The 55687-nt window shown below is 60.5% G+C and carries 57 protein-coding genes (1 of these 57 running past the window's edge); 13 read left to right on the forward strand and 44 right to left on the reverse strand.

Going from position 1 to position 55687, the window contains the following annotated elements:
* Both ACZZ0Q_RS15645 and ACZZ0Q_RS15650 read left to right on the forward strand, forming a co-directional pair.
* Positions 1-488, forward strand: the 3' portion of a protein-coding gene (locus tag ACZZ0Q_RS15645) for an ureidoglycolate lyase (protein ID WP_463560737.1). The gene continues 16 nt to the left of window position 1, outside the view; the window shows 488 of its 504 coding nt (coding positions 17-504); the start codon falls outside the window, past its left edge; it ends in the stop codon at positions 486-488.
* A gap of 47 nt (positions 489-535) precedes the next feature.
* The gene (locus ACZZ0Q_RS15650; RefSeq protein WP_463541669.1) at positions 536-1861 is read left to right on the forward strand and encodes a urate hydroxylase PuuD; all 1326 of its coding nucleotides are present in this window, start codon (positions 536-538) and stop codon (positions 1859-1861) included.
* 185 nt (positions 1862-2046) lie between these two features.
* Here ACZZ0Q_RS15650 and murB read toward each other — a convergent pair whose 3' ends face one another.
* From murB to ACZZ0Q_RS15690, 8 genes are all read right to left on the reverse strand, one after another.
* The gene (gene murB, locus ACZZ0Q_RS15655; protein ID WP_463541668.1) at positions 2047-3057 is read right to left on the reverse strand and encodes a UDP-N-acetylmuramate dehydrogenase; all 1011 of its coding nucleotides are present in this window, start codon (positions 3055-3057) and stop codon (positions 2047-2049) included.
* Positions 3054-3518 carry a low molecular weight protein-tyrosine-phosphatase gene (locus ACZZ0Q_RS15660; protein WP_463541667.1) on the reverse strand — a complete coding sequence of 155 codons (465 nt, stop codon included), beginning with the start codon at positions 3516-3518 and terminating at the stop codon, positions 3054-3056. The genes murB and ACZZ0Q_RS15660 overlap by 4 nt, the downstream gene beginning before the upstream one ends.
* Positions 3518-4282 (reverse strand): 3-deoxy-manno-octulosonate cytidylyltransferase, encoded by a 765-nt coding sequence (kdsB, locus tag ACZZ0Q_RS15665; RefSeq protein ID WP_122496878.1) that lies wholly within the window; start codon positions 4280-4282, stop codon positions 3518-3520. The genes ACZZ0Q_RS15660 and kdsB overlap by 1 nt, the downstream gene beginning before the upstream one ends.
* The gene (locus tag ACZZ0Q_RS15670; protein WP_108097092.1) at positions 4283-4468 is read right to left on the reverse strand and encodes a Trm112 family protein; all 186 of its coding nucleotides are present in this window, start codon (positions 4466-4468) and stop codon (positions 4283-4285) included.
* A 45-nt stretch (positions 4469-4513) separates the two neighbouring features.
* Positions 4514-5515, reverse strand: coding sequence for a tetraacyldisaccharide 4'-kinase (lpxK, locus tag ACZZ0Q_RS15675; RefSeq protein WP_463560739.1), 1002 nt, complete (start codon positions 5513-5515; stop codon positions 4514-4516).
* Positions 5516-5528: 13 nt separating this feature from the next.
* The gene (locus ACZZ0Q_RS15680) at positions 5529-5969 is read right to left on the reverse strand and encodes an ExbD/TolR family protein (protein WP_122496874.1); all 441 of its coding nucleotides are present in this window, start codon (positions 5967-5969) and stop codon (positions 5529-5531) included.
* Complete coding sequence (locus tag ACZZ0Q_RS15685) at positions 5966-6601, reverse strand: MotA/TolQ/ExbB proton channel family protein (RefSeq protein ID WP_463382241.1); 636 nt, start codon at positions 6599-6601, stop codon at positions 5966-5968. The genes ACZZ0Q_RS15680 and ACZZ0Q_RS15685 overlap by 4 nt, the downstream gene beginning before the upstream one ends.
* Before the next feature lie 125 nt (positions 6602-6726).
* Positions 6727-8952, reverse strand: coding sequence for a DNA internalization-related competence protein ComEC/Rec2 (locus tag ACZZ0Q_RS15690; RefSeq protein ID WP_463541666.1), 2226 nt, complete (start codon positions 8950-8952; stop codon positions 6727-6729).
* A 136-nt stretch (positions 8953-9088) separates the two neighbouring features.
* On the opposite strand from ACZZ0Q_RS15690, the gene ACZZ0Q_RS15695 reads away from it, so the two are divergent.
* Positions 9089-9652 carry a DUF2062 domain-containing protein gene (locus ACZZ0Q_RS15695; RefSeq protein WP_463541665.1) on the forward strand — a complete coding sequence of 188 codons (564 nt, stop codon included), beginning with the start codon at positions 9089-9091 and terminating at the stop codon, positions 9650-9652.
* A 60-nt stretch (positions 9653-9712) separates the two neighbouring features.
* Here the strand turns inward: ACZZ0Q_RS15695 and ACZZ0Q_RS15700 are convergent, their stop codons facing one another.
* The 8 genes from ACZZ0Q_RS15700 to ACZZ0Q_RS15735 all read right to left on the reverse strand — a co-directional run bounded on the left by ACZZ0Q_RS15700 (position 9713) and on the right by ACZZ0Q_RS15735 (position 17459).
* Complete coding sequence (locus tag ACZZ0Q_RS15700; RefSeq protein ID WP_463541664.1) at positions 9713-10366, reverse strand: hypothetical protein; 654 nt, start codon at positions 10364-10366, stop codon at positions 9713-9715.
* Positions 10367-10460: 94 nt separating this feature from the next.
* Positions 10461-11225, reverse strand: a complete 765-nt coding sequence (locus ACZZ0Q_RS15705) for a hypothetical protein (protein ID WP_463541663.1) — start codon at positions 11223-11225, stop codon at positions 10461-10463.
* A complete protein-coding gene (locus tag ACZZ0Q_RS15710) occupies positions 11222-11833 on the reverse strand; it encodes an RNA polymerase sigma factor (protein WP_463541662.1) in 612 nt (203 codons plus the stop codon). Before ACZZ0Q_RS15710 ends, ACZZ0Q_RS15705 begins: the two co-directional genes overlap by 4 nt.
* 1 nt (position 11834) lies before the next feature.
* Positions 11835-13580 (reverse strand): vWA domain-containing protein, encoded by a 1746-nt coding sequence (locus tag ACZZ0Q_RS15715; protein WP_463541661.1) that lies wholly within the window; start codon positions 13578-13580, stop codon positions 11835-11837.
* A 173-nt stretch (positions 13581-13753) separates the two neighbouring features.
* Positions 13754-15193, reverse strand: a complete 1440-nt coding sequence (locus ACZZ0Q_RS15720; protein WP_463536395.1) for an aminotransferase-like domain-containing protein — start codon at positions 15191-15193, stop codon at positions 13754-13756.
* Between the two features lie 275 nt (positions 15194-15468).
* Positions 15469-16278 (reverse strand): OmpA family protein, encoded by an 810-nt coding sequence (locus ACZZ0Q_RS15725; protein ID WP_463541660.1) that lies wholly within the window; start codon positions 16276-16278, stop codon positions 15469-15471.
* Positions 16275-16628 (reverse strand): DUF4398 domain-containing protein, encoded by a 354-nt coding sequence (locus tag ACZZ0Q_RS15730; protein WP_241000653.1) that lies wholly within the window; start codon positions 16626-16628, stop codon positions 16275-16277. Before ACZZ0Q_RS15730 ends, ACZZ0Q_RS15725 begins: the two co-directional genes overlap by 4 nt.
* 12 nt (positions 16629-16640) lie before the next feature.
* Positions 16641-17459 carry a substrate-binding periplasmic protein gene (locus ACZZ0Q_RS15735; protein WP_463541659.1) on the reverse strand — a complete coding sequence of 273 codons (819 nt, stop codon included), beginning with the start codon at positions 17457-17459 and terminating at the stop codon, positions 16641-16643.
* A gap of 115 nt (positions 17460-17574) precedes the next feature.
* Here ACZZ0Q_RS15735 and ACZZ0Q_RS15740 point away from each other — a divergent pair, with 115 nt between their 5' ends.
* Positions 17575-18504, forward strand: a complete 930-nt coding sequence (locus tag ACZZ0Q_RS15740; RefSeq protein WP_463541658.1) for an alpha/beta fold hydrolase — start codon at positions 17575-17577, stop codon at positions 18502-18504.
* 61 nt (positions 18505-18565) lie between these two features.
* Here the strand turns inward: ACZZ0Q_RS15740 and ACZZ0Q_RS15745 are convergent, their stop codons facing one another.
* Together ACZZ0Q_RS15745 and ACZZ0Q_RS15750 are read right to left on the reverse strand one after the other, a co-directional pair.
* Positions 18566-19495, reverse strand: a complete 930-nt coding sequence (locus ACZZ0Q_RS15745) for an electron transfer flavoprotein subunit alpha/FixB family protein (RefSeq protein WP_463541657.1) — start codon at positions 19493-19495, stop codon at positions 18566-18568.
* The gene (locus ACZZ0Q_RS15750; protein ID WP_463541656.1) at positions 19496-20245 is read right to left on the reverse strand and encodes an electron transfer flavoprotein subunit beta/FixA family protein; all 750 of its coding nucleotides are present in this window, start codon (positions 20243-20245) and stop codon (positions 19496-19498) included.
* A 321-nt stretch (positions 20246-20566) separates the two neighbouring features.
* On the opposite strand from ACZZ0Q_RS15750, the gene ACZZ0Q_RS15755 reads away from it, so the two are divergent.
* Positions 20567-22231 carry an electron transfer flavoprotein-ubiquinone oxidoreductase gene (locus ACZZ0Q_RS15755; RefSeq protein ID WP_463541655.1) on the forward strand — a complete coding sequence of 555 codons (1665 nt, stop codon included), beginning with the start codon at positions 20567-20569 and terminating at the stop codon, positions 22229-22231.
* A gap of 332 nt (positions 22232-22563) precedes the next feature.
* Here ACZZ0Q_RS15755 and ACZZ0Q_RS15760 read toward each other — a convergent pair whose 3' ends face one another.
* The 6 genes from ACZZ0Q_RS15760 to ACZZ0Q_RS15785 all read right to left on the reverse strand — a co-directional run bounded on the left by ACZZ0Q_RS15760 (position 22564) and on the right by ACZZ0Q_RS15785 (position 27681).
* Positions 22564-23127 (reverse strand): DUF1285 domain-containing protein, encoded by a 564-nt coding sequence (locus ACZZ0Q_RS15760; RefSeq protein WP_463541654.1) that lies wholly within the window; start codon positions 23125-23127, stop codon positions 22564-22566.
* Positions 23128-23139: 12 nt separating this feature from the next.
* Complete coding sequence (locus tag ACZZ0Q_RS15765; protein WP_463541653.1) at positions 23140-23742, reverse strand: DUF4823 domain-containing protein; 603 nt, start codon at positions 23740-23742, stop codon at positions 23140-23142.
* 94 nt (positions 23743-23836) lie between these two features.
* The gene (locus ACZZ0Q_RS15770) at positions 23837-25135 is read right to left on the reverse strand and encodes a multidrug effflux MFS transporter (protein ID WP_463561030.1); all 1299 of its coding nucleotides are present in this window, start codon (positions 25133-25135) and stop codon (positions 23837-23839) included.
* 10 nt (positions 25136-25145) lie between these two features.
* On the reverse strand, positions 25146-25595 hold the full coding sequence (locus ACZZ0Q_RS15775; protein ID WP_463541650.1) for a MarR family winged helix-turn-helix transcriptional regulator: 450 nt from the start codon (positions 25593-25595) through the stop codon (positions 25146-25148).
* A 127-nt stretch (positions 25596-25722) separates the two neighbouring features.
* Positions 25723-26550 carry a phosphonoacetaldehyde hydrolase gene (gene phnX, locus ACZZ0Q_RS15780; RefSeq protein WP_463541649.1) on the reverse strand — a complete coding sequence of 276 codons (828 nt, stop codon included), beginning with the start codon at positions 26548-26550 and terminating at the stop codon, positions 25723-25725.
* A gap of 27 nt (positions 26551-26577) precedes the next feature.
* Positions 26578-27681, reverse strand: a complete 1104-nt coding sequence (locus tag ACZZ0Q_RS15785) for a 2-aminoethylphosphonate--pyruvate transaminase (protein ID WP_463541648.1) — start codon at positions 27679-27681, stop codon at positions 26578-26580.
* Positions 27682-27780: 99 nt separating this feature from the next.
* On the opposite strand from ACZZ0Q_RS15785, the gene ACZZ0Q_RS15790 reads away from it, so the two are divergent.
* Positions 27781-28656 carry a LysR substrate-binding domain-containing protein gene (locus tag ACZZ0Q_RS15790; RefSeq protein ID WP_122451392.1) on the forward strand — a complete coding sequence of 292 codons (876 nt, stop codon included), beginning with the start codon at positions 27781-27783 and terminating at the stop codon, positions 28654-28656.
* Between the two features lie 151 nt (positions 28657-28807).
* The gene (locus ACZZ0Q_RS15795) at positions 28808-29659 is read left to right on the forward strand and encodes an EamA family transporter (protein WP_463541647.1); all 852 of its coding nucleotides are present in this window, start codon (positions 28808-28810) and stop codon (positions 29657-29659) included.
* Between the two features lie 54 nt (positions 29660-29713).
* Here the strand turns inward: ACZZ0Q_RS15795 and ACZZ0Q_RS15800 are convergent, their stop codons facing one another.
* Positions 29714-30682: a GTP 3',8-cyclase MoaA gene (locus tag ACZZ0Q_RS15800; RefSeq protein WP_463541646.1), complete on the reverse strand. Its 969-nt coding sequence runs from the start codon at positions 30680-30682 to the stop codon at positions 29714-29716.
* A 92-nt stretch (positions 30683-30774) separates the two neighbouring features.
* Positions 30775-31413: a TetR/AcrR family transcriptional regulator gene (locus tag ACZZ0Q_RS15805; protein WP_122451389.1), complete on the reverse strand. Its 639-nt coding sequence runs from the start codon at positions 31411-31413 to the stop codon at positions 30775-30777.
* A gap of 78 nt (positions 31414-31491) precedes the next feature.
* On the opposite strand from ACZZ0Q_RS15805, the gene ACZZ0Q_RS15810 reads away from it, so the two are divergent.
* A complete protein-coding gene (locus ACZZ0Q_RS15810; protein WP_463541645.1) occupies positions 31492-32625 on the forward strand; it encodes an aminotransferase class V-fold PLP-dependent enzyme in 1134 nt (377 codons plus the stop codon).
* A 616-nt stretch (positions 32626-33241) separates the two neighbouring features.
* Here the strand turns inward: ACZZ0Q_RS15810 and ACZZ0Q_RS15815 are convergent.
* The 13 genes from ACZZ0Q_RS15815 to ACZZ0Q_RS15875 all read right to left on the reverse strand — a co-directional run bounded on the left by ACZZ0Q_RS15815 (position 33242) and on the right by ACZZ0Q_RS15875 (position 43271).
* A complete protein-coding gene (locus ACZZ0Q_RS15815; protein ID WP_463541643.1) occupies positions 33242-34027 on the reverse strand; it encodes a TatD family hydrolase in 786 nt (261 codons plus the stop codon).
* Between the two features lie 12 nt (positions 34028-34039).
* On the reverse strand, positions 34040-34396 hold the full coding sequence (locus tag ACZZ0Q_RS15820; protein ID WP_108097397.1) for a PilZ domain-containing protein: 357 nt from the start codon (positions 34394-34396) through the stop codon (positions 34040-34042).
* A gap of 35 nt (positions 34397-34431) precedes the next feature.
* On the reverse strand, positions 34432-35418 hold the full coding sequence (locus ACZZ0Q_RS15825) for a DNA polymerase III subunit delta' (RefSeq protein ID WP_463541642.1): 987 nt from the start codon (positions 35416-35418) through the stop codon (positions 34432-34434).
* Positions 35411-36043, reverse strand: coding sequence for a dTMP kinase (tmk, locus tag ACZZ0Q_RS15830; protein WP_463541641.1), 633 nt, complete (start codon positions 36041-36043; stop codon positions 35411-35413). Before tmk ends, ACZZ0Q_RS15825 begins: the two co-directional genes overlap by 8 nt.
* Positions 36044-36061: 18 nt before the next feature.
* A complete protein-coding gene (gene mltG / locus ACZZ0Q_RS15835; protein ID WP_463541640.1) occupies positions 36062-37117 on the reverse strand; it encodes an endolytic transglycosylase MltG in 1056 nt (351 codons plus the stop codon).
* 3 nt (positions 37118-37120) lie between these two features.
* A complete protein-coding gene (pabC, locus tag ACZZ0Q_RS15840) occupies positions 37121-37936 on the reverse strand; it encodes an aminodeoxychorismate lyase (protein ID WP_463542311.1) in 816 nt (271 codons plus the stop codon).
* Complete coding sequence (gene fabF, locus ACZZ0Q_RS15845; protein WP_463541639.1) at positions 37936-39180, reverse strand: beta-ketoacyl-ACP synthase II; 1245 nt, start codon at positions 39178-39180, stop codon at positions 37936-37938. The genes pabC and fabF overlap by 1 nt, the downstream gene beginning before the upstream one ends.
* A gap of 112 nt (positions 39181-39292) precedes the next feature.
* On the reverse strand, positions 39293-39526 hold the full coding sequence (acpP, locus tag ACZZ0Q_RS15850) for an acyl carrier protein (RefSeq protein WP_463541638.1): 234 nt from the start codon (positions 39524-39526) through the stop codon (positions 39293-39295).
* A 195-nt stretch (positions 39527-39721) separates the two neighbouring features.
* Positions 39722-40465, reverse strand: a complete 744-nt coding sequence (gene fabG, locus ACZZ0Q_RS15855) for a 3-oxoacyl-ACP reductase FabG (protein WP_463541637.1) — start codon at positions 40463-40465, stop codon at positions 39722-39724.
* A gap of 15 nt (positions 40466-40480) precedes the next feature.
* Positions 40481-41419 carry an ACP S-malonyltransferase gene (gene fabD / locus ACZZ0Q_RS15860; RefSeq protein ID WP_463541636.1) on the reverse strand — a complete coding sequence of 313 codons (939 nt, stop codon included), beginning with the start codon at positions 41417-41419 and terminating at the stop codon, positions 40481-40483.
* A 115-nt stretch (positions 41420-41534) separates the two neighbouring features.
* Complete coding sequence (gene plsX, locus ACZZ0Q_RS15865) at positions 41535-42545, reverse strand: phosphate acyltransferase PlsX (protein ID WP_463541635.1); 1011 nt, start codon at positions 42543-42545, stop codon at positions 41535-41537.
* A gap of 3 nt (positions 42546-42548) precedes the next feature.
* Positions 42549-42731: a 50S ribosomal protein L32 gene (rpmF, locus tag ACZZ0Q_RS15870; protein ID WP_108097406.1), complete on the reverse strand. Its 183-nt coding sequence runs from the start codon at positions 42729-42731 to the stop codon at positions 42549-42551.
* Between the two features lie 12 nt (positions 42732-42743).
* Complete coding sequence (locus tag ACZZ0Q_RS15875) at positions 42744-43271, reverse strand: YceD family protein (RefSeq protein ID WP_463541634.1); 528 nt, start codon at positions 43269-43271, stop codon at positions 42744-42746.
* A 105-nt stretch (positions 43272-43376) separates the two neighbouring features.
* On the opposite strand from ACZZ0Q_RS15875, the gene ACZZ0Q_RS15880 reads away from it, so the two are divergent.
* Positions 43377-43955 (forward strand): Maf family protein, encoded by a 579-nt coding sequence (locus tag ACZZ0Q_RS15880; protein WP_463541633.1) that lies wholly within the window; start codon positions 43377-43379, stop codon positions 43953-43955.
* Positions 43956-44068: 113 nt separating this feature from the next.
* Here the strand turns inward: ACZZ0Q_RS15880 and ACZZ0Q_RS15885 are convergent, their stop codons facing one another.
* From ACZZ0Q_RS15885 to rluC, 3 genes are read right to left on the reverse strand one after another with little or no spacing between them, the layout of a single operon-like run.
* On the reverse strand, positions 44069-45031 hold the full coding sequence (locus ACZZ0Q_RS15885) for a S49 family peptidase (protein WP_463541632.1): 963 nt from the start codon (positions 45029-45031) through the stop codon (positions 44069-44071).
* A complete protein-coding gene (locus tag ACZZ0Q_RS15890; RefSeq protein ID WP_463541631.1) occupies positions 45012-45716 on the reverse strand; it encodes an HAD-IA family hydrolase in 705 nt (234 codons plus the stop codon). Before ACZZ0Q_RS15890 ends, ACZZ0Q_RS15885 begins: the two co-directional genes overlap by 20 nt.
* Positions 45709-46662: a 23S rRNA pseudouridine(955/2504/2580) synthase RluC gene (gene rluC / locus ACZZ0Q_RS15895; protein WP_463560742.1), complete on the reverse strand. Its 954-nt coding sequence runs from the start codon at positions 46660-46662 to the stop codon at positions 45709-45711. Before rluC ends, ACZZ0Q_RS15890 begins: the two co-directional genes overlap by 8 nt.
* Positions 46663-47232: 570 nt before the next feature.
* On the opposite strand from rluC, the gene rne reads away from it, so the two are divergent.
* Positions 47233-50439, forward strand: a complete 3207-nt coding sequence (gene rne / locus ACZZ0Q_RS15900) for a ribonuclease E (protein ID WP_463541630.1) — start codon at positions 47233-47235, stop codon at positions 50437-50439.
* 381 nt (positions 50440-50820) lie between these two features.
* Here rne and ACZZ0Q_RS15905 read toward each other — a convergent pair whose 3' ends face one another.
* Positions 50821-51156, reverse strand: coding sequence for a hypothetical protein (locus ACZZ0Q_RS15905; protein ID WP_463541629.1), 336 nt, complete (start codon positions 51154-51156; stop codon positions 50821-50823).
* Positions 51157-51502: 346 nt separating this feature from the next.
* Here ACZZ0Q_RS15905 and ACZZ0Q_RS15910 point away from each other — a divergent pair, with 346 nt between their 5' ends.
* The 3 genes from ACZZ0Q_RS15910 to ACZZ0Q_RS15920 all read left to right on the forward strand — a co-directional run bounded on the left by ACZZ0Q_RS15910 (position 51503) and on the right by ACZZ0Q_RS15920 (position 54851).
* Positions 51503-52150, forward strand: coding sequence for a 7-cyano-7-deazaguanine/7-aminomethyl-7-deazaguanine transporter (locus tag ACZZ0Q_RS15910; RefSeq protein WP_463541628.1), 648 nt, complete (start codon positions 51503-51505; stop codon positions 52148-52150).
* Positions 52151-52444: 294 nt separating this feature from the next.
* Positions 52445-53911 carry a nucleobase:cation symporter-2 family protein gene (locus ACZZ0Q_RS15915; protein WP_122496794.1) on the forward strand — a complete coding sequence of 489 codons (1467 nt, stop codon included), beginning with the start codon at positions 52445-52447 and terminating at the stop codon, positions 53909-53911.
* A gap of 127 nt (positions 53912-54038) precedes the next feature.
* Positions 54039-54851: an outer membrane protein OmpK gene (locus tag ACZZ0Q_RS15920; protein WP_463541627.1), complete on the forward strand. Its 813-nt coding sequence runs from the start codon at positions 54039-54041 to the stop codon at positions 54849-54851.
* A 347-nt stretch (positions 54852-55198) separates the two neighbouring features.
* Here ACZZ0Q_RS15920 and ACZZ0Q_RS15925 read toward each other — a convergent pair whose 3' ends face one another.
* The gene (locus tag ACZZ0Q_RS15925; protein WP_122496790.1) at positions 55199-55648 is read right to left on the reverse strand and encodes a PA2169 family four-helix-bundle protein; all 450 of its coding nucleotides are present in this window, start codon (positions 55646-55648) and stop codon (positions 55199-55201) included.
* Positions 55649-55687: the final 39 nt, after the last annotated feature.

Genomic DNA, 55687 nt, shown 5'->3' on the forward strand with positions numbered 1-55687 from the left:
TCGAACCGCTAACCAAAGAAGCCTTCGCCCCGTTCGGGGACGTCATCGAAACCGAGGGCAGCGACTATTTCATGATCAACAACGGTTCTACCCGCCGCTATCACAAGCTAGCGACGGTTGAGACGGCGCAGCCGGATGACAAGGCGATCATTAGTATTTTCAGCGCTGAAAAGCTGGAATACCCGCTCACCATCGGCATGTTGGAGCGCCATCCGCAGGGCAGTCAGGCGTTTATTCCGCTGCTCGGCAATCCCTTTCTGATCGTGGTCGCGCCACTTGGCGATGCACCTGTATCAGGTTTGGTCCGTGCTTTTGTCAGCAATGGCAAGCAGGGCATTAATTACCATCGCGGCGTTTGGCACCACCCGGTGCTGACGATCGAAAAGCGGGATGACTTCCTGGTGGTTGATCGCAGCGGTTCTGGCAACAACTGCGATGAGCATTTTTTTACCGAGGATGAACAGGTTCTCCTCAACCCCCACCAATAAGAGAAGCTCGGCAGCCGGCCAGCCGGTTCCGGGAAGAGGTAAACACTGTGGAAGCACATTTGATTGAATGGGCGAACCTGGCGGTGCGCTGGGTTCACATGATTGTCGGCATCGCCTGGATCGGTGCGTCGTTCTATTTCGTCTGGCTGGAAAACAACCTCAACCGCGCCAATCCGCGTGATGGCCTGGCCGGTGATTTGTGGGCGATTCACGGTGGCGGTATTTACCACCTGGAAAAATACAAACTCGCCCCGCCGAAAATGCCGGACAACCTGCATTGGTTCAAATGGGAAGCCTATTGGACCTGGATGTCGGGCGTTACCCTGCTGCTGATCGTCTATTACCTCAACCCTTCGCTGTACCTGATTGCGCCCGGTAGCGACCTCAGCCCAGCGGCCGCCATCGCCATCGGCGTGGGTTCGCTGGTCAGCGGCTGGTTTATCTACAACTTCCTGTGCGACTCGGCGCTGGGTAAACAACCGGCCCTGCTCGGCCTGGTGCTGTTTGTTCTGTTGGTGGCCGCAGCGTTTGGCCTGAGCCAGGTATTCAGCGGGCGCGGTGCGTACATCCATGTCGGCGCCATCATCGGCACCATCATGGTCGGTAACGTGTTCAACACGATCATGCCGGCCCAGCGCGCGTTGGTGAAAGCCATCGAAGAAAATCGCACGCCCGACCCGGCCCTGCCGGCCAAAGGCCTGCTGCGTTCGCGCCACAACAACTACTTCACCTTGCCGGTGCTGTTCATCATGATCAGCAACCACTTCCCGAGCACCTACGGCAGCCACTACAACTGGCTGATCCTGTCGGGCATCGCGGTATTGGCCGTCATCGTGCGTCACTACTTCAACACCCGTCACCACAGCAACAGCTTCAGCTGGGCCCTGCCGGCCGGCGCGTTGGGCATGATTTGCCTGGCCTTCGTAACCGGCCCGAGCCTGTCGAGCATGAGCGGTGCGGGCAATGAGCAAGCCGCCAAAGCCGTCGAATACCAACCGCTGCCCGCCACCGCCATTGGCCGCAAGACGGCCAAGGAAACCGCCGACGAAGCCGCCAAGCAGCCAGCGCCAGCCGAGCAACCGGTAGCCCAGGCCAGCGCGCCAGCCGGCGCTCCTGGGTTCGACAAAGTGCATGAAGTGATTCAAGTGCGTTGCGCGGTCTGCCACTCGGCCAAGCCCACCAACAGCATGTTCAGTGCGGCGCCAGCCGGGGTGATGTTCGACACGCCTCAGCAGATCCAGCAAATGGCCCCGCGTATTCAGGCGCAGGCTGTGGCGACCCAAGCCATGCCGCTGGGCAACCTGACCCAGATGACGCCGCAAGAGCGGGAGTTGATTGGGGCGTGGATTGCCAAGGGTGCGCAGGTGAACTGAGTGTTCCGCTAATAAAAAACCGCGCCTCGTGCGCGGTTTTTTTATTCATGGTTTTTTGTAACGGCTTGCCCTCTCCCCCAGCCCCTCTCCCGCAAGCGGGCGAGGGGAGCCAACCGGCGTTTTTTCTATATCACCGTCCGGCCCCCTCTCCCTCTGGGAGAGGGTTGGGGAGAGGGTCGCGGACGCTACAACACGTTCGGCTCTATCTCCAACTCAACCCCAAACCGCTCCCGCACATCCGCCTGAATGCGCTTGGCCAGTGCGAGCAGTTCCTCGCCCGTCGCGGTACCGTAGTTCACCAGCACCAGCGCCTGAAGCTTGTGCACGCCAGCATCGCCGTCGCGAAAGCCTTTCCACCCTGCCCGCTCGATCAGCCAACCGGCTGCTAATTTCACTTGGCCATCGGCCTGCGGGTAAGCGACCACGTCGACATGTTCTTCGCGCAAATTGGCAGCCAGCTCAGCGTCCACCAGTGGGTTTTTGAAGAAGCTGCCAGCATTACCCAGCACGGCCGGGTCGGGCAGTTTTTCCGCGCGGATGGCGCAGATGGCGCGGCTCACGTCGGTGGCGGTGGGCGTGTCGATGCCCTGCTCCGCCAGGCGCTGGCGCACCGGTCCGTATTCCAGATGCAGGTGCTGCTGACGGTTCAAGGCAAAGCGCACGCGCAGGATCAGCCAACGACCGGGCTGCTGTTTGAACACGCTGTCGCGGTAGGCGAAGTTGCAGTCGGCCAGGCTGAAGTCGCGCAGCGCGCCGGTCTGGCGGTCGAGCGCGGTCAGGCTGTGGAACACGTCTTTGATCTCGACGCCATAGGCGCCAATGTTCTGCATCGGCGCGGCGCCAACGGTGCCGGGAATCAGGCTGAGGTTTTCCAGGCCGCTCAGGCCTTGGCTCAAGGTGGTCTGCACAAACGGATGCCACGGCTCGCCCGCCTCGGCTTCAATCACCACCTGCTCGGCGTTTTCTACAATGCGAATGCCGCGACTGGCCATGCGCAGCACCAAGGCCTGCACGTCGCCGGTGAGCAGCAGATTGCTGCCGCCGCCAATGACCAGCAGCGGTAGTTGACGCTCCTCAGCCAGTTTCAGCGCAGTGCGAACGTCGTCATCGTTATGGGCCTCGGCAAACTGCGCCGCGCGTACATCGACGCCAAAGGTGTTGAAGGGTTTGAGCGACACCTGCTCGGCCACGTTCATAGCCGGCCTCGCACTTCGTTGAGCAATTGCGCGCCGGCTTGTTCGAGCATGTCGAGCACCTGTTCGAAGCCGTCGGCACCGCCGTAGTACGGGTCGGGCACTTCGTCGGCATCGAGCTGGTAGCGACGCAAGTACAGGTCGAGTTCGGCGCGGCTGTTGGCCGGCTGCAGGGCTTTGAGGTCGGCGAAGTTGCTGTGATCCATGGCCAAGATCAAGTCGAACTGCTCGAAGTCCGCCTGGCTCACTTGCCGCCCACGCAGGGCGGAAAGGTCGTAGCCGCGCTGCAAGGCGGCGGCGCTGGCGCGGCTGTCGGCAGGCTTGCCGACGTGCCACGGACCGGTGCCAGCGGAGTCGACCTCCACCTGACCATCAAGCCCGGCGTTAAGCAGTTGCTGGCGGAATACGCCTTCTGCCGAGGGCGACCGGCAAATGTTGCCCAGGCACACGAACAACACGCGCATCAGGCCCCCAGCAGGCGCCGAACGCGCTCCAGGTCTTCTTGGGTGTCGACGCCCGCTTGCGGCGCTTCCAGGGCATCGGCGACATGAATGCGCTCGCCGTGAAACAGCGCGCGCAGTTGCTCCAGGCATTCGGTGTCTTCCAGCCAGCACGGGCCCCAGCTCACGAAGTTGTGCAGGAACTGCGCGCGGTAGGCGTAGATGCCGATGTGGCGACGGTACGGCACGCCTGCCGGCAACTGCTCGCGGCTGGCGGCGAAGGCGTCACGCGCCCACGGCAACGGTGCGCGGCTGAAGGTCAGGGCCAGGCCGTTCTGGTCGGTGACGACCTTGACCACGTTGGGGTTGAACAGCGCGGCAACTTCTTCAATCGGTTCGGCCAGGGTCGACATCGCCGCCTCGGGATGGGCTGCCAGGTTGGCGGCCACCTGATCAATAACGGCAGGCGGAATCAGCGGTTCGTCGCCTTGCACGTTGACCACAATGGCATCACCGGCCAGCCCCAGCGCGCTGGCCACTTCGGCAAGGCGATCGGTGCCGGAGTTGTGGTCCACGCGGGTCAGCACCACTTCAGCGCCAAAGCCCTTGCAGGCCTCGACAATGCGCGCATCGTCGGTGGCCACAACCACGCGCTGGGCGCTGCTTTTGCAGGCTTGTTCCCAAACGTGCTGAATCATCGGCTTGCCGCAGATGTCTTGCAGCGGTTTGCCGGGCAGGCGGGTGGAGGCGTAGCGGGCGGGAATGACAACGGTGAAGGCTGTGCTCATTTACTTATCCAGGCGCTCGTCGACGTTCAGGCTGCGGGCTTCGGTTTCCAGCATCACCGGAATGCCTTCGCGCACGGGGAAGGCCAATGCGTCGGCCTTGCACACCAGCTCGGATTTATCGTCAGCCAGCTTCAGTGGGCCTTTGCACAGGGGGCACGCGAGGATGTCGAGTAGTTTGGGGTCCATTGCGAATTCCTTTAACGGGTGAATGGAGGGGCGGTCTGCGCAGGCTTAGCGCGCCGGCAGCAGACCCGCAAGACGGTGGTCGAACCAGGCCAGAAATGCCGGCGACGGCACAGCGTCAACTGCCAGGTACCACCAATTGTCACCGGCAAAGGCGCGGCATTTCACGGCGTCCTTCTCGGTCATTACCAAGGGCAGCGCGGGGCTGAATGTCAGCTGCTCGGCGGTGTACTCGGCATGGTCGGCGAAGGCATGGGAAATCGGGCGCCAGTGTAACGCCTGCAACGTGTTGAAGAAACGCTGCGGGTTGCCGATGCCGGCCACTGAGTGCAGCGCCTGGCCGGGCGGAAAATGCTCAAGGCCCACCCGCTCGCCGCTGCGCAGATTGACCAGGGCGCTGGGTTGCAAGGTGAAACCAAAGCCCTCGGCGCTGTCGGCGGTGGCGCCGTTGAATAGCACCGCGTCGACACTCTGCAAACGCTCCACCGGCTCGCGCAGCGGCCCGGCGGGCAGGCAGCGTCGGTTGCCGAGGCCGCGCGCCGCGTCGATCAAGACCAATTCGATATCGCGCGCCAGGCGGTAATGCTGCATGCCGTCATCGCTGAGAATCAGGTCCAGCGGTTCGTCGGCGAGCAAGGCGCGCACGGCGTTGGCGCGGTTGGGGTCGATCATCAGCGGCACGCCGGTGCGTTGCACAATCAACAGCGGCTCGTCGCCGGCCTGGTCGGCCGACTGCTCGGCGCGCACCCGCCACGGGAACTGCGGGGGTTTGGCGCCGTAGCCACGACTGACTACGCCGACCTTGAGGCCACGCTGCTGGCAATGGGCGATCAGGCTGAGGATCATCGGCGTTTTGCCGGTGCCGCCAACGGTGATATTGCCGACCACCACCACCGGCACGGGCGCGCGGTAACTGTCGCCCTCGCCGGCCAGGAAACGCTGGCGTTTACGCGTGACCACCGCCCGGTACAACCACTCCAGCGGCCACAACAGACGCAGCGCGGGATGGCCCTGGTACCAGGCGTTTAGGAGTTTGTCTGAGGCAGCCATCAGCGGCGGACCATCAAGGCGCCTTTGGCGCCTCGATGGTGGTAATGCGCAGTTGACTGAAGCCCAGCTTGCCGGCTGCGTCCATCGCCGTCACCACCGCTTGGTGGGTGGCTTTGCCGTCGGCATTGATGGTCAGTGGCAAGCTGTTGTCGCCGGCCGACTCACGCTGCAGCGCGGCCATCAGCGTGGCCAGATCGCTTTTGCTCAGCACCTGATCATTCAACGAGTAGGTGCCATCGGCAGCAATCGCCACCTCCAGTTGCTTCAGCTCGGTGGCTTCCGGCGGCGTGCCGCTGGCCGCTTCCGGCAGCTCGATTTTCAGCTGGGTCGGGCGGCTGAAAGTGGTGGTGACGACAAAGAACAGCAGCAGCACGAAGATCACATCGATCAGCGACGTCAGGTTCAGGAACACCTCGTCACGGGCGACACTGTTGGCTCTGCGGCGGAATTTCACGGCTTGCTGTCCTCAACGAAATCGACTTCGCGATCGCCCTGGGTCACTTCCACCAACTTGATGGCTTCCTGTTCCATGGTGACGACGATTTCGTCCACGCGGCGCAGCAGGTAACGGTGGAAGAACACCGCCGGAATTGCCACGATCAGGCCCGCTGCCGTGGTCACCAACGCTTTACCGATACCGCCGGCCAGTTGCCCGGCGTTGGCTTGGCCGTTGTCCATAAAACCGCTGAAGATTTCGATCATGCCGAACACCGTGCCGAGCAAGCCGAGCAGCGGCGCCATGGCGGCAATGGTGCCGAGGGCATTGAGGTAGCGTTCCATCTCATGGATGACGCGACTGGCGGATTCTTCGATGCACTCTTTCATGATCTCGCGACCATGTTTGGAATTGGTCAGACCGGCAGCGAGGATTTGTCCCAGCGGCGAGCTGTTGCGCAGTTCCTTGAGCTTGTCTTTGTTCAGCTGTTTGTCTTTGATCATGCGCCACACCTGCCCCAGCAGATGAGGCGGCGCCACGCGGTTAACGCGCAGGGTCCACAGGCGTTCGGCAACGATGGCCACGGTAGCGATGGAACACAGAATGATCGGTAGCATCATCCAGCCACCTGCTTTGACTAGCTCCCACACGGTGTCAACTCTCCTGGGTTTAAAACGGCCTGGTATAGCCGGGTTTTACGGGCCTTATCGGATAGCCCCTACAAAAGTGGCGCCACTCTAGCATAGGGCCGTGGGCTCGCCGACCGTCGCGGTTCTCATTTTTCCCGCCAGAATCGCGCTTCTTTGCGCAGGCCGCTGGCCGGCTCGAAAGCGCCCAACTGAATGAGCAGGGCGCCCTGCTCCACGCTGTCCAATACCTGCAAACCAAGGGCTTGATAACGACCCATTACTTGCGGGTGCGGATGACCGAAGGCGTTGTGCGCGCCGCGCGACACCAGCACCGAATGCGGCGCCACGGTGCGCAGAAACGCCAACGACGACGAAGTGCGGCTGCCGTGGTGAGGCGACTGCAACCAATCGGCGCCAAGGCCGGGATGAGCCGCCAACCATGCCGCTTCGGCGGCGACGTCGATATCGCCGGTGAGCAGCAAACGCTCACCGTTGGCCATCACCCACAAAACGCACGAGGCCTGGTTGCCGGTTTTCGCCTGGGGCCAACGCCAGGTCTGGAAATACACGCCGTCCCATTCCCAGTGCGCGCCGTTGATGCATGGCTGGGCGTTGAGCGACTCAGGCAATTTAGCCGGTTCGCCGCTGAGCACGTCGGCCACGGCCACACCGCGTTGCACCGCCAGCGCGCCACCGGCGTGATCGTTGTCGGCATGGCTGATCAGCAGCGTGTCCAACCGACCGACCCCGAGGCTGCGTAACGAGGGCACCACCAGCCGTTCGCCGCTATCAAAGTCGCCGTGACGCGGGCCGGCGTCATAGAGCATGGCGTGGTTGCGCGTGCGCACCAGCACCGCCAGGCCCTGACCAATATCCAATTGCAGCACCTCGGCCTGGCCGCTGGGAATGGAGGTCGTCGGCGGCCAGAAAAGCGGCACCAGCATCACCAGCCCCAGCACCCGCACCGGCACACCGGCTGGCGCCAAGGCCAGCAACGCGCCGAGGGCGCCCAACACCCAAACGCCGAGCGTCACCTGCTGCGGTAGCCAGGCCGGCTGCCAGTGCGCCACCCACGTCAGGAAACGAAACAGCAGCTCCAGCAAACCGCCGGCTACCTGCAGCACTGCCTCGCCCAGCCATGGCACCGGCAATAAAAGCGTGCCGATCAAAGCCAGCGGAACGACCGCCAGGCTCACCCACGGCACCGAGAGCAAATTGGCCAACGGCCCAGTGACGCTAATGGGCAACCCCAGCGCCAGCATTGGCGGCAGCAAACCGATGCTCATCGTCCATTGCGCGCGTGTCCACGTGCGCCACCACGGCCAGGCGCCAAGACGGCCGCCGAATACCCAGATGAGCACCGCCACCGCCGCGAACGACAACCAGAATCCAGCCTGCAAACTGACCAACGGCTCGGCCAGCAACACCAGATTCAATGCCATCAGCAGCGGCAGCCACGCCCCGAGGTGACGAAACCGCAGGCGCCAGATCAGCACCAGCGCCACCATCACGCACGCGCGCTGCACCGGCACCTGAAAGCCGGCCATCAACCCATAGCCCAATGCGCCGAACCCAGCGGCGGCGCAGGCCCAGGGCAACCACGGGAGGCGCTGCGGCCACAGCCCCAAACGCGCCAAGCCCGCGACCAGCCCGTAGAGCAGCGCGGCGAACAGACCGATATGTTGGCCGGAGATAACCAGAAGGTGCACGGTGCCGGTGTCTTGTAAGGCGCGCCAGTCGGCGCTCGACAGGCCAGAATCGTCGCCCAGCACCAGCGCGGCCAGCCCGCCTTGGCGGCCAAAGGCATCCACGCTCATCAGCCGCTGGCGCACCGCATCGCGCCAGGCCAAAGGGCCGCTAGCTGCCGCCAGGCGCTCGCCGTGTTTAACCGAGCCTTGCGCCCCGATGCGTTGGGCCAGCAGCCAGGCCTCGTAGTCGAAGCCTTGTGGATTGATCAACCCGCGCGGCCGTTTGAGCGTGACCGCCAGCCGCCAGGTTTCGCCGGCCTGAATGGGCGGCCCGCCGTGCCAGGTCAGGCGCATGCGCGAGGGCAACTGCGCGCGCCGGGCGCTGACTGCTTCAAGCTGAAAGCGCACCGCGCCGTTGCCTTGCGCCGGCAGGCCGACCACGCGGCCTTGCAGCCAGCGGGTCTGGCCGTCGAGCTCAGGCGCTAGCCGGTCATCAACAGCCCATTGCGCCGACAGGCAGGCCCAACTAAAGCCCAACAACGCCAGCCCGAGCGGGCGCGCGCGAGTGAATAAAAGCAAGCCAGCGAATACCGGCAATACTGTGATCAGCCAAGCCGGTGGCAACGCCGGCAGCCAGCGCAGGGCCAACAAACCCAGCGCCAGCGCGAACATCCCTGTACGCATTTTTTAGTGCTCCGTGTGCGCGGCCTTTGCGTCGTTTAAAGCAAACGCAGCGCGCTTATTTGTTGTCACAAAGTCAACGCATATAGCCCGCACAATCTGGGCATAATCCGCCTTTTTCCGCCTGCCGAGATGCCCTATGCCGCGCCGCCTGTTTAAGCGCTACATGCCTAATCCCGAGATGATTCGGGAGCACAAGTCGCTGCGCTTTCTCGGCTCGCTGATGCATGACCCCAACCTCTGGCACCTCAATCGTCACTCAGTCGCACGCGCCATGGCCGTCGGCTTGTTCGCGGCATTCATCCCCCTTCCTCTGCAAATGCTGTTGGCAGCTTCCCTGGCTATTCCAATGCGCGGCAACCTGCCTATCTCGGTGGGCCTGGTGTGGCTCACCAACCCGATCACCATGCCGCCGCTGTTTTATTGCACCTACAAGCTGGGCGCGTGGGTGATGCAGATACCGGCGGGGGAAATTACCGGCACCGTCTGGCCGCGCATCAGTCACTTTTTCGACGATCCGTCGTGGGAGTTGATTCAGATGCTCTGGCATCCAGTTTTGGCGCCCTTTCTGCTGGGCTCGCTGCTCACCGGGCTGATTGCCGGTGTGTTGGGGTATTCGCTGACGATGCTCTACTGGCGCTGGTGGGTGCGTAGCAGCTGGAAGAAACGTCAGCTCAAGCGGCGGGAAAAAGCGGCGACCTAGTCGCAATTAGCTCTGCAAAAAAAAGGCGCCCTTGGGCGCCTTTTTTCGTTGCTCGATCTATCAATGGCGGAACTTGAATTGCAGCTCGGCGCCGTCGAAATACCCCTCGTCCTGATCGCGGCTGCGCTCGTTGGTGATCACCCTGCCGCCCACCTCAAACGGACTCACATCGCTCGGCTTGTCGGCAAACATCTGCGGCAGCAGCGCCGGGTCAGCCGGCTTGCTCGGCGCGGCACTGGCGCCCGGCGTCACGGCAACTTTCGGTTCAAGGTCTTTAACCAGCTCTTTGGGCAAACGCAGGTCGAGCTTGGCTTTCGGCACCGGGGCTTTTTTCACGGCGGCGCTGGCCTTTTGCTGGGCAGCGGTTTGCGGCTTGGAAACGTGCAGGCGCTGAATTTTGTCCGGCGGTTGCGGTGCCCGCACCGTCACGGTTTTCGGTGTGCTCGGCTCGGCGAGCTGCTTGTCGGTTGCTGGCGCGCTGGCCGTTTTCTCCGGCAGCGGCTCTAGTTTGCTTTCAATCAGGGGTTCCAGCGGTTTGATGCGCGGTGTATCGGCCACCTTGGGCGCGGGCTTGGGCGCTTCAGCGGCGGGCTCACGCTGTTCCACGGCCGGCACTTGCGGCGCAGGTGGCGCTTTTGGCGGGGTCGGGTCTTTGTCGCAAGCGGCTAATAGCAGCACGGCAAACGACAGCCCTAGGAATCGGATAGCCATCATGGTTACGGGTCGAACTCGGCAGAAGCCAACATGCTCGCGCGCTCAGCCCTCCCTGGCAAGCGTGCACTCTGGGCAGGATGTAACCACTGCCCTCCTACTGCTGACCACGCGAGTGCTGCAATTGTTGCAACTGCGTGCGCACGTCCCGCTGCGGGTAACGCTGTTGCAGCGCCTGTAATTGCCGCTCAGCCGCCTCGCTATGGCCGTCGCGTTGCAATTGCAGAATCTGCTCCAGGCTACGTTGCACCTCTGCGTCGGCGCTTGAGGTTTTTCGCGCCAATACCGGGGCAGTGGCCTTCGGCGCCGCGTCGGCGAACGGCGCAGCGGGCGACACTGGCGCCTCCTGCGTGTCGCTAAGCCGCTCGTTCAACTGGCCGCTGATGACCGCCGGCGCTTGCTTGCGCATTTCCGGGCGAGCAGCGGCACGCTCCTGCACGGTGGCCTTCTTCTCGGCTTGCGGCTCGGCGGCATAGAAGGCATCGGGGTCAACGGCTTCGGCGTTCGGCGCCATGGCCGGCGCCGGTGCAGGCGTCGACAACGTGATCGGCGCAGCGTCGTATTGCTGCTCCGGCGCCCGTTCCATGGTGCGCGTCGCCAAGCCCACGCCAATGCCCAAGGTGGCAATGCTGGCAAACGCCATTGACCAGCGGGCACGCTGGCTGCCGCCGAATAACCAGCCTTGCAGGCGGCTCAACAATGGCGCGTCGGCAGGCGCACGTTTGTAGGAGTCGGCCTGAGCCTGGGCGGCGGCGAGAATGCGCGCGTCCATATCAGGCGGCGGCGCTTGCTCGCTGTGGCGGCGGTAATGCTCGAGCATCGCCTGCTCCAGCTCGGCGCTGTCACGCGGTTCGTGTGTCATAGGGATACCTCGTCGGCGGTGGCCGGGTCCGTCAGCAACCGTCGTAACTTGCTCAGGGCGTAGCGCAGGCGGCTTTTCACGGTCTCCGCCGGGGTTTGGGTCAGGGTCGCAATTTCGCTCACGTCCATGTCGCCATGGGCGCGCAGCAGGAACACCTCACGCTGCTCAGCCGGCAGATCATCCAGCGCCGCCTGCAGGCGCTGTTGATCACGGGTCAGGCTGAGCTGCTGCTCCGGGTTGGGCTGGTGATCGGCCTCGGCGTGCACCTGCTCGTCGTATTCGTCGTGCAGGTACTGGCGCTTGCCGTGCTTGCGCCAGTAATCGATCAACCGGTTGCGGGCGATCTGGTACAGCCACGTGCTGAACTGCACCGCCTCGCGTTGCTGCGACTCGCTGCGGATCAGGCTCATCCAGGTTTCCTGGAACACTTCTTCGGCAATAGCAGAATCGCCGCATAGGCCGCACAGAAAACGGAACAGCCCCAGGCGATGCCGGGCATACAGCTCAGCGAACGCCTGGCTATCGCCGTGCCGATAGCGACGCAACAACTCAGCGTCGCCAATGGCAGAGCCAGAAATAGAAGAGTCAGGTGAAGGAGCGGCTGTCACGCTAGTCGACCTTGGCCAGGGTTTTAGGAGAAGGAGTGGCCGCAGTTTGCAGGCTCTGCGCCAGTTCCACCAGTTGCACGAACTCGGCGCGCAGCCCAAAGCGGTCGTCGCCCTTGGCGCCACGGGCCAGTTCGGCGCTGGCAGCCAGGTCAAAGCCTTGGGTGTAGTGGCCGCCTTTCAATTGCTGGGCGAAGGCGGCGACGGCCGCAGCGAAGCGCAGGTCGGCACTGGCCTGGGCGATGGCCGGTGCACCGGCGTCAGCCGCAATGGGCACTTCCAGCAACCGGCTCGCGCTTTGCTCGGGCGCTTTGTAGCGGATGCGTACCAGGGCCATTTCACTGGAAGCGGCGCGTTTGCTTGCCGCCTGCTCATAACGCAGCGGTTCCAGCCAGCCTTTGTTGCCAGCGGGCACGATTTCGTACAAGGCCGTTACGGTGTGGCCCGCGCCGATTTCGCCGGCATCGACCTTGTCATTGCTGAAGTCTTCACGCTTGAGGGCGCGGTTCTCGTAACCCAGCAGGCGGTATTCGCTGACCTGTGCGGGATTGAATTCCACCTGGATTTTCACGTCCTTGGCCACGGTCATCAGTGTGGAACTGAGCTGTTGCACCAGCACCTTGCGCGCCTCGCGCAGGTTGTCGATGTACGCATAGTTGCCGTTGCCGGCATCGGCCAGTTGTTCCATCAACTGCTCGTTGTAGTTGTCGGTGCCAAAGCCGAGCGTGGTCAGCGACACGCCGGTTTTGCGCTTGTATTCGGCGAGCTTTTTCAGGCTGTCGAAGTCGCTGATGCCGACGTTGAAGTCGCCATCGGTGGCCAACAGAATGCGGTTGATGCCATTCGCCACGAAGCCTTGCTGCGCTTGTTGATAGGCCAACTGAATGCCCGACTCCCCTGCCGTCGAACCGCCCGCTTGCAGTTGGTCGATGGCGGCGCGGATCTTGGCCTTTTCGCTGCCCGACGTCGGCGCCAGCACCACGCTCGAATCACCGGCATAAACCACCAACGACACTTTATCTTCGGCGCGCAACTGGTCGACCAACAGCTTCAGCGTGCTTTGCACCAGCGGCAGGCCGTCGGGGCGGTCCATGGAACCGGACACATCAACCAGAAACACCAGGTTGGCTGGCGGCATGGCTTGGCTTTGCAGGTCGGAGGCTTTTATTGCGACTTTCAGCAGACGGCTATTGGCATTCCACGGCGTAACCGCCAGTTCGGTGCTCACGCCAAATGGCGTGTCGCCGCTGGCCGGCGGATAACTGTAGGGGAAGTAGTTCACCAACTCCTCCAGACGCACCGCCTCTTCCGGCGGCAGTTGGCCGCGATTGAGGAAACGTCGCACGTTGGCATAGCTGCCGGTGTCGACGTCGATACTGAACGTGGAAACCGGGTCTTGGGCGACGGCGTGGATCGGGTTGTCAGCGAGCTTCTGGTATTGCTCGCGGTTAGCGTCTTGATAATACGGCGATGGCGCATCGGCAGCCGGCGGCGTGGCCATGCGCTGGCTCGGTTTGACCATGCCGGCGACCGCCGCGTAACTGGCATTGGGCTCGGCTTTCTTGGCCTCGGCCGGCGCGACCTGCTCGGCCAGCGCATCACGGGAATAGGTAATCGGCGCGGGCGCAACGGGCGCCTGGGCGGCAACCGAGTCGGCTTCTTTGACCGAGCAAGCACTGAGCGTGATAGCCAGGCCACCGGCGAAACCGTAGATGAGGGGCAAACGGGATAGAGCGAGATAGTGAGCCATGCTGGCGTCTCCTGGGGGTCCATTCGCTCAGGTAGACGGAGGGGTCTGGCGGGCGGGGTTAACGGCGAAAAAATAAATGTGAGGCAGGGTAAAACAACTGTAGGAGAGGCTTTAGCCTCAATGCTTTGGTTTTAAAAGCATCGAGGCTAAAGCCTCTCCTACAGAGAACGGGGTCAGATGAGGTTAGGTGTCTCTTGGCAAAGCTGATTGGCGAGCATTCCCAACGTCATAATTGCTCGCTCCGACTCACGGTTCCACGGAATGCCGCAGTTCAGCCGCACGCAGTGGTTGAACTGTTCGGTGTTGCTGAAGATCAGCCCCGGCGCAATGCTGATGCCCTGCTGCAGCGCCCGTACGTGCAGGTCTTTGGTATTGACGCGGCGAGGCAGGCTGACCCACAGAATGAACCCACCTTTAGGTCGCGTGATTTGCGTGCCTTCGGGGAAGTACTGCTGCACGGCCAACTGGAACGCGCTGAGGTTCTTCCGGTATTCGTGGCGGATGTAGCGCAGGTGGCGGTCGTAGCCGCCATTTTCCAGGTAGGCCGCCACGCCCATTTGCGTGACGCTGCACGCCGAATGGGTGGTGAAGGTTTGCAGGCGCTGAATGTCGTCCTGGTATTTGCTGGCGACAATCCAACCCACGCGCACGCCCGGCGACAAGGTTTTGGAGAAGCTCGAGCAATACAGCACGCGCCCTTCTCGGTCGTGAGATTTCAGCGCTTTGGTCGGGCCTTGCTCGAACAGCAGTTCGCCGTAAATGTCGTCTTCAACAATATGGAAATCGAACTCGCGGGCTTGGCGCAGCAGTTGTTTTTGCCGGTCTTCCGGAATGGTGCCGCCCAGCGGGTTGCTCAACCGCGCGGTGAGCACCAGCGCTTTGATCGGCCATTGGCTGGCCGCCAACTGCAGGGCTTCCAGGCTGATGCCGGTGGTGGGGTCGCTGGGAATTTCGATCACTTTCAGGCCCAACAAATCAGCCAATTGCAGCAGGCCGTAATACGTCGGCGACTCGGTGGCGATCAGGTCGCCGGGCTTGGTCAGCACGCGCAAGGACATTTGCAGGGCATCGACACAGCCGTGGGTGATGACGACTTCCGCCGGGTCAACGACCACGCCGGCATCGCGCATACGGATTGCCACCTGGCGGCGCAGCGGCTCGAAGCCTGGGCTGAACATGTAGCTGAAGGCGCGTGGGCTGTGAAACCGGGTGACCTTGGCCAATTGCTGATGCAGCGCGCGCACCGGCAAATAATCCACATGCGGCACCGCTGCGCCAAAGGGGAAAACCCCTTCGCGACGGGCTTCGGTCAATACCTGATTGATGATGCTGCTGCGGGTGACAAGTCCTGGGCGTTCCACTCGCGCGATGTCGGGCGTGGCGGCGGTGAGCGCCGGGGTTTGGTGAACGTAGAAGCCCGACTGCGGCCGCGCGCGGATCAGGCCCTGGTCTTCAAGGTTGGCATAAGCCTGCAACACCGTGGCGTGGCTGACGTTCAGCTGTGAGCTCATCTTGCGTACCGACGGTACGCGCTCGCCCGGTTGATACACGCCTCGGCGGATATCCTCGGCCAATTGCTGGGCGATACGTTGATAGAGCAACAGACTGGTCATGGCGGCTTTCCCTGATTGAGCGTGAACACCGATACAGTAGCGAAACAGTTTAGAACTGAACCGGCACAGTTGCAGATTTTGTTTTGCATACAGAACAGGGGTGACAGCCGGTGCTTAGCGTCATGTTGTTCGTTCGAGGTTGGACGGTGATCGCCGTTTCGTGGACGAGCCTGGATCCCCGCGTGCGCGAGGATGACGCTGGTGGGTTTGGGAGGCTGGATATAAAAAAGCCCCGGGCGCTGTGAACGACCGGGGCTGGGTATGAGGCGCTCGGACTATCGATCCGAGCCCAACTTGCCCTGGTCGTCGGAGAACACAATTTCCACCCGACGGTTCTGCGCGCGGCCACGCGAGGAGGCGTTTTCGGTGACGGGGAAATCGGCGCCGTAGCCAACGGCCTGGATACGGCTTTCGTCGATACCCAAGTCGATCAGGGTATCGGCCACCGCTTGCGCGCGCGCCTTGGACAGTTCGAGGTTTTCGTCGCGGCTGCCCCGGTTGTCGGTGTAGCCCTCAACGCGCACCACGCGGCGGGGGTTGAGCTGAAGGAACTGCACCAGCTTGAGCAAGGTGCGGTTGGCGGCAGGTTTCAGTTCGGCATCGCTGGCGTCAAACAGCACATCGCCCAGCGTGAGTACCAGACCACGGTTGGTTTCGGTGGCGGCCAGATTGATCTGTTCTTCCAGCCATTTGCCCTGCTGCTGAACGCTCAACAGCTTGGCTTCACGCAGGTTGAGTTGCAGCCGTTCAACGTCCATCTGCAGTTTGGCCTGACGCTCCTGATTGACGCTGAGCTTGGTGTGCTCGGCGGCGATCGCGCTGTAGCGCTGGCTCAGGTAGGCGTAATGCTGAACGTCAGCGTCGCTGCCCCAGTAGGTGGACAAACGATCGGCGCGCGACAGCGAGTCGCCGGCGCGAATCACATCGCGAGGGGCGTAGCGCAGGGCGTCGGTGTCTTCTTTGACTTTCTGAAAGCTGTCGCGGGCGGCTTCCAGGCTTTGCTCGGCATCCGGTTCAGTGGCGCAGCCGGTGAGCAGCACGGTGGCCACGGCGGCGGCAAACAGGCGGTAGGCAATCGGGTTCACTGCATCGCCCCCAGTTGTTTATGAAGGCGCTTGATGCGGGCGTTCAGATCAGCCAACTGTTTTTCACTTTTGCTAGTGAGCACGCGGCCCTCGGCCAGGCGCGCATCCAGTTCGGCTTGTTCGGCAAACATGCGCGCGCGTTTGTAGTCTTGCTCGTTCATGTTTTTCTGCGCGCGGGCCAGCTTCTGTTCGGCCAGCACCATCTCGGGAATCTGCTCGTCGGCGCCCACCGCTTTGGCTTGGGCGACGGCCTGTTCAGTCAGGCGCATTTGTTCGATCGGCGCGGGGTCTTTGGTACAACCGGCCAGCGCCACAAGGGCCACGGCGATTGCCAGTGTGCGTCTATGAATCACAAAAAATTCCTACTGTTTCGAGGGAGTCGCCGCCTGCAATTGCTGTTCTTTCCAACGCTCAAGATTGCGTTCCAGCAAGGCTTGCGGGGCACCAGAGGCGGCCAATTCTGTCATTTTTTTCGCCAGTTGTCCGCGTAGCCACGGCTCGTTGCAAGCCGAGTTGAACGACAACGTCAGGTACAGGCCTTCGCTGGAAATCGGCGGTTCAAGGGCTTCGAGGTCGGCGGCCATGCCCAGGGTTTCGGCCAGGGCCAGGCCCGGGTAACGCTCATACAACACGTAGTCGGTGCGTTCCAGCAGCAGCTTTTGGTACGCCTGGGTAAGGCTCGGTACGGTTTCCAGGCTGAGGTTGTCTTTGGCGTAGTGGTCGAAGGCCTGCCCGAAACTGTTGTTCACCAAGGTGCCGCCGGTGTGCAGGCGCAGGTCGTCCCACTGGGCATACGGGAAGCCTTTGCCGCGTTTGACCCACACCACACTGGCAGTTTCCAGAAACGCGGGGTGGATGTAATCCATGGTTTCCAAGCGCGACAGGGTGAGGAAGGCGCCGGCAATCATGTCGACCCGGCCGGTGCGCACTTCTTCTTGCGCGCGCGACCACGGCCCGGTGTAGATCACATCAATGGTTAGATTGAGTTCTTTACCCAGCTGTTTGAGCAAGTCGGCGTTGGCGCCTATCAGCTGTTTGGGGTTAGCCGGATCGCGCCATAAATAAGGAGGGTATTCAGGGTTGCCGGTCGCCACCAGGCGTTCACACTTTCCAGCGGCAGCGCTCAAGCCTGGCAAACCGGCGAGCAGCAACAACAGCGCGATAAGGTGGCGTATCTGCATCAGCGGGTTTCCCGAACTGAACGTTGGTTGGGAGTGGCGGCCTGGTGTGCCGACAACACACAGCGTCATGCTAGCTTAGACGAATTGAAATAATTATTGGCGATAAGGACGGTCCATGAAAAAACTACTCGTTGGGTTTGCGATCTGCGTGGCAGCAATTGCCGCGTTGCTGTACTTCTCCCCCGCCACCCTGATGGCCACGGCTCAATTCGCCGAACGGCAAACGGCCGGGCTGAGCAGCGAGCAGACCATGGTCGGCGACCTGAGCATCCACTATTACCAGGGCGGCCCGGCCGATGGCGAAACCATCCTTATGATTCACGGTTTCGGCGCCAACAAAGACAATTGGCTGCGCTTCGCCAAATTCTTTACCAAGCGCTATCAAGTGATCGCTATCGACCTGCCCGGCTTCGGCGATAGCAGCAAACCGAATGCCAGCTACGACGTGGGCACCCAAGCCGAACGCGTCGCCGCTTTCGTAAACACTCTGGGCCTGAAAAAACTGCACGTGATTGGCAACTCCATGGGCGGCCAAATCGCCGCGCTGTATGCCGCGCGCCACCCGGATGAAGTGCTCTCTGTGGGCCTGCTGGACAATGCCGGCATTACCTCACCGAAGAAAAGCGAGCTGTACGAAATGCTCGAACGCGGCGAGCCGAACCCACTGGTCGCGCGTGACGCCGAAAGCTTCGCCAAGCTGGTGGCCTTCGTGTTCGTTGAGCCACCGGCGATGCCGAAGAACCTGCAGCGCTACATGGCTGAGCAGGCGAGCGCCAGAAGCGAGCAAAATGACAAAGTGTTCAGCCACCTGCGCGAGCGCTACATTCCGTTGGAACCGGAGCTGCCAAAAATTCAGGCGCCGACGTTGCTGCTGTGGGGCGACAAGGATCGCGTGCTGGATGTGTCGAGCATCGAGGTGATGAAGCCGCTGCTGAAAAAGCCAACCGTGGTGATCATGAAAGACTGCGGCCATGTGCCAATGATCGAGCGGCCAGAAGAAACCGCCAGCCACTACCAGGCGTTTCTGGACAGCGTGAAAGGCTAAGGTGTCAGGCATAAAAAAACCCGCTCAGTGAGCGGGTTTTTTATTGGGCGGGAAGCGCGGGTTAAACCAGCTTTTCCAGCTCCGGTACAGCTTCGAACAAGTCCGCAACCAGACCGTAATCGGCAACCTGGAAGATCGGCGCTTCTTCGTCTTTGTTGATGGCGACGATGACTTTGGAGTCTTTCATACCGGCCAAGTGCTGGATGGCGCCGGAAATGCCGACCGCGATGTACAGCTGCGGCGCAACGATTTTACCGGTTTGGCCAACCTGCATGTCGTTCGGTACGAAACCGGCGTCGACAGCGGCACGGGATGCACCCACAGCTGCGCCGAGTTTGTCGGCCAGTGCGTACAGGTGTTTGAAGTTGTCACCGTTCTGCATGCCACGACCGCCGGAAACGACGATTTTGGCAGCGGTCAGCTCAGGACGGTCGGACTTGGCCAGCTCTTCGCCAACAAAGGACGACTTGCCAGCGTCAGCCGGACCGCTCACTGCTTCAACAGCAGCCGAACCGCCTTCAGCCGCAACCGGATCGAAACCGGTGGAACGCACGGTGATCACTTTCACGGCAGCCGACGACTGCACGGTAGCGATGGCGTTACCGGCGTAGATCGGACGCTTGAAGGTGTCGGCGCTTTCTACCGAGATGATCTCGGAGATCTGATCAACGTCCAGGGCAGCGGCAACGCGCGGCAGGATGTTTTTGCCGTTCGAGGTAGCGCTAGCCAGGATGTGGCTGTAGCTCTTGCCAAGGTCAGCGATCAGCGGCGCAACGTTTTCTGGCAGTTGGTTAGCGTAGGCCGCGTTGTCGGCAACCAGCACTTTCGAAACGCCAGCGATCTTGGCAGCAGCTTCAGCAGCAGCGCCGGCATTGCTGCCAGCAACCAGTACGTGAATGTCACCACCGATTTTTGCAGCAGCAGCCACAGTGTTCAGGGTGGCGGGCGCCAGGGCGGAATTGGTGTGTTCAGCGATAACCAGGATAGTCATTTAGATTACCTTCGCCTCGTTCTTCAGTTTCTCGACCAGTTCAGCAACCGACTTAACCTTGATGCCTGCGCTGCGAGCAGCCGGCGCTTCAACTTTCAAGGTTTTGACGGTAGACGAGGTGGAGACGCCCAAAGCGTCTGGAGTCAGAGTCTCCAGCGGCTTCTTCTTGGCTTTCATGATGTTCGGCAGCGACGCGTAGCGCGGTTCGTTCAGGCGCAGGTCGGTGGTCACGATAGCCGGCAGGTTCAACGCAACGGTCTGCAGACCGCCGTCGATTTCGCGGGTGACGTTAACCTTGTCGCCAGCCACTTCAACCTTGGAGGCGAAAGTGCCTTGTGCGTAGCCGCTGAGAGCAGCGAGCATCTGGCCGGTCTGGTTGTTGTCGCTGTCGATGGCTTGTTTGCCGAGGATGACCAGCTGAGGCTGCTCTTTATCCACAACAGCCTTGAGCAGCTTGGCCACGGCGAGCGAGTTCAGCTCTTCCGCGGTATCAACCAGAATGGCGCGGTCAGCACCCAGAGCCAGCGCGGTGCGCAGTTGCTCTTGAGCGGTGTTCGGGCCGATGGAAACCACGACGATCTCGGTAGCCACGCCTTTCTCTTTCAGGCGGACGGCTTCTTCCACAGCGATTTCGCAGAAGGGATTCATCGACATTTTGACGTTGGCGAGATCAACGCCGGAGTTGTCCGCTTTGACGCGAACCTTGACGTTGTAGTCAACCACTCGTTTGACAGCTACAAGAACCTTCATGGATTCCTCGTTACTCTCCGGTGAATAAGAAGTCGCCAAAAGACAATGGCGGGTGATGCTCGTCGGCCGGAACCGACGGTCAGCCTACAGCACGGCTAGCGCAAAACCGCCCGTATCTTGACCGTATCGCCCAAACGGGTCAATACGACAAAATGGCCACTTTAAGCCGTGTAAACCTGATTCTAGCAGGCTATTGAGAAATTCAAACAAACGTTTGTATTGGACCCGTCGGGGTCCGTGGATATAATGCGCCGACACAGCTCATGGAACGAGCCCGATCCTCAAATAAAACATAGATAGAGCCTGAGTAGGAGATTGCCTGTGGAACGCGAATTTATGGAGTTCGACGTCGTCATCGTTGGCGCCGGCCCAGCGGGCCTGTCCGCCGCCTGCCGACTGAAGCAGAAAGCCGCCGAAGCGGGTAAAGAGATCAGCGTCTGCGTAGTCGAGAAAGGCTCCGAAGTCGGCGCCCACATCCTCTCCGGCGCCGTGTTCGAGCCTCGCGCACTGAACGAGCTTTTCCCCGACTGGAAAGAGCTTGGCGCCCCGCTCAACACGCCGGTCAAGCGCGACGACATCTATATGTTGAAAGACGCCGAAGCCGCCATCAAAGTGCCGAACCTGTTTGTGCCCAAAACCATGCACAACGAAGGCAACTACATCATCTCCCTCGGCAACCTCTGCCGCTGGCTCGCGCAACAGGCTGAAAACCTGGGAGTAGAAGTCTACCCAGGCTTTGCCGCGCAAGAAGCGCTGATCGACGAAAACGGCGTGGTCAAAGGCATTCTGACTGGCGACCTGGGCGTAGACCGCGAAGGCCACCCGAAGGAAGGCGTGTACACCCCCGGCATGGAATTGCGCGGTAAGTACACCTTGTTCGCCGAAGGCTGCCGTGGCCATATCGGCAAGCAGCTGATCAAGAAGTACAACCTCGACCGCGACGCCGACGCCCAGCACTACGGCATCGGCATCAAGGAAATCTGGGACATCGACCCGTCCAAGCACGAGCAAGGCCTGGTGCTGCACACCGCCGGCTGGCCGCTGGACATCGTCGGCACCGAGAACACCGGTGGCTCGTTCCTCTATCACCTGGAAAACAACCAGGTAGTAGTTGGCCTGATCGTCGACCTGTCCTACGCCAACCCGCACCTGTCGCCATTCGATGAGTTCCAGCGCTACAAGCATCACCCCGTGGTCAAGCAGTACCTCGAAGGCGGCAAGCGCGTTTCCTACGGAGCTCGCGCCATCTGCAAAGGCGGCCTCAACTCGCTGCCGAAGATGGTCTTCAACGGCGGGGCGCTGATCGGGTGCGACCTCGGCACCCTGAACTTCGCAAAAATCAAAGGCAGCCACACCGCCATGAAGTCCGGCATGCTCGCCGCTGACGCCGTAGCCGACGCGCTGTTCGCCGGTAGCGAAGGCGGCGACCTGCTCAACGGTTACGTCGACTCGTTCAAAGCCAGCTGGCTGTACGACGAGCTGTTCCGCAGCCGCAACTTCGGCGCGGCGCTGCACAAGTACGGTCCGCTGCTGGGCGGCGCGTTCAACTTCGTTGACCAGAACCTGTTCGGCGGCAAAATTCCGTTCACCCTGCACGACAACAAGCCGGATTACGCCTGCCTGAAGACCGCTGCAGAATCGAAGAAAATTGCCTACCCGAAACCGGACGGCAAACTCAGCTTCGACAAGCTGAGCTCGGTATTCCTCTCCAACACCAACCATGAAGAGGAACAACCCTGCCACCTGAAGCTGATCGACCCAAGCATTCCGCTGCAGAAAAACCTGCCGCTCTACGACGAACCTGCGCAGCGTTATTGCCCAGCGGGCGTGTATGAAATCGTGACGCAGGAAAACGGCGAGAAGAAATTCCAGATCAACGCCCAGAACTGCGTGCACTGCAAAACCTGCGACATCAAAGACCCGGCCCAGAACATCAACTGGGTGGCGCCGGAAGGCGCTGGCGGTCCGAACTACCCCAACATGTGATAGCGTTGGGTAAAAATAAGGGCTCCCTCGGGAGCCCTTATTTTTTCCTGCCCCGATCGGCTGCGCGTCGGCCGGGCTGCGTTAAAAACGCTTTCTGAATGCTCATTGGCTACAGCCAACTGCGCTTCAAAAACCGTTTTTGCCTTGCGCGGCTCTAGCTCGCTCGATCTGCTTCTCGTGAATTCCAACCCAAAGCCAAAGAGGCCATTACGCCAAAGCATCGAGGCTGAAGCCTCTCCTACAGAAATCGTGTTTTTTGTGGGAGAGGCTTTAGCCTCGATTCCTACAAACTTCGATTAGCCACATGGCGCAATCGTCACCTATTCGCGGCATCAATCCGGCTGCGGCGCGATGGGGAAAAATTCACCGCCACTCCACACACCCAGCCAGCTTTGGCCATCGATGTCGCGGGGCACCGCCAACTCGACCAACTGATAAAACACGTTGCGGTGAATCAGCGCCTCAAGGTTGGTGCGCACATGCACATACGGCGCGGGCTCCTCGGTCGTCGGGTCGATCACAAAGCGCATCGGGTGCTCCGGCCCCGCCTCGGTCACGTCTTCCACGTTGGTGGTGAAGCGCAGCACCTGCGCCTCGCCCTCGCCTTCCACATCAACGCTGACGGCTACGAACGGCGCGTCATCGACCTTGATGCCAACCTTCTCAACCGGGGTAATCAGAAAATAGTCATCACCGTCGCGGCGGATGATGGTGGAGAACAGCCGCACCATGGGTTTGCGGCCAATCGGCGTGCCCAGGTAATACCAGGTGCCGTCGCGGGCGATGCGCATGTCGATGTCGCCGCAGAAATCCGGATTCCACAGGTGCACCGGTGGCAGGCCTTTGCTTTTGGGAATTTGCCCGAGCAGGTCGCCCGCCTTGCCTGGATCACTCATGCCATCTCCTCTCTATTCATTCAAACCCAGCAGACGACGCGCGTATTCCTGCATGGGCGGCCCAACCAAGTCGTCGGGCTTGTTGTCGTAGAGCGTCAGAAAACCACCACGGCTACGGATGCGCGCGGTATCCACCAGGTAGCGCGTGTTGGTCTCGATCAGCATCACCTGAATCACGCTGTGGTCGACACCCAGGCGATCCAGCGCTTCCTGGTCGTTCCACTCCTCTTCGGTGCCGATGCGATCATCAGCGCCAGCGAACCGCGTATACAACAAGTAATTCGCGCCCGCCGCCCGTGCCTGGCTCAGCGCTTCGTCCAAGCCCGCCGGCTGCCTGGCACGACGGACCATTGGAAAATATTCGACAAAGCCATTGAACGCCTGTTCCGCCACTATGTTTGGGCGCGGCGCGTGGCCGCCCGGCGGCACGAAGTGCCCCTGGGCTATATAAATGAAGGAATCGGCCTGCAAACGCCATGGGCTCGACCGGCGAATATCGCTGTGGTCGAGAAAGCCGGCATCGCTGAGTTGATTGAGAGCGCCATCGCTCAAGTCGCTGACTTTCATGCAGCCCCCGAGGGCCAGCAGCGTCAGCAGCATAATCAGGCTACGCATGGTGAGTCTCCGCACGCCGGTGACAGAAAGCCGGCGAATAACGGGCAGACTTGCAGCTTCCGCGCCAGGCTTCAACTCGGTGCGCCCACAGCGCTCACTTCACCGCGAGGAAAACCAGGAACGACGCCGCCAGCGCGCCTGTCGACACCACCGCAAACGAGGTATACGCAGGAAGCCCGAGGCTGGCGCCGACGATGATCGCGGCGGCGGCGCAACTCATCTGCAAGAACCCGAGCAGCGCCGAGGCGGTGCCGGCCTGTTTGCCGAACGGATGCAGCGCGATGGCCGTTCCCAGCGGGTTGATCAGCCCCATGCCCAGCAGAAAAATCGTCTGCGACACGCAGAACGCCACGAAGTTGTCGGCTGCAACAAACAGTCCCGCGCTTCCCGCCAGCGCCGCTACGATGCCACAACAACCCACGAACGCCGGGCCTCTGAAGCGCACCAGACGCGGCGCCGTAAACCCAGCACCAAACACCACGAAAACCGTGGCGGCGAAGAACACGCCAAGTTGCAGCGACGACAATCCGAAACCGCCCATCAGAATCGCCGGCGCCATCGAGAAAAACGCGTAGAGCGTGCCAATCACCAAACTCACCGACAGCGCCGGCGCAATAAAGCGGCGGTCCAGCAGCAGGTGTTTGTAGCTGGAAAGAATGGCGCCAATCGAGAGCTTCACCCGGTTGTCCGCGCCATGGGTTTCGCCTAGTCGCGCCGCGTAGTGAACGGCCAGCACCACCGCCAATATCGCCACTACCGCAAACGTCGCGCGCCAACCGAAAAAGGAGCTGAACAACCCACCGAGCAGCGGTGAGAATCCTGGCGCGGCGGCCATCGCGACCATGATCATCGCCAGCGTTCGCGCCAGCTCCTCGCCATCGAACAAATCGCGGGCGATGGCGCGCGACAGCACCGACGTCGCGCAAACGCCCAGCGCTTGAACGATTCGTCCGGCGATAAGAACGGACAAGGTGTTCGACATCGCGCAGATGGCGCTGCCGACAACAAACACCACAACGCCCGCCATCACCAGCCGACGACGGCCGAAGCGGTCGGACAGCGGCCCGACAAATAACTGGCCCACCGCAAAGGCGAGAAAAAAGCTGCTGAGCGTGGCGCTCAACTGCGTCACCGATGCGCCGAGGTCGCCGGCCATCGCCGGGAATGCCGGAAGAATGATGTTGGTCGCCAACGCACCGAGCGCCGCGAAACCTGCCAGCAAAAACAGCAACTCGCCGGTCAGGCGAATTGGGGTCTTGGTCGACGCCAGGTTTTCTTGTGCGGGCAGGCGATTTTGTTCAGTGGTTTCCATCGAGAGCGCCCCTATGGCTGCAGTGCAAGAAGCCCGGAGGCGAGGACAGAGCCGAGCGGTCGGCCAGCTCCGTGTAAAAATGCATCAAGGCTCAACGCGCTAAATCGGCTTCCTCGCCGAGCGCGGCAATGCAGCCATCGAGCAGCTCATGAAGCAGCGCGACTCGCTCGACGCCGAGCTGCTCATTCAACACCGTTTGCGCCTCCTTCCACGCCAAAGTGCCCTCCTCGCGCTTGGCCCTGCCCGCCTCCGTCGCCCGCACCAAACGACTGCGGGCATCGCCACCCGCTCCCACTTCCAGCCAACCCTGGGTAACCAGCGGTTGAATGTTGCGGCTCAGCGTGGAGGCATCCATGTGCATGTGCTTGGCCAGATCGCCGGGCCGAATGGGGCCCAGCTTCACCACGTAGGAAAGCAGCGCGTACTGGGTATTTTTGAGACCGGACTGCGCCACATAGCTGTCGTAGTGACGCGTGACGATACGGCTCAGCTGGCGGAGTTTGAGGTTGGTACAACCTTGAGGCTTGCGGGCGCTTTCCATGGCGTTGATTGTATATGCAACTGTTGCATATGCAATCATTCACGCCAGTGAGGAAGGGAGGGAATCGACGCCCTCCTTTATTAAGCAGAGCGCCGGCTAATTCGGCCGGCGTTTCACACACTGCTAATCAGCAGGCCTGGGGCATCTCGCCGGCGGCCAGACGACGGTCGATATCAGCGATTGCCTGTGGCAATTCGTTGATGGTGTCGATCAGGTAATGCGGCCGCGACTCGGCAAACAGCGCCTGAATACGCTGACGTTCGGCCGCCAGCTTCTCCGGCTCCAACGCCTGATACTGCTCATACGTCAGCCCCAGCGCATTGCCCGAGCACACCAGCGCCACGGTCCACATGCCCGCGCTACGTCCTTCCAGAATGCCCGGCATCGTATCGTCGACTTTTACGCAACTGGCCACATCATTGATGCCCAGCGCGATCACGTTGGCCAGTGCCTGCGCCGGGTGTGGTCGGCCGTTGGGGATCTCGTCGGTCGCCACAACGTGATCGGCCACATAGCCGTTTTGCCTGGCCAGCTCCACCACCCTGGCCATCACCACGGCCGGGTAACCGGAGCACGAGCCAATTTTCAAGCCCTGTTTACGCAGCCCGGTGATGGTGTCCAGCGCGCCCGGAATCAATGCCGAATGCAGGGCAATTTTTTCGATTTGTAGCGGCATAAAGCGCTCGTAGATGGCGGTGACATCGTCGTCGCTTGGCACCCGCCCAAACGCTTTCTTGTAGCGCTCGCTGATTGCAGGAATGTCGCACAGCGTGCGGATGTGGTCCCACTTGCCCATGCCCATCGGCCCTCGAGCTTCGTCGATAGACACCTGGACGTCGAACTCGGCAAAGGCTTCGACGAAAATCTGTGTTGGGGCAAACGAGCCGAAATCGACGACGGTGCCCGCCCAGTCAAGAATCACGGCCTGGGTTTTTTGCGGCTTGGTGTAGTTCATAGCAAGGCTTCCAATAAAACGAGTGAGTCAGAGCGCGCGCATCTCGCGCAGGGCTTGGCCGATGGCATCTACTGCGGCTTGCATACCGTGGCTATCCACGCAGCCAATGCAGCCCACGCGGAAGGTTTCTACCTGGGTCAACTTGCCGGGATAGAGGATGAAACCCTTGGCTTTCACCCGCTCGTAGAACGCCTTGAACGCGTAGTTCGGGCTATCGGGGGCGTGGAACGTCACGATGATGGGCGCCTGAATGGCCGCCGGAATAAAGCTGCGCAGCCCGAGTTGCTGCATGCCGTCGAGCAGCGTCTGGCAATTGTCCTGATAGCGCTGCTGGCGAGCGGGCAAGCCGCCTTCCTCGGCGAATTGCAGCAATGCCTCGTGCAAGGCCGCCACCACATGAGTCGGCGGGGTGAAGCGCCACTGCCCGGTCTTGGCCATGTAGATGTACTGGTCGTGAAGGTCCATGGCCAGCGACGGGCTATTGCCCTCCGCCTGCTCCAGCGCCTGCTTGCGCACAAACACAAAGCCCATGCCTGGCACCCCTTCCAGGCACTTACCCGAGGCGGCAATCAGCGCATCGAACGGCACTTCACGCGCATCGATTGGCAAGGCGCCAAACGAGCTCATGGCATCGACGATCAGGCGTTTGCCGTGCTTGGCCACCACCTGCGCGATGTCATGCAATGGGTTGAGAATGCCGGTGCTGGTTTCACAGTGAATCAGCGCAACGTGAGTAATGGCGCTGTCCGCCTGCAACAAGCGCTCGAAGTCGTCAGCGGTCGTGGGCTGGTCTTCCGCCGTTTCAAACGTGGTGAATGCGCGGCCCAGCACTCGGCAGATGTTCGCCAGCCGCTGCCCGTATGCGCCATTGACCAACACCAATACCTTGCCGCCCCTTGGCACCAGGGTGCCGATGGCCGCTTCCACCGCAAACGTGCCGCTGCCTTGCAACGGCACGCAATGATGCAAGTCCTGGCCATGGACGATGGCCAGTAGTTGTTCCCGCACGCTGGCGGTCATTTGGTTGAAGTCACCGTCCCAGGAACCCCAGTCCATCAGCATGGCTTGGCGAGTTCGGGCGGAAGTGGTCAACGGACCGGGCGTTAGCAGGACGGGCGCAGTCGGGGTCATAACAATCTCGCGGCGGTGGCTGAAAGCGCGCACAGGTTGCAATCGTCATGACCATCAATCAAATTGCTTGTTGTTATCTCAGCTATAAGTGCCGCCGATATGAATTTATTCCAGCTTCGCGCCTTCGATGCCGTCGCTCGCGAAGGCAGTTTCACCCGTGCCGCTGCCCGCTTGTTTATCAGCCAGCCGGCCGTCACCGGCCACGTGAAAATGCTCGAAGAGCATTACCAGATCACCTTGCTTCGGCGCACGGCACGCCGCGTGGAACTCACCGAAGAAGGCACGCGCCTGGCCGCCATTACCCGCGCCATGTTCGGCCTGGTGGAAGAAGCTCAGGTGCTGCTCGAAGCCAACCGCCAGCTGCTTACGGGCCGTCTCGAAGTCGCCGCCGACGGTCCCCATCGTGTGATGCCGATGATTGCCAAGCTGCGCGCCAAATACCCCGGCGTGGTGGTCAACCTGCGCCTGGGCAATGCCCAGGAAACCCTCGCCGCCCTGCTCTCCGAACACGCAGACGTTGCCGTGATGACCGAAGTAGAGCCGCGCAAAGGCCTGCATCTGCAAGAAATGTCGCCGTCACAAATCTGCGCGCTGGTGCCAGCCGGGCACCCGCTGGCCGGCAAGCGCATCGATCTCAAGCAACTGGATCAGCAGATCATGGTGCTGCGCGAGCCCAACTCAATCACCCGTCGCACGTTTAACCAAGCCTGCGAACACGCTGGCGTGCAACCGCGCGTGCTGTTGGAGCTCGACAGTCGGGAGGCCGTAACCGAAGCCGTGGCGGCGGATTTGGGGATTGGCATTGTTTCGTCGGTCGAACTCAGCCACGACCCCAGAGTGGTTGCGGTGCCGTTGGTGGGCGATGGACTGACGAACCGGCACATGTTGGGGTGTTTGGAGCGGCGCGCGGAATCGCGGTTGATAGCGGCGTTTTTGACGATGGCCGGGACGGAAAAACCGGGTCTACCGCACTAAGACTGGGCTGAAACGATGGCGGGGCGCGAAACATGCAAAACAGCGCAAAGCAGCATGAATCAGTGCCACTGATAGCCGCTCACCCTACAACCGATTGGATGGATGCCAAGTCGCTTGGCAAGCTGGCCGTTTCCTGCCTGAGAGCCGTCGTATGTCGGATGCCAACCTGGCCACCGTGCTGGTACTGATTTCTGCTTTTATGCACGCCAGTTGGAATGCGGTGGTGAAGTCGAGCAGCGACCGGGTGTCATCCATGGCCGTTGTCGATGGCGTAGCGTTCCTGGCTGCACTGGCGGCGCTGCCACTGGTCCCCATGCCGTCGACTGAGGTATGGGGCGTCATCGCACTGTCCACCGTGGTCAACCTGTTCTACCGCTATTTTCTGATTCGCGCGTACCACTTCGGCGACTTCGGCCAGGTGTACCCCTTGGTGCGCGGCTTGCCGCCGTTGCTCGTGGTGGTGTTCGCCGCCGTGTGGCTGCGCGAATGGCTGCCTTGGCTGGGCATTGCCGGCGTGGTGGTGTTGTCGCTGGGCGTTATGAGCTTGCTGCACCGCCCCAGCACGGGACAGCCGCCGCAATGGCGAGCGCCGGGTCATGCCTTGGCCGCCGGCGTGTGCGTGGCGTTGTATACGGTGATCGATGCACACGGGGTGCGCAGCAGCGAGGGCGTGTTGCAATACCTGGTGTATTTCACCTTGGTGCTCAGCGTGCCCATTCCAGTATTCGCCGCCTGGCAGCGCGGTCCGGCGTTGGTCCGGCATGTTCGCCATTACGGTGGCGTATCGGTATTTGGCGGCCTGACCTACTGCGCAGCGTATGGCTTGGTGCTGTGGGCGATGACGCTGGATAACGTGGCGAAAATTGCGGCGCTGCGCGAAAGCAGCGTGATCATTGGCGCGGTAATCGCCACGCTACTGTTCAAAGAACCTTTCGGGCGCCGCCGCTTGCTCGCGGCGGTTACCGTGACGGTCGGCATCGTGCTGATCAAGTTTGCGAGCTAGCCGAAGCGGCGTCGTGCCGTCTGTGGAACACAGCCCCAGACCGCGGTTTGCGGGTCAACCGCCGATGATCTTCATCACCGTCACGCCGCCGGAGAACGCGACTTCTTGCTTGTCGCCCAGCGCTTTCATCAGCAGCCCTTGCAGCGCTGGCAGTGCTTGGTGGCGGGGTTTTTCCAGCAGATCGCCTACGTAGTGACGATTGCTCGAAGACAGGCACCCATGCAGCCAACCGGTGGATGACAGGCGCAGGCGTGAGCAGGTGCGGCAGAACGGCACGCTTTCGTTGGCGATAACGCCGAAATAGCCGTGACCAGGAATTTGGTAACGCAGCGCGGTGGCATCGAGCGGCGCGTCGGCTTGTTGGTATTCGTAGCGCTCGCCAATCATTTCCAACAGCGCCGGCATGCTGATGAATTGCTGCTGGAAACTGTTGCCATCGCGGGCCAGGTGGCCCATGCGCATCAGTTCGATAAAGCGCAACTCGAAGCCTCGCTCCAGGCAGTAGTCGAGCAGCGGCAGCACTTGATCAAGGTTCTGGCCGCGCAGCGGCACCATGTTCAGCTTGATTTTCATACCCGCCGCCCGCGCCTGTTCCAGACCGTCGAGCACGGTCGCCAGGTCGCCGCCACGCGCAATGCGGCGGAATGCGCTGGGGTCGAGGGTATCCAGGGAAACGTTCAGCCGGCGGATACCGGCGTCGAGCAGAATCGGCAGTTTTTTCGCCAGCAGCTGACCGTTGGTGGTCAGGCTGATATCGCGCAGGCCCAGCGTGCTAACGCCTTTGAGCAGCGCTTCCAGCTTGGGACTGACCAGCGGCTCGCCGCCGGTGATGCGCAGTTGTTCGATGCCCGCCGCTTCGATCAGGTAAGCGACGCCACGCACCAGCGCATCGGCCGAGAGCTCGTCTTGCGCTGCGACCAGGCGCTTGCCGTCTGGCACGCAATACGTACAGGCGTAATTACAGGCGGCGGTCAGACTGATCCGTAAATTGCGGAAGCGCCTGCCCTGACGGTCAACGATCATGGATGACTCCGGCGAAGAATAGGCCGGAGTATAAGCCTGCGGTCAGCCGATCTGCATGCGGAGCATGGCGAAAATAGACTGACTGAATGGGTTCAGATGACTGGAGGCTCGCCATCGCGCTTGCGCTTGTTGCCCATGCGCACGCCGATGTCCATCAGGAATTGGAAGAAGCCTTCCTGGTCTTCCAGCACATTGCTCCAGAACGGCGAGTGGTACAGCGCCACGGCGCCGTGCACCAGCGCCCAGGCCGCGCAGTAATGGAAGTAAGGCGGAACGTCTTCCAGCTTGCCTTCGGCGATACGGCCTTTGATCAGCAAGGTCAGGCGTTCGAAGTTGGACGCGCGAATTTTATGCAGCTGCTCGACCATTTCCGGCACTTGATTGCCCTTGACCACTTTCTCTTCCAGGCGGTCGAACAGGCGATAGCGCTGCGGGTCGCGCATGCGGAATTCGAAATAGGCGCGGGACAACGCTTCCTTGTCGCGGTCCACATCGGCCGAGTGCAGCAGTTCGTTCAAATCCCGCTCGTAGTCGAGCATCAGACGCAGATACACCTCAGCCTTGGATTTGAAGTGCTTATAGATAGTGCCTTTGCCAATCCCTACGGCGTCGGCGATCATCTCGACCGTGACGCTATCCTCACCCTGTTCTAGGAAGAGTTTCAGCGCGACATCGAGAATCTCTTGCTCGCGGCGGCGAAATTCACGGATCTTTCGGGGTTCTTTCTGCATAGGAAGAGACTGCGGAGGTCAAAAATCGAAGCCGCGTATTATGCCTATTTAGTGCCAAATTGCACGGATCATCAGACCATGTACGCCTTTCATGACGAGTTTAAGCAAGATCCTGGCTTGCGCTATCTCAATCACGCCGCCGTTGCCCCATGGCCACGACGCGCTGCGCAGGCAGTTGCGCAGTTCGCTGAACAGAACGTCCTGTTGGGGGCGCGCGACTACGCAGACTGGATGAATATTGAACAGCGTCTGCGGGAACGCTTTATGCGCCTGCTTAACGCGCCGTCCACCGACGACGTGGCGCTGGTGAAAAATACCTCGGAGGCGTTGTCGTTTGTGGCGTTCGGTCTGGACTGGCAGCCTGGCGAGCAAATCATCATCAGCGATGAAGAATTCCCGTCCAACCGCGTGGTCTGGGAGGCCTTGGCACCGCTGGGCGTCGAGGTGGTGCAAGTAAGCCTCAGTGGTCTTGATCCCGAACAGAACCTGCTCAACGCCTGCGGCCCGAAAACACGTTTGATGGCCATAAGCGCCGTGCAATTTGCCAGCGGCCTGCGCCTGGATTTAACCAAGCTCGGCCATGGCTGCCGCCAGCGCGGCGTGCTGTTTTGTGTGGATGCCATCCAGCAATTGGGCGCGCAGCCCTTTGACGTACAAGCCAATCAATGCGACTTCGCCATGGCCGATGGGCACAAATGGCTGCTCGGTCCTGAAGGCTTGGGGGTTTTCTACTGCCGCGCGGAAATGCGTGAGCAGCTCAAGCTTCACGAGTACGGCTGGCACATGCTCGAGCGCATGGGCGACTACACCCGCACCGACTGGGAGCCGGCCCGCAGCGCCAGACGCTTCGAATGCGGCAGCCCGAACATGCTCGGCGCCATGGCGCTCGAAGCGAGCCTGTCGCTGTTGGAGGAAGTGAGCATGGTCCGCGTGGGCGACTTGATTGAAGAACGCGTGCAATGGCTGCAAGACGGGCTCACCGCCCTTCCCGGCCTCACGCTGCATTCGCCACTGAATCCGCTGCGGCGGGCTGGCATCATTACGTTCAGCGTCGATGGGCATGACACCCAGGCGCTTTATCAAAAGTTGAAAGCCGAGAACGTGGTGTGCATCCCGCGCGGCAAAGGCATCCGTTTGTCGCCGCACTTTTACACCGAAGCGCGGGTAATCGAGGAAACCCTGGCGGTGCTGCAGCAGGCAATCGCTGGCTGAGCACTCAACAACGGCGCCGGTATTCCAAATATGTTTAAGCAGGCGGTTTGCGCCACTGGCAGATCGGTAAAGTTCGCCAATACTGATGATTACTGGTGTGGGCATCTCCCCCAAGTGCCGCGCCAGCCAAGGTACCGTGGACTGTGTACCTTGATTTACTCCTAATGGTCTTAACCCGGATTCATCCCCCAGAGTCCGGGTTTTTTTTGATTTCGGTTTTTATAGCTGCTGCGCTCGGTCTGGCTGCGTTGGACTAGGCGTGCGAGATGCTCATTGGCTTGATGCCAACTCCGCTCTCTCCCACCCAGTCCGCCTTGCCATACCTTCGCTCGCGACGCTCTAAAAGCGAAATCTGCGTTTGGCTATGAAGAGCGAGATCTAGATCGAGATCAAGGGCGGCTTCGCTTCGCTGGCCAAGGGCGAGGGCTAGGTCAAGGGCGGCTTTGCTTTGCTCGCCAAAGGCGAAGGCGAAGGCGAGATCAAAGGCGGCTTTGCTTTGCTCGCCGGGGGCAAGGGCCAGGGCAAGGGCATGGCAAAGGTTGTCGGTTTTTTTTGGGAGAGGCTTTAGCCTCGATGCTTTTGCGGGTGACTCGATTACTTCAGAGGTGACTGCCGATCACTCTGCTACGTGAGCAAGGGGGAACAGGCGTTTGAAGTTTTCGGTGGTTTGCTGGGCGAACGTTTCGTAGTCGACGCCACGGTGATTGGCGAGGAATTCGGCCACTTCGCGGACGTATTGGGGCAGGTTGGGTTTGCCGCGATATGGGATTGGGGCGAGGTAGGGGGCGTCGGTTTCGACGAGCAGGCGGTCGGCGGGCACTTGGCGGGCGACTTCGCGTAAGGCGTCGGCGTTGCGGAAGGTGACGATGCCGGACAAGGAGATGTAGAAGCCCAGGTCGAGCGCGGCCTTGGCCATGGGCCAATCCTCGGTGAAGCAGTGCAGCACGCCGGCGGTGGACAAGGAAGCTTCGCGCAGCAGCTCAAGCGTATCGGCGCGAGCTTCGCGGGTGTGGACGATGACGGGCTTGCCGGTGATTTTTGCGGCTTCAAGGTGCAGACGAAACGCTTCGCGCTGCAGCTCGGCGGCTTCGGGTTCGTAGTGGTAGTCGAGGCCGGTTTCGCCGATGGCGACCACGCGCGGGTGGTTCAGCTCGTTCAGCAGCCAGTCCAGCGCGGGCGCGGCGCCCGGTTCGAGGTCCAGCGGGTGCACGCCAACGGAGCAGTCGACGTCCGCGTAGCGCTCGGCCAAACCTTTTACGGCGGCGGCGTTATCGGCGCTGACGCCGATGCACAGGAAATGACCAACGCCCCGCGCCCGCGCGGCATCCAGTGCAGCATCGAGCGAGCCGCCGTGAACGGCGAGGTCGAGGCGGTCAAGGTGACAGTGGGAATCTACCAACATGCGTAGCGGGGCTTACATCGTGTGGGTCGGGCGGTCAGAGGTCAGCGCGCCCGCGAGGTAGGTTTCGATTTTGTTGCGGGCGGTGTTATCACCGTCGTTGAACTGCACGCCGACGCCAGCGGCACGGTTGCCTTGGGCGCCTTTGGGGGTAATCCATACGACTTTGCCGGCGACCGGAATTTTTTCCGGTTCGTCCATCAGGTTGAGCAACATGAAAACTTCGTCGCCCAGCTTGTAGCTTTTGTTCGTGGGAATGAACAGACCGCCGTTTTTGATAAAGGGCATGTACGCGGCATAGAGCACGGACTTGTCCTTGATGGTCAGGGACAGGATTCCGTTACGCGGGCCGAGATTCGGTGGCATGCTCATGCTGCATTCCTAGCTTACTGATTCAAGGGCTGATTCTAGCCTTGTCCGGGCAGGCTTGCCCACTGCACAAGCAGTGCTTCGAGTAGCAAAACGCGATTCAAGTTGGCTTTGCCCAACACTTTCTGCCGCTGCGCCAGCAGCCACTCCTGAATCGCCAGCACCTTGGCCTGCCCCGACTTGTCCGCCAGGTACTGCACCACCTTGCGCATATCGGCCAAACCCAAACCGTCTTCGTCTTTGGTGAGCTGGTAACGCAGCGCCAGTTGCGTCCATTCGCAAAACCAGTCGAACAATTGCAGCAGCGGAATGCTGTTCCAGCCTTCGGCCAATTGGCTTGCTGCCACCTGCTGCTTCAAAAGTTTCTTCACGCCGTCGACGACCTGGGCACGTTGCTCGCGAACACCTTGGGCATTCAACTTGACCGCGTTCAACGGCGAGCCGGCGGCCAAGGTCAGCAGTTCGACGCGCTCCTCGGCGCTGCAATCGGGCAATGCGTCCGCCAACCACGCCAGGCTCTGCGCCTCGCTAGGCAACGGGCAGGCTTGCTGCACGCAGCGGCTTTTCACCGTTGGCAGCAAACGGCTCGGCTGATGGCACACCAGCAACAGCACCGTATCGCCAGAAGGCTCTTCCAGGCTTTTAAGCAATGCGTTGGCGGCGTTCAAGTTCATCGACTCGGCCGGTTCAACCAGCACAACCTTGCGGCCACCCATCTGCGAGGTCTGCACCACGAAGCCAACCAGCTCACGCACTTGGTCGACCTTGATGGCTTTGTCGGCCTCTTCTGGCTCAAGAATAAAATTGTCGGGGTGCGTACCGGCCGCCAGCAACAGGCACGATTTGCACTGGCCGCACGCCCGCAGATTTTCCAGGTTGCGACACAGCAGCGCCGCCATCAGATTTTCCGCTAGCGCGCGCTTACCGATTCCGGCTGGACCATGCAGCAGATAAGCATGGGCATGCTGGGCGCGGCCCGCCAGGGTTTGCCAGAGACTCGTTTGCCAAGGAAACACGTCAGCCACGGGCGCGCTCCAGTAACTCGGGCAACAGCTGATCCAGCGCTACCTGCACGTCGCTCAGCGACTGGGCGGCATCCACCACGCGGTAACGCTGCGGGTGCGCGGCGGCGCGCTCCAGGTAGGCATGGCGAACGGCGTCGAAGAAGGTTCGGCCTTCTTGTTCGAAGCGGTCCAGGCGTCCACGTGCGCTGGCCCGGGCCAAACCGACTTCCACGGGCAGGTCAAAAATCAGCGTCAGATCAGGCCGTAAATCGCCCTGAACGAAGCGCTCAAGCTCGGCGATACGATCCTGCGAAAGGCCACGACCACCGCCCTGATAGGCGTAGGTCGCATCGGTGAAACGGTCACAAAGCACTACGGCACCCCGTTTAAGTGCCGGGCGAATAACCTGAGCCAAATGCTGAGCGCGTGCGGCAAACACCAGCAGCAGCTCGGTGTCGGCCGCCATCGGCTCATCGCTAGGCGCCAACAGCAATTCACGAATACGTTCGGCAAGTGGTGTGCCGCCAGGCTCGCGGCTGAGAACCACATCAAGGCCGGCGGCCCGCAGGTGCTCGGCCAGGTACTCGCGGTTGGTGCTTTTGCCGGCGCCTTCCGGGCCTTCCAGGGTAATAAACAGGCCAGTCACGGGTGGTCCTTTCAATAGCTATTGCACAGCCGGCGCGGGCGCGGGGCTGGAGCGGTAGTCGGCGCGTCGCTTGAGCTGAAACTCGCGCACCGCTCGGTTGTGGTTGTCGAGGTCGTCGGAGAATACATGGCTGCCATCGCCACGAGCGACAAAATACAGGCTCTTGCCGTCGACCGGATGCAGCGCGGCATGGATGGCTTCGCGGCCGACCATGGCGATCGGCGTGGGCGGCATACCGGCGATCACGTAAGTGTTGTAAGGCGTAGCCTCACGCAGATGGGCGCGGGTTAATTTGCCGGTGTAACGCTCACCCAAGCCGTAAATAACGGTGGGATCGGTCTGCAACTGCATCCCTTGTTGCAGACGACGAACGAACACGCCGGCAATCTGCCCGCGCTCTTGCGGCACGCCGGTTTCCTTCTCTATCATCGAGGCCATGATCAGCGCGTCGTACGCGTCTTTATAGGGCAGGTCGGCGTTGGTGTCGCGCTGTTTCCACTCTTCATCCAACACAGCGGCCAGCCGCGCGAAGGCTTGCTTGAGCAGGTCGGTATCGCTCATGCCACGCACGTAACGGTAGGTATCGGGAAAGAATCGCCCTTCGGGGAAAACGCCAGGTTGACCGATGCGCTCCATAACTTGCGCGTCCGTAAGCCCGGTGATGGTCTGTTCCAGTTTGACTTGCTTGGCCAGCGCCGCGCGCACCTGGCGGAAATTCCAGCCTTCCACCAGCGTTAGGCTGTACTGCACGACGTCGCCACGCTGCCAGAGGGTCAGCATGTCTTTCGCGGTGGCGCCTGGGTTGAGCTGGTATTCGCCGCTATGCAGCGCTTGCCCAGAGAGGTTGAAGCGCCAGTAAAGGCGCAGCCAGAAGGCGCCTTCGAGCACCCCTTCGCTTTCCAAACGATTGAGCACGCCGCCCGGCGTCGCGCCGGCAGGTACTTCCATCACGTAACCCGCTGGAACGTTCAGCGTCTGCTTCAGCGCGCTGTTTTGCTGCCAGACGAAGAACGCCAGCAACAGGCCAGCCAGCAGCACTCCGCCTTCCAATAGCAGCAGTAATTTTCGAATCACGAATTAGCAGTCCAGTAGGTCGCGGGCAAGGCTTTGCAGTTTACGGGTGAGCGGTCCAACGGGCCAGCGATGCGCTTGCAGCGCGCGCACCGGCCAAACGCCGTAGAGACTATTGCAGACGAACACCTCGTCGGCCGCCAGTAACTGCGCCCTGCTGACCGCCTCGATGGCAACCTGAAGACCGAGGTCTTCGGCGCGCGCCAACAGCTCAGCACGCATGACCCCGGCGACGCCGCAGCGGCTTAGCTCGGGCGTGACCAGCATGCCGTCGCGAACAATAAACAGGTTGCTGTAAACGCCTTCGATCACGCGGCCGGACGCATCCAGCATCAGGCCTTCAGCGTGCTCGCTGTCTTGCCATTCGGATCGCGCCAGCACCTGCTCAAGCCGATTGAGGTGTTTGAGGCCGGCCAATAGCGGCTGCTCGGCCAAGCGGGTGACGCACGGGAACAAGCGAATGCCCTGCTCAGCGTTGACGGCCGGATACGCAGGAAAAGTAGACGCCAGCAGAATGCGTCGCGCCGTAGCATTCGTTGGCGCCGCGTAGCCACGCAACCCATCGCCGCGAGTGACGATGAGCTTGGCCACGCCCTCGCCCACTTCGGCCGAGAAGGCCAGCAACTCGCTACGAATGTGCGCAAGGTCAGCGGGAATGGACAAGCGCGTGCAGCCATCGGCGAGTCGCGCCAGATGGCGCTCAAGCAAATGCGGGCTGCCGCGTTTGATGCCGATGGTTTCGAACAGGCCGTCGCCATAAGCAAGGCCGCGATCCGTAACGGAAGCGGCCTGTGCTGGTCGACCATCGACCCAGCTCAACATCACTCGGCGAACCGACGAAACACCAGAGAGCCGTTAGTGCCGCCAAAGCCGAACGAGTTGGACACGACGATATCGATGGGCATCTGACGCGCTTCGTTGGCAACGAAGTCGAGGTCACAGCCTTCGTCCGGCTCTTCCAGGTTGATAGTCGGCGGCGCGACCTGATCGCGGATAGCCAGCACGCTGAAGATTGCCTCGACAGCACCGGCAGCACCAAGCAGGTGACCGGTCATCGATTTGGTCGAGCTCACCGCCAGCTTGTACGCGTGATCACCAAAAACGGTTTTAACCGCTTGGGCTTCAGCCAAGTCGCCCGTAGGCGTCGAGGTGCCGTGGGCGTTGATGTATTGCACTTGGTCGGCATTGACATTGGCATCGCGCAGGGCATTGCGGATGCAACGCATGGCACCGGCGCCGTCTTCGGGCGGCGAGGTCATGTGGTACGCGTCGCCGCTCATGCCGAAGCCGATCAGCTCGGCGTAGATATGCGCGCCACGTGCCTTGGCGTGTTCCAATTCTTCAAGCACCAGAGCGCCGGCGCCGTCGGCGAGCACGAAACCGTCACGGCCTTTGTCCCACGGACGGCTGGCGCGAGTGGGGTCGTCGTTGCGGGTCGACATCGCCCGCGCTGCGGCAAAACCGCCGATACCCAAACCGCAGGCCGCCATTTCAGCGCCGCCAGCAATCATTACGTCGGCTTCGCCGTAGGCAATGTTGCGCGCCGCCATGCCGATGCAATGCGTACCGGTGGTACAGGCCGTGGCGATGGCGTAATTCGGCCCCTGCAAACCCAGGTGGATCGACAGGAAGCCGGAAATCATATTGATGATCGAACCCGGCACAAAAAACGGCGAGATACGCCGCGGGCCTTGGTCGAACAGGGCTTTGCAGTTGTTTTCAATGTTGGTCAGGCCGCCAATGCCTGAACCCATGGCTACGCCGATGCGTTCACGGTTGGCGTCGGTGACTTCCAGCCCGGCATCACGCACCGCTTGAAAGCTGGCGGCGAGCCCGTACTGAATGAACAGGTCAATTTTGCGAGCGTCTTTGGCCGAGAGGTATTCCTCGACGTTGAAGCCTTTCACCGAACCACCGATACGGGTGGAAAAGGCGGAAAGGTCCGTGTGCTCAATCAGGCCAATACCGCTTTGGCCGGCCAAAATGCCCTGCCAGCTGCTTGGAACATCGGTACCCAGGGGCGACAACATGCCCATACCGGTGACCACGACGCGTCTACGCGACACAGCAATCTCCTCTTATGCGTTTACTCAGCGTCCGACGGACGCTTAAAGAAAAAACCGCACGCCTTGTGGGCAGTGCGGCTTTTCCAGGTCGGGAGTCGACGATTACGGGTTATTACGCGTGAGCGGTAACGTAATCGATAGCTTCCTGAACGGTGGTGATTTTTTCGGCTTGCTCGTCCGGGATTTCGGTTTCGAATTCCTCTTCCAGAGCCATCACCAGTTCAACGGTGTCAAGAGAGTCGGCACCCAGGTCCTCGACGAAGGAAGCGCTGATGGTCACTTCCTCTTCCTTGACGCCAAGTTGCTCGGCAACGATTTTCTTGACGCGTTCTTCGATGGTGCTCATACCTTGTTTTCACTCCTAATGAACAAATCCAGGCAGCTGGTCTGTGTGTAAGTGTATAGAAAGGGTTTTGCGCATTTCAAGCTGAATGCCGTAGCCCTTCTGGATCACTCCAACGATATGTCTATAAGCCAGTTGCATCTTTATAACGGATTTTAGACAGGTCGTATGACAGTTTTCCGCAGGGCGGCGTCACATTCAACTCATATACATTCCGCCATTCACGGGAATAGTAGCCCCGGTCACGTAAGCTGCACCATCGGAAGCCAGGAAAGAAACCACGTTAGCGATCTCTTCGGCCTGGCCCAAACGGCCCAGCGGAATCTGTGCCTGAAGCGCTTCACGCTGTGCTTCGGGCAGCTCGCGGGTCATATCGGTGTCGATAAAGCCTGGCGCAACCGAGTTAACGGTAATCGCCCGCGAGCCTACTTCACGCGCCAGGGCCCGGCTGAAACCTTCCAGCCCGGCCTTGGCTGCCGCGTAGTTTACCTGCCCGGCGTTGCCCATGGCGCCCACCACCGAACCGATATTGATAATTCTGCCCCAACGCGCCTTGGTCATACCGCGCAGCACCGCTTTAGTGACGCGGTACAAACTGCTGAGATTGGTGTTGATGACGTCGTGCCATTCTTCGTCTTTCATGCGCAGCATCAGGTTGTCGCGGGTGATGCCAGCATTGTTAACAACGATGAGCGGTGCGCCGAACTGCTTCGAAATGGCGTTCAACACACTGGTTACGGACTCGTCACTTCCGACGTCCAGCATCAGGCCAGCGCCCTCAATGTTGTTCGCCTTGAAGTACGCGGTGATTTTTTCAGCACCCGATTCAGACGTAGCGGTACCCACCACTGTTGCGCCCTGACGGCCCAATTCAAGGGCGATGGCCTGCCCAATACCACGACTGGCGCCGGTGACCAGCGCGACCTTTCCTTGCAGACTCATGGAAGCTTCTCCTAATCAGGCCAGCGCCGCACGAGTGGCGGCGTAGGCGTCTGGGGTGTCGAGATTGTAGGTGTTGATGCCTTTGACGCAGCGCTTGTTCAAGCCTGACAGCACTCTGCCAGGACCGCATTCGACCAGATGGGTCACGCCCGCTTCGGACAGCCGCACGATGGATTCAACCCAACGAACCGGGTTGTACAGCTGGGCGAGCAAGTCGCGTTTGAGCACGTCGAGGTCGTCGACCACGGCCGCGCTGACGTTTTGCACCAGGGCGATTTGCGGGGCTTTCCAGGCGATGGCGGTTACCGACTCGGCAAACTGCTCGGCGGCCGGACGCATTAACGCGCAGTGCGACGGCACGCTGACCGGCAGTGGCATTGCGCGCTTGGCGCCACGGGCTTTGCACGCCTCGATAGCGCGCTCAACCGCTGCCGCCGAACCGGCAATTACCACCTGACCCGGCGCATTGAAATTCACCGCGCTGACCACATCGCCCTGCGCTGCTTCAGCGCACGCGGCCAACACGTCGGCATCTTCCAGCCCAAGAATCGCAGCCATGCCACCCTGCCCGGCCGGGACTGCTTTCTGCATCAGTTGGCCACGACGCTCGACCAGTTTCACCGCATCAGCAAATTCCAGGCTGCCAGCGGCGACCAGCGCCGAGTACTCGCCCAGGCTGTGGCCGGCTACAAATGCCGGACGCGCGCCGGATTCGGCCAACCAGACACGCCACAGCGCGACCGAAGCGGCCAGAATGGCGGGCTGGGTTTTGTCGGTTTGATTAAGGTTTTCTTCCGGACCGGTCTGGGTCAGCGCCCAGAGGTCATAGCCTAACGCTTCAGAAGCTTCGGCAAAGGTATCAAGCACCAGCGGTTGCTGTGCGCCATGCTCGGCCAGCATTCCCAGAGACTGTGAGCCTTGGCCTGGGAAGACGAATGCGAGGGATGCAGACATGTGAACGGTCCCTAATGGTCTTATCGTCGGGAGAATTACGCACGAGCCAGTCGTGCCTAACAAACTGACAGTTGGATGACAGGCCACCGAATGCAGTCACATCGGCGGTTACGCATTACAACAACAGATGTTCGAGACGCCCATGCAGGCGCTGGGGTAAATCTTCGCGCACTTCCATGACCGCACGGCGAATGGCGTTTTCGAACCCTTCAGGCCCCGCGGCGCCATGGCTTTTCACCACGATGGCCTGCAAGCCGAGAAAACTGGCGCCATTATGCCGCGCGGGCGCCAGCTCGCCCTGTAAACGCTTAAGCACAGGCATGGCGAGCGTTCCAATCAGCCGAGAACCGAGGTTCTGTTTGAACAGCGCCTCCATCCGCGCCGAAATCATCGACGCCAGCCCCTCGCTGGATTTCAGCAAAATATTGCCGACAAAACCGTCGCACACCACCACGTCGGCCTCGCCACGATACAGGCCGTCGCCTTCGATAAAACCGATGTAATTCAACTCGCCGACCGGCTGCAACAGACTCGCCGCCAGCTTGACCTGCTGATTGCCCTTAACGTCTTCAGTGCCCACGTTCAGCAGCGCGATACGTGGACGCTTAACGCCCAGGGCTTCAGCCGCAACAGCGCCCATCACCGCAAATTGGTAGAGATGTTCGGCACTGCAATCAACGTTTGCGCCCAAATCCAGCAACTGGCAATGGCCGCGCTGGGTTGGGATAGCCGTCATCATCGCCGGGCGATCAATGCCAGGCAGCGTCTTCAATAAATAACGGGACAGCGCCATCAGCGCGCCGGTATTGCCCGCACTGACACACGCCTGCGCGCGGCCGTCTCGCACCAACTCCAGCGCCACGCGCATTGAAGAGTCAGGCTTGCTGCGCAACGCCTGGGCAGGACGATCATCCATCGCGATGACCTCGCTGGCCTGCTCAAGGTGCAGACGAGCGTGATCGACACCGGGATGGCGTGCGATGAGTTCATTCAGTAAGGAAGTTTGGCCGACGAGGACCAGGTGTAACGAGGGGAATTCAGCCAAGCAGGCAATGCAGGCTGGAACAATGCTGTGGGGACCGAAGTCCCCACCCATTGCGTCAATCGCGATGATCGGAGCGGACAAGGATTACTCGTCAGCGCCCTTGTCGATCACTTTACGGCCACGGTATACGCCTTCTGGCGATACGTGGTGACGCAGGTGAACTTCACCGGTGCTTTTCTCTACGGACAGAGTTGCAGCATCGAGAGCGTCGTGCGAACGACGCATGTCGCGTGCGGAGCGGGATTTTTTGTTCTGCTGAACAGCCATAATTAATAACTCCTAAACGTTTGGGTCACGCTTTAACTGTGCCAATACACTGAACGGGTTGGACCGCGATACCTCGTCCTCGCTCGGTTCAGGCTCTTCAAGGCCTGCCGGTTGCTGGCAATCTTCTGGATCATGCATAGGGACGATGGGCAAGGCGAGCAACAGCTCCTCCTCGATCAACGCCGGCAGATCCAATGGATCCTCACCCAATTCCAGCACGTCGTAGCCTTGCGGCACAGACTGGGTATTCCCACCTTCTTTCACCACAGCGTAACTGCACTCGCTGTGTATAGGCAGGGCGACCAGCTCCAGACAACGCTGACAAACCATCTTGACCTCAACGTAGATCGAGCTATGCATCACTGGCGATCTGCGCTCATCGCGTTCGAAAACAAACTTCGCACGGACGACACCGACATCGTCGGAAAGCGGATCGCAGAGACGCTGCAAACTGGCTAGCGGCAACTCACCTTCAAGGGTGGCACCACGATCTGCAAGTTTGCGCGGATCAACGTGAGGAGGAATCGGGCCATTCAACATAGGCGCAGCATTCTAGGGATGCACCCCTGCTCTGTCAAAGGGAAATTCAGCCTGGGCGCTGCGGAGTTGGCTGGTTAGAATCGCAGCGATAACAAAGGAATAGCCATGCTTCCCCTGCTGCTTGCCTCAAGCTCTGCCTACCGCCGCGAGCTCTTGTCTCGCCTTCGCCTACCCTTCGCGTGCGCGAGTCCGGATATCGACGAAACACGCCTTCCCGACGAAACGCCCCACGCGCTCGTGCTACGCCTGGCCGAACAAAAAGCCCGGGCGCTTGCCGAGCGCTACCCGAACCATTTGATCATCGGTTCAGACCAAGTGGCGGCGCTAGGTAATGAAGTGCTCGGCAAACCCCACGACTTCGCTCGCGCCCATCGCCAGCTCAGCAACGCCAGCGGCGAGAGCGTCACATTTCTTACCGGACTTGCGCTGTTCAATAGCGCAACCGGTGTCTGCCAGGTCGAACACGTACCGTTCACGGTGCACTTTCGCCAGCTCGACGACGAATGCATTACCCGCTACCTGGAAGCGGAACAGCCTTATGACTGCGCGGGCAGCTTTAAGGCCGAAGGGCTGGGCGTTAGCCTTTTCCGCGCCACCGAAGGCAGTGACGCGACGAGCCTGATCGGTTTACCGCTGATTCGCCTGGTGGACATGCTGCTGAAGGAAGGCGTGAGCATTCCCTAACGCCCTTCCTTTATATACAGCCTGAAACGCATCGCGGCCGAAGCCGCCCCCACAGAAACCGAAGTCACTGTAGGAGCGGTTTCAGCCGCGATTAATGCAAGCAGTGTTAGCAATCAGCGCAAGGTCGGTCCGGAGAAGCCCATCCACAAAGCGGCATGTTCCGCCACACTGGCGCCCAGCTTCTTGGCGAAGCGGTCGAACGGCGTTTCTTGCACGGTGTAATCGACCAATTCTTTCTCGCCGATCACGTCACGCGCTACCGAACTGGTATTGCCCAGGCCATCAACCAAACCCAGTTGCACCGCTTGCTCGCCGGTCCAGATCAAGCCTGAAAACAGCTCCGGGTGCTCCGCATCTTTCAAGCGGTCGCCACGACCCTGCTTAACGGCAGCGATGAATTGCTTGTGAGTGGTGGTCAGCACACCTTGCCAAAACTCGGTTTCCTGCGGCTTCTGGGGCTGGAACGGATCGAGAAATGCCTTGTGCTCGCCAGAGGTGTAAACACGGCGATCAACGCCGAGCTTCTCCATGGTGCCAACAAAGCCGAACGTCGCCGCCGTCACCCCAATCGAGCCCACCAGGCTGGACTTATCGGCATAAATCGCGTCAGCGGCGCTGGCTATGTAATACGCACCGGAAGCGCCCAAGTCAGCGATTACGGCATACACCTTGATGTTCGGATGCTCACCGCGCAGGCGGCGAATTTCGTCATACACATAACCGGACTGCACCGGGCTGCCGCCTGGGCTGTTGATACGCAGGACGATGCCCTTGGTATTCGCATCTTCAAAGGCAGAGCGCAGGCTTCCGACAATGTTGTCGGCGCTGGCCGCTTCTTGGTCGGCAATCATCCCGCGAATTTCAATAACTGCGGTATGAGCCGCGCTGCGCGAGCCGCCGCTTTTGGAAAAATTCAGCGCCGGCGAAAACAGCGCCAGGGCGCCAAACAGATAAATAAAGGTCAGGGCCTTGAAGAAAATGCCCCAGCGCCGAGCCCGACGCTGTTCCTGCACGCTGGCGAGCAGGGTTTTCTCCAGCAACTTCCAGCTTTTGTCGTCATTCAACTCGTTCGACATATTCACTCGTCCCTAGCGTTGGTCGAGCGTCGCGCGAATCCAACCAGGCGCGCAGCTCGGAAAAATGTTCGATCTTCAGTCGCGGACCACACTGGCCCAGCGTTTCCAGCGTTTGCGCACCGTATCCAACAGCCACCGAATCCATGCCAGCCCGGCGCGCCATTTCCAGGTCAAAAACCGAATCGCCGACCATCAAGGCGCGCTCCGGTGGCACGCCGCAAAACGCGAGAATCTGTTCCAGCATCAGCGGCTCCGGCTTGCTCGCGGCTTCGTCAGCGCAGCGAGTGATGTCGAAAAACTCACTCCAACCCTGATCCGCCAGCACACGATTAAGCCCGTGCCGCCCCTTCCCTGTCGCCACCGCCAGTTGATAACCGGCCGCACGAAATGCCGTCATCGCCTCAGCCACGCCGGGAAACAGCGCAGACGGAGTCGATTCAAGTTTCAGATAGTGCTCGCTATAAGAGCGGCAATAGCGCTGGGCCAACTCTGCATCGTGCAAATCGGGATACAGCGCCACCACCACTTCGGGCAAGCCCAAGCCAATGATGGCCTTCAACTCGGTGTCGCTGCGCGGCGGCAAATCACATTCGCGAGCCGCCTGGTGCAGCGCCGCCACGATACGACCGATGGAATTAACCAGAGTGCCGTCCCAGTCGAAGATCAGCAGCTGGTAATCAGACACTCAAACGCTCCACGGTTTTGCGCCACATATCGTCAACCGGCGCTTCAAGCTTCAACACGCCGCCCTCAGGCAGCGGCACGTTCAATTCATAGGCATGCAAGAACAGACGTTTCCCACCCAACTCGCGGATCTCGCGGGTGAAATCATCGTCCCCGTACTTGGAATCCCCGGCGATGCAGTGCCCCGCATGTTTGGCGTGCACACGAATCTGATGGGTGCGGCCGGTTACCGGCTTGGCTTCGACCAAGGTGGCGAATTCGCCGAAGCGGCGCAGCACGCGGAACAGTGTCAGCGCTTCTTTGCCCTCTTCGTTGATTTCCACCATGCGCTCACCCGAACGCAGATTGCTTTTAAGCAGCGGCGCGTTGACTTGCTTCTTCGCCGTCGCCCAATGCCCGCGCACCAGTGCCATATAACGCTTGTCGACGCCGTCTTTGCGCAGCGCTTCGTGCAGATGGCGCAGCATGCTGCGCTTCTTGGCGATCATCAGCAGACCGGAGGTGTCACGATCCAGACGGTGCACCAGTTCAAGATCTTTGCAATCGGGGCGCAGTTGGCGGAAGGCTTCAATCACCCCGTAATTCAGGCCACTGCCGCCGTGAACGGCAATGCCGGCCGGCTTGTTAATCACGATCAGCGCTTTGTCTTCGAACACAATCGAGGCTTCAAGGCGCTGCAGCAGCCCTTGGGCCAGCGGCACTTCCTCGTCCGGCTCGGACAAACGCAAAGGCGGCACGCGCACGATGTCGCCTGCCTGCAATTTGTATTCGGGTTTGATCCTTCCTTTATTCACGCGAACTTCGCCTTTACGCAAAATTCGGTAAATCAAAGTTTTCGGCACTCCTTTGAGGCGAGTGCGTAGAAAATTATCGATTCGCTGACCGGCAAGTTCCGGTTCAACCTCGAGCAGCTGGACGCCGGAGGTCGGGGGGGTGGGTTCTGTCATGGCCGCGATCATAACAATTTTTTATTGATTTGAAGCACTTAATCATTGCTGCTATAGTCCCGAACGCCGCCAAAAGCGGCCCGGTTGCGGATGTTTGCCCACCTTTGCAAGCCCCTCCCGTGTGCAACGTAATTCTGGACGTAAGGCCGTCCCACGGAATATTCAAAGATCGATGGCTGAAAAGGGCCACGAATAATCCGGAAATAACGCCTTGAGCCATGACGCGCTAACTGCCCTCGGGGAAGTTAGCGGTAAATGCCAACCCGCTGCAGATTCTGCGAGCGGCACCCGATTTTCAGCGATACGTGTAGGGTGGAGATGCACAACCTCGGACTGCGTAGCTTCAGAAGACGTGTTATTTCGTCCGCTACCGATGGTTGATTCCTCCTCCTGACCAAGTGCTTGTTTCACAACAGCAAGCAGGAGACGTCTGTCGCCACCCCGGCCCCGTTGGCCGGCGTTGTTAGACATGGAACGACTTACAACCGTTTCTGACGAGCCCTGACACCGACCCTGAGAGTCGTGTGTGCCGAACGCCGTTTCCGGCAGCCCGGAAACCGACGGTACTACATGAAAAGAATGCTGATTAACGCGACTCAACCTGAAGAGTTGCGTGTCGCACTGGTAGATGGTCAGAAACTCTACGACCTCGATATTGAATCGGGCGCTCGTGAGCAGAAAAAGGCCAACATCTACAAAGGCAAAATCACCCGCATCGAACCCAGCCTTGAAGCCGCTTTTGTTGATTTCGGCTCCGACCGCCACGGCTTCTTGCCCCTCAAAGAAATTTCCCGCGAATACTTCAAGAAAGCACCTGAAGGCCGCGTCAACATTAAAGAAGTGTTGAGCGAAGGTCAGGAAGTCATCGTTCAAGTTGAAAAAGAAGAACGTGGTAACAAGGGCGCCGCCCTCACTACGTTTATCAGCCTGGCCGGACGTTATCTGGTTCTGATGCCGAACAACCCGCGTGCCGGTGGCATCTCGCGCCGCATCGAAGGCGAAGAGCGTAACGAACTGCGTGAAGCCTTGAACGGTCTGGTTGCGCCAAGCGACATGGGCCTGATCGTGCGCACTGCCGGCCTGGGCCGCAGCAGCGAAGAAATGCAGTGGGACCTCGATTACCTGCTGCAACTGTGGAGCGCGATCAAAGAAGCATCGCTGGACCGCTCCGCTCCGTTCCTGATCTACCAGGAAAGCAACGTCATCATTCGCGCCATCCGCGACTACCTGCGCCAGGACATCGGCGAAGTATTGGTCGACAGCGTCGAAGCTCAGGAAGAAGCCCTCAGCTTCATCCGCCAGGTGATGCCGCAGTACGCCAGCAAGATCAAGCTGTACGAAGACAGCGTGCCGCTGTTCAACCGTTTCCAGATCGAAAGCCAGATTGAAACCGCGTTCCAGCGTGAAGTGAAGTTGCCGTCTGGCGGCTCCATCGTTATCGATCCGACCGAAGCCCTGGTGTCCATCGACATCAACTCGGCGCGCGCCACCAAAGGCAGCGACATCGAAGAAACTGCGCTGCAAACCAACCTTGAAGCCGCTGAAGAAATCGCACGTCAACTGCGCCTGCGTGATATCGGCGGCCTGATCGTGATCGACTTCATCGACATGTCGCCTGCGAAAAATCAGCGCGCCGTGGAAGAGAAAGTCCGCGAAAGCCTTGAAGCTGACCGCGCCCGCGTACAAGTGGGTCGCATCTCGCGCTTCGGTCTGCTGGAAATGTCCCGTCAGCGTCTGCGCCCTTCGCTGGCTGAAGGCAGCGGTATCGTCTGCCCGCGTTGCAACGGTCAGGGCATTATCCGTGACGTTGAATCGCTGTCTCTGGCGATTCTGCGTCTGATCGAAGAAGAAGCCCTGAAAGACCGCACCGCCGAAGTTCGCGCCCAAGTGCCGATTCCGGTTGCTGCGTTCCTGCTTAACGAGAAGCGCAACTCGATTACCAAAATCGAACTGCGTACCCGTGCCCGCATCGTCATTCTGCCGAACGACCACCTGGAAACGCCGCACTTCGAAGTGCAGCGAATCCGTGACGACAGCCCTGAAGCTCAGACGTCCCAGTCGAGCTACGAAATGGCTGCCGCCGAAGTGGAAGAAGTCGCACAAACGGCTGCGACTCGCACCCTGGTTCGCCAGGAAGCCGCCATCAAGGCCACCCCACAACGCGCTGCACCGACGCCTGCTGCTACCGAGCAACCTGCTCCTGCCGCTGAACCAAGCCTGTTCCGTGGCCTGGTGAAGTCGCTGGTTAGCCTGTTCGCCGGCAAGGAAGAAGAAAAGCCGGTTGTTGTCGAGAAGAAAACCACCGGCGACCGCCCACAGCGCAGCGATGAGCGTCGTAACGGTCGTCAGCAGAACCGCAACCGTGGCGGCCGTCGTGACGAAGAGCGCAAGCCGCGCGAAGACCGTGGCCCACGCGAAGAACGTGCACCGCGCGAGCCGCGTGAAGAACGTGCGCCTCGTGAAGCCCGCGAGCCGCGTGAACCGCGTGAAGACCAGGCGCCACGTGAAGAGCGCGCACCCCGCGCCCCGCGTGAAGAACGCAAACCACGTGAGCCACGTGCCCCGCGTGAAGATCGCGCCCCACGTGAAGATCGCCCACAACGCGAACTGCGTGAGCCCCTGGACGCACAAGGCCAGGAGACTCCAAGCGAGGAGCGTGTTGAGCGCAAACCGCGCGAAGAGCGTCAGCCACGTGCACCGCGTGAAGAACGCCAACTGCGCCCAACCATTGAGGCTGCCGGTACCGAAGAAGAACTGCTGAACACCGATGAGCAGCACGATGAAGATCAGGACAACGCCGAGGGCGGTGACCGTCCACGTCGCCGTTCCCGTGGTCAGCGTCGTCGCAGCAACCGTCGTGAGCGTCAGCGTGATGCCAACGGCAACATCATCGAAGGCAGCGAAGAAGGTAATGAAGAGGCCAGCGGCAACGCTGAAGCTCCGCGTACCGAAGCGCCGACCGCTGAAGTTGCCACCGCCGTAGCTGCTGCCGCTGCCGTTGCTGTTAGCGAAATCGTTGCCGAGCAACACACCGCTGAAGCGGTAAACGTTGAGCCGGCCAGCGAGCCGCAAACCGCCGCGACCGAGCACAGCGAACCTGTTGCTGTGGTAGAGGCGCCTGCGGTTGAAGCAGCCGTTGAAGCGCCTGCGCTTGAACCGGTTGTAGCTGAACCGGCTGTCGCTGAACCGACTGAGGCAGAAGCCAGCACCGTTGAAAGCACCACCGTGCAAGCGAGCGTCAACGAAGCGCCTGCTTACGAAGCGCCAGTCACCGTTGAAGCGGCTCCGGTCGTTGAAGCGGCTCCTGCACCCGCAGAGCCTGCGCCAGCGCCGGTAGTTGAAGCCGTGGAAGTGGCCGTGGTGGCTGAAGTGGCTGAAGTGGTCGCCGAGGCTGCTCCCATCGTCGCCAGCAATGGCCGCGCCCCGAACGACCCACGCGAAGTGCGTCGCCGTCAGCGTGAAGCCGAGCGTCTGGCCAAGGAAGCTCAGGAAGCCTCCGCTTCGGTGGTCGACGCCGTGGCTGCCGCTGAGCCCGTTGGTATAACTGCCCACGCCATTGCTGACGTTGAGCACACCGTTGAAGAAGAGAAAGCCAAGCAAGACGACACGGCCGAGCCTGCTCCCGTGCACGTGGCTGAACCGGCTGTAATCGCTGACAGCAGCGTCGAGGAAAGCAAGGCCGAAGAAACCAGCGCTGCACTACCGGCCGCGCAGGAAGAAGTCGCTGAGCACGCCGAGAAAGAAGAAGACAAGAACGAGAACAAACCGCTCGTTTAAGCCTTGGCGCTGATTTAGCGCTGTACGAAAAAGGGATGCCAAATGGCATCCCTTTTTTATTGCGCGTGGTTTATCGCCTGCACCCGCACCTCACCGCTTTCGTACGAGCCACCTCTATGGCGAACCTTGCACAGCGCGGCGTCCGACGTTTGCAGGGTTCGCCAGCAAGCTGGCTCCTACGGGACGGCGGGAAGGTTTGGATATGGGGTATGCAGGCCAGACCAATCGCGGCTAAAGCCGCTCCCACAGCGCCCCCAGTTTTGTCGTCTTGCGGCGTTTGTAGGAGCCACCTTGGTGGCGAATCCTGGAAACGTTAAATCGCCGTTTGCGGCCTCGATTCCCTGGAACCACCGGGGCCGCAGCCGGAACGAACATCCTCACTTACCCCGCCCTACGCTGCCCCGCCATATCCAACGCATCTGCCACCAGCGCATACCCCTGCGCGTCGTTGCGCCATACCAGTCCGCCTTGCCACATGCGGCGCAGCGCCTGGCTTAGGCAGAGTTGGGAAATGGGCACGTGGGCATCAATCAACCGCGCGTGAATTTCTTGCAGCGTCAGGGCCTGGCCTTGTTCGCTGCATTCACACAGCACGTCAAGAATCTTCAAGCGCGGCTGACTGCATTTCAGGCCGGCGGCGCCGAGGATGCGTTTGAAGCGCTGGTTGCTGTGCTGGGCAGGCAGGCTAGCCAGCCGTGCCAGTTGAGGCTGGTTCATGGTTGAACCTCGCGTTTGCTGAATGACATCGCTACGTCGTACCCACTCGCCATTGCCAGAGCCACCCTGCCCTCGTTCGGTCTGTTCACTCGTTTCATGTGCAACTCCTTGACCCCGGCGCTCGTGGAAAAATGTGGCGCCTTATTAACAAGACGGATGAGCCGGCAAAAACCGCAAAAGATTCTGACCAAAAGGCACACAGTGGACGTGGACCACAGCGACATTCCCGCGCAATAACCCACCCATCAGCAAAGCCGAAGGCAATACGCACACGGCGCGCGCAGCAGGTAGAATGCGCGCCGTTTCCATGGGTTCCCTAACCCCATCGATCAAAAAGGTGCGGCTTATGTCTTTGATTTCTGCTGACCGTCGGCGCAGCGCGCTAGCGTTTCTGGTGCTGTTCCACATCGTCATCATCATCGCTAGCAACTACCTGGTGCAGCTGCCGATCACCCTGTTCGGCTGGCACACCACATGGGGCGCGTTCAGCTTCCCGTTTATTTTCCTGGCTACCGACCTCACCGTGCGCCTGCTCGGCAAAGGGCCGGCGCGCCTGGTAATTGCTCAGGTGATGGTGCCGGCTCTGGTGGTCTCGTACATCGTGTCGGTGCTGTTTCAGGAAGCCAGTTTTCGCGGCGCTAACGCGCTGTTGGAATTCAACGAATTCGTGTTGCGCATTTCGCTGGCCAGCTTCCTTGCCTACGCCCTGGGGCAGATTCTCGACATTCAGGTATTCGACCGTTTGCGCCAACTGCGCCAATGGTGGATCGCGCCCACGGTGTCGACCATCTTCGGCAACCTGCTCGACACCTTCGTGTTCTTCGCCGTCGCCTTCTGGCACAGCAGCAACCCGTTTATGGCCGAGCACTGGGTGGAAATCGCCACGGTCGACTACGGCGTGAAGCTGACCATCAGCCTGCTGCTGTTCGTGCCGCTGTATGGCGTGTTGCTCAATGCCATCTTGCGCGTACTTGCGGGCCGCCCGGCCCGCTAAATCCTGCGCTGATTATCGAGGCTAAAGCCTCTCCTACAGGTCCGAGCGGTCGCTGTGGGAGAGGCTTTAGCCTCGATTCCTTCCGTCTCGACCATGGCTTTTCGCCAGCCGCGCGCTTTCGGCCCGCCCATCAATTTTGTGCACAATCCTAAATAAAATTGTTCCACATCCTGTCCACAAGTGATTATGATCGGCACATTCTGACCAGGTAGACAGATTTTTCATCCTGGCGGACAGAGGGTCACTGACCCTCGTGAGCCCATGACCGAATAAAAACAATTGGCAGGCGCAACTATGACTACACCCGATAGCTCCACCCGCTCGGACCTCATCTACGGTCTTAATGACCGCCCGCATTTCAGTGCAGCGTTGTTCGCCGCCCTGCAACACGTTCTTGCCAGCTTCGTTGGCATCATCACCCCCACCTTGATCATCGGCGGCGCCCTGGGCCTGCAGAGTGAAGTGCCGTACCTGATCAGCATGGCGTTGTTCGTCTCTGGGCTGGGTACGTTCATTCAGGCACGTCGCTTCGGCCCGGTAGGCTCCGGCCTGTTGTGCCTGCAAGGCACCAGCTTTGCCTTTATCAGCGTGATTCTCAGCGCCGGTTTTATGGTGAAGTCACGCGGTGGCGGCACCGATGAAATTCTCTCTACGATTTTTGGCGTGTGCTTTTTCGCCGCGTTTATCGAGGTCACCCTCAGCCAGTTCATTGGCAAGCTGCGCAAGCTGATCACCCCGGTGGTGACCGGCACCATCATTACCTTGATGGGCCTGTCGCTGATCAAGGTGGCGGTTACCGATATGGCCGGCGGCTTCGGCGCGGCCGACCTCGGCGCCCTTACCAACCTGGGCCTGGCCTTTCTGGTGCTGGCGATCATCGTGGTGTTGAACCGTTTCGACATTCCGATCCTGCGGCTGTCCGCCATTATCATCGGCCTGGGCATCGGCTTTGTGGTGGCGTGGGCGATGGGCAAGGTGGATTTCGCGGCCATGCCGGACGTCGCTGCGGTCAGCATTCCGGTGCCGTTCAAGTACGGGTTCTCGTTTGACCTGTATGCATTTATTCCGGTCGCAGTAATCTTCCTGATTACCCCACTGGAAGCCGCTGGCGACCTTACCGCCAACTCGATGATTTCCCAGCAGCCGGTGCGCGGCCCTGTCTATATCCGCCGCATCAAGTCGGGCTTGCTTGCCGACGGCCTCAACTCGGCCATGGCCGCTGTGTTCAACAGCATGCCGATGGTGACGTTCGCGCAGAACAACGGCGTCATCCAGCTGACTGGCGTGGCCAGCCGCTACGTGGCGTACTTTATTGCCGCCCTGCTGGTGCTATTGGGCCTGTTCCCGGTGGTCGGCGCGGTGTTGCAGCTGATGCCAAAACCGGTACTCGGTGGCGCCACCTTGATCATGTTCGGCACCGTGGCGGTGGCCGGTATCAAGATTCTCTCCGAGGCGGGCCTACACCGTCGCAACATGCTCATCGTGTCGATCTCGCTCGGCCTGGGCCTGGGCGTTGCGGCCGTTCCGGAAGTGCTGCGCGAGTTGCCAAGCGCGCTGCATAACATCTTCGAATCGCCGATCACGGTCGGTGCTTTTGCCGCCATCTTGCTCAATATCTTCCTGCCGGAAGAGTACCTGGACGAAGTGGACGAGCATGAATTCGATCCGGAAGCCTCGATTGTCGAGGTGATGCAAAACCCGAGCGACGACGACATCGCCCTCGACCAGGCGCGCGCCGCCAAAGCCAGCCTGCAAAGCTGACGCGCCCGCCTTACCCCGTTCAACCTGAACGCTGCACAGCGTCCGCACCTCGCCAGGGTCGGGCGTTGTGCGGTGTCTGGGCTGGAAGACCTGCACTACCCTCACTAAAAACAACAAGGAAAACCCCATGAACCTGAAGCGTTTGCCGCACTGCCTCGCGCTGTCTGCCGGTCTGTTCACTGGTAGCCAGGCTGCGTTGGCGGATGACCTGCTGCAATGGCAGAACAACAGCCTGACCTACCTGTACGGCCAGGATTTCAAGGTCAACCCTGAAATCCAGCAAACCGTCACCTTCGAGCACGCGGACGGCTGGAAGTACGGTGACAACTTCCTGTTTATCGACAAGATTTTCTACAACGGTAAAGCCGACTCGGGCGTGGGCAACAACACTTACTACGGTGAATTCAGCCCGCGTTTTTCGTTGAGCAAAATTACCGGCGAGAAGATCAGCTTCGGCCCAGTCAACGACGTGTTGCTGGCCTTCACCTATGAATTCGGCGAAGGCGATGTGGAGTCGTACCTGGTTGGCCCGGCGTTCGACCTGAACATCCCCGGCTTCGACTTCTTCCAGCTCAACTTCTACAACCGCCAAACCGACGGCAATCGCCCTGGCGATGACGTCTGGCAGATCACCCCGGCCTGGAGTTACACCATTCCAGTCGGTGGCTCGGACATCCTGATCGATGGGTTTATGGACTGGGTAGTCGACAACGACGAGAACGCCCGGGGCACGTACCACGCCAACCTGCACTTCAACCCACAGATCAAATACGACCTGGGCAAAGCGCTGCACTGGGGCGAAAAGCAGTTGTACGTTGGTATCGAGTACGACTACTGGAAAGACAAATACGGCATCGACGACGACAGCTTCCTCGGCGACCAAATTCTAGATGGCACTGACCAGAACACGGCGAGTCTGCTGGTGAAAGTGCACTTCTAAACCGGTTTCGGGGTGGCGAACGGCTGCTGGGTAGGCAGAGTTGTTCGTCATCCCGAAAGCTAAAAACTCGAGGCTAAAGCCTCTCCTACAAGGGCGTGTTTGCTCATGTAGGAGAGGCTTTAGCCTCGAGTTTTTGATTAAAGAAAAAGGCAGGGTTTGCTCGTCACTCGCAAAGAGAAAAGCTCGAGGCTGAGCCTCTCCTACGAGGACGTTTTTGCTCCTGTGGGAGAGGCTTTAGCCTCGAGCTTTTGATCTAAAAAAAGGGCGAGTCGCATGCAGCGACCCGCCCTTTTCACGTTAACCAGCGACGAATGAGCGCCGGTTAACGACCACCTGCGGTGCCCGTGTTAGCTGGCACGCGCCATGTTGCGCAGGGCTTTAACCTGGTCGTGGTTGCGCTGAACGCCTTGGCGTTGTTTTTCAACGATGCTGCGTACGTTTGACGGCAGCTCTTTTTCCAGCGCTTCGTTGTAATGCTTCAGGGCCACGTCTTCGCCGCGCTCGCATTCGTTGAGAATGGCGGTTTCGCTATGGCCGGTGAGTGCGCTTTTCAGGTTGACCCAACCGCGGTGCAGGTCGCCTGTGGTGCTGGTGCTGGTTTCCGGGTCGCCGCCGAGGCTGCGCACCAGTTGCTGTAGCTCGCTGGCCGCAGCCGCACATTCCGCGGCGCGCTGGCTGAACAAGCCTTTGAGTTCGGCATTTTCAACGTCGTTCGCGCACTCACGGAAGCCTTTCTCACCGTCTTTGCTGGTCTCGATCAGGTTGTTGAGTACCGAGATAGTGTCTTTGCTTTCCATGGTCAAAATCCTCTCTTGGCGAGCAGCGTCACGCTGCAG

It is taken from the genome of Pseudomonas sp. AC070, from assembly GCF_979258635.1.

What these genes read in the sequence shown, in the direction of transcription:
- murB (WP_463541668.1), bottom strand. Translation starts at nt 3,057, where the DNA reads ATGAACGTGGCCGAGCAGGTGTCGCTCAAACCCTTCAACACCTTTGGC.
- ACZZ0Q_RS15660 (WP_463541667.1), bottom strand. Translation starts at nt 3,518, where the DNA reads ATGCGCGTGTTGTTCGTGTGCCTGGGCAACATTTGCCGGTCGCCCTCG.
- kdsB (WP_122496878.1), bottom strand. Translation starts at nt 4,282, where the DNA reads ATGAGCACAGCCTTCACCGTTGTCATTCCCGCCCGCTACGCCTCCACC.
- ACZZ0Q_RS15670 (WP_108097092.1), bottom strand. Translation starts at nt 4,468, where the DNA reads ATGGACCCCAAACTACTCGACATCCTCGCGTGCCCCCTGTGCAAAGGC.
- lpxK (WP_463560739.1), bottom strand. Translation starts at nt 5,515, where the DNA reads ATGGCTGCCTCAGACAAACTCCTAAACGCCTGGTACCAGGGCCATCCC.
- ACZZ0Q_RS15690 (WP_463541666.1), bottom strand. Translation starts at nt 8,952, where the DNA reads ATGCGTACAGGGATGTTCGCGCTGGCGCTGGGTTTGTTGGCCCTGCGC.
- ACZZ0Q_RS15695 (WP_463541665.1), top strand. Translation starts at nt 9,089, where the DNA reads ATGCCGCGCCGCCTGTTTAAGCGCTACATGCCTAATCCCGAGATGATT.
- ACZZ0Q_RS15700 (WP_463541664.1), bottom strand. Translation starts at nt 10,366, where the DNA reads ATGATGGCTATCCGATTCCTAGGGCTGTCGTTTGCCGTGCTGCTATTA.
- ACZZ0Q_RS15705 (WP_463541663.1), bottom strand. Translation starts at nt 11,225, where the DNA reads ATGACACACGAACCGCGTGACAGCGCCGAGCTGGAGCAGGCGATGCTC.
- ACZZ0Q_RS15715 (WP_463541661.1), bottom strand. Translation starts at nt 13,580, where the DNA reads ATGGCTCACTATCTCGCTCTATCCCGTTTGCCCCTCATCTACGGTTTC.
- ACZZ0Q_RS15720 (WP_463536395.1), bottom strand. Translation starts at nt 15,193, where the DNA reads ATGACCAGTCTGTTGCTCTATCAACGTATCGCCCAGCAATTGGCCGAG.
- ACZZ0Q_RS15735 (WP_463541659.1), bottom strand. Translation starts at nt 17,459, where the DNA reads ATGCAGATACGCCACCTTATCGCGCTGTTGTTGCTGCTCGCCGGTTTG.
- ACZZ0Q_RS15740 (WP_463541658.1), top strand. Translation starts at nt 17,575, where the DNA reads ATGAAAAAACTACTCGTTGGGTTTGCGATCTGCGTGGCAGCAATTGCC.
- ACZZ0Q_RS15745 (WP_463541657.1), bottom strand. Translation starts at nt 19,495, where the DNA reads ATGACTATCCTGGTTATCGCTGAACACACCAATTCCGCCCTGGCGCCC.
- ACZZ0Q_RS15750 (WP_463541656.1), bottom strand. Translation starts at nt 20,245, where the DNA reads ATGAAGGTTCTTGTAGCTGTCAAACGAGTGGTTGACTACAACGTCAAG.
- ACZZ0Q_RS15760 (WP_463541654.1), bottom strand. Translation starts at nt 23,127, where the DNA reads ATGAGTGATCCAGGCAAGGCGGGCGACCTGCTCGGGCAAATTCCCAAA.
- ACZZ0Q_RS15765 (WP_463541653.1), bottom strand. Translation starts at nt 23,742, where the DNA reads ATGCGTAGCCTGATTATGCTGCTGACGCTGCTGGCCCTCGGGGGCTGC.
- ACZZ0Q_RS15775 (WP_463541650.1), bottom strand. Translation starts at nt 25,595, where the DNA reads ATGGAAAGCGCCCGCAAGCCTCAAGGTTGTACCAACCTCAAACTCCGC.
- phnX (WP_463541649.1), bottom strand. Translation starts at nt 26,550, where the DNA reads ATGAACTACACCAAGCCGCAAAAAACCCAGGCCGTGATTCTTGACTGG.
- ACZZ0Q_RS15785 (WP_463541648.1), bottom strand. Translation starts at nt 27,681, where the DNA reads ATGACCCCGACTGCGCCCGTCCTGCTAACGCCCGGTCCGTTGACCACT.
- ACZZ0Q_RS15790 (WP_122451392.1), top strand. Translation starts at nt 27,781, where the DNA reads ATGAATTTATTCCAGCTTCGCGCCTTCGATGCCGTCGCTCGCGAAGGC.
- ACZZ0Q_RS15795 (WP_463541647.1), top strand. Translation starts at nt 28,808, where the DNA reads ATGTCGGATGCCAACCTGGCCACCGTGCTGGTACTGATTTCTGCTTTT.
- ACZZ0Q_RS15800 (WP_463541646.1), bottom strand. Translation starts at nt 30,682, where the DNA reads ATGATCGTTGACCGTCAGGGCAGGCGCTTCCGCAATTTACGGATCAGT.
- ACZZ0Q_RS15805 (WP_122451389.1), bottom strand. Translation starts at nt 31,413, where the DNA reads ATGCAGAAAGAACCCCGAAAGATCCGTGAATTTCGCCGCCGCGAGCAA.
- ACZZ0Q_RS15810 (WP_463541645.1), top strand. Translation starts at nt 31,492, where the DNA reads ATGTACGCCTTTCATGACGAGTTTAAGCAAGATCCTGGCTTGCGCTAT.
- ACZZ0Q_RS15815 (WP_463541643.1), bottom strand. Translation starts at nt 34,027, where the DNA reads ATGTTGGTAGATTCCCACTGTCACCTTGACCGCCTCGACCTCGCCGTT.
- ACZZ0Q_RS15820 (WP_108097397.1), bottom strand. Translation starts at nt 34,396, where the DNA reads ATGAGCATGCCACCGAATCTCGGCCCGCGTAACGGAATCCTGTCCCTG.
- pabC (WP_463542311.1), bottom strand. Translation starts at nt 37,936, where the DNA reads ATGTTGAGCTGGGTCGATGGTCGACCAGCACAGGCCGCTTCCGTTACG.
- acpP (WP_463541638.1), bottom strand. Translation starts at nt 39,526, where the DNA reads ATGAGCACCATCGAAGAACGCGTCAAGAAAATCGTTGCCGAGCAACTT.
- fabG (WP_463541637.1), bottom strand. Translation starts at nt 40,465, where the DNA reads ATGAGTCTGCAAGGAAAGGTCGCGCTGGTCACCGGCGCCAGTCGTGGT.
- fabD (WP_463541636.1), bottom strand. Translation starts at nt 41,419, where the DNA reads ATGTCTGCATCCCTCGCATTCGTCTTCCCAGGCCAAGGCTCACAGTCT.
- rpmF (WP_108097406.1), bottom strand. Translation starts at nt 42,731, where the DNA reads ATGGCTGTTCAGCAGAACAAAAAATCCCGCTCCGCACGCGACATGCGT.
- ACZZ0Q_RS15875 (WP_463541634.1), bottom strand. Translation starts at nt 43,271, where the DNA reads ATGTTGAATGGCCCGATTCCTCCTCACGTTGATCCGCGCAAACTTGCA.
- ACZZ0Q_RS15880 (WP_463541633.1), top strand. Translation starts at nt 43,377, where the DNA reads ATGCTTCCCCTGCTGCTTGCCTCAAGCTCTGCCTACCGCCGCGAGCTC.
- ACZZ0Q_RS15885 (WP_463541632.1), bottom strand. Translation starts at nt 45,031, where the DNA reads ATGTCGAACGAGTTGAATGACGACAAAAGCTGGAAGTTGCTGGAGAAA.
- rluC (WP_463560742.1), bottom strand. Translation starts at nt 46,662, where the DNA reads ATGACAGAACCCACCCCCCCGACCTCCGGCGTCCAGCTGCTCGAGGTT.
- rne (WP_463541630.1), top strand. Translation starts at nt 47,233, where the DNA reads ATGAAAAGAATGCTGATTAACGCGACTCAACCTGAAGAGTTGCGTGTC.
- ACZZ0Q_RS15905 (WP_463541629.1), bottom strand. Translation starts at nt 51,156, where the DNA reads ATGAACCAGCCTCAACTGGCACGGCTGGCTAGCCTGCCTGCCCAGCAC.
- ACZZ0Q_RS15910 (WP_463541628.1), top strand. Translation starts at nt 51,503, where the DNA reads ATGTCTTTGATTTCTGCTGACCGTCGGCGCAGCGCGCTAGCGTTTCTG.
- ACZZ0Q_RS15915 (WP_122496794.1), top strand. Translation starts at nt 52,445, where the DNA reads ATGACTACACCCGATAGCTCCACCCGCTCGGACCTCATCTACGGTCTT.
- ACZZ0Q_RS15920 (WP_463541627.1), top strand. Translation starts at nt 54,039, where the DNA reads ATGAACCTGAAGCGTTTGCCGCACTGCCTCGCGCTGTCTGCCGGTCTG.
- ACZZ0Q_RS15925 (WP_122496790.1), bottom strand. Translation starts at nt 55,648, where the DNA reads ATGGAAAGCAAAGACACTATCTCGGTACTCAACAACCTGATCGAGACC.